This window comes from Corynebacterium anserum, assembly GCF_014262665.1.
Classification (GTDB): domain Bacteria; phylum Actinomycetota; class Actinomycetes; order Mycobacteriales; family Mycobacteriaceae; genus Corynebacterium; species Corynebacterium anserum.
In genome coordinates, this window is the sequence record NZ_CP046883.1 from 1,153,429 (window position 1) to 1,211,099 (window position 57,671).

Here is a 57,671-nt window from a genome sequence, read left to right on the forward strand (position 1 = left end):
GCCCTCGGTTAATCATCTTCTGATAGATCGACCAGTAATGCTTCGGGCGCCCCACGACTTCTGCGACGAGCCCCAGATTACGCATTGACTGCTCAATTTCACTTTTCACGCGAGCCAAATATTGGTCACGCTTAGGTGCACGATCTGCGACGAGACGGACGATTTCCTCGTATTTTTTGGGGTAGAGAATGGCGAAAGACAAATCCTCCAACTCCCACTTCACCGTGGCCATTCCCAGACGGTGAGCCAACGGCGCGATGACTTCCAAGGTCTGACGCGCCTTTTTGGCTTGTTTTTCCGGTTTGAGGAAGCGCATTGTGCGCATATTGTGGAGACGATCGGCGACCTTAATGACCAACACGCGTGGATCGTGTGCCATCGCCACAATCATCTTGCGGATGGTCTCGGCTTCCGCAGCCGAGCCAAGGGCGACTTTATCCAACTTGGTCACCCCGTCTACCAGTACCGCAACCTCCTCGCCAAAATCACGGGTGAGATCCTCAAGAGTGTAGTCAGTGTCCTCCACAGTGTCATGGAGCAAAGCCGCCGCCAATGTTGTGGTGTCCATACCTATCTCAGCGGCGATAGTAGCCACTGCCAAAGGATGCGTGATATATGGTTCACCCGACTTGCGGAACACACCCTCATGAAGCCGCTCCGCTGTCGCGTACGCGCGGTCGAGAATCTCCACCTCCGCCCGCGGATGATAGCGACGGTGAACGGTCAATAGCGGCCCGAGAACCGGGTTGACCTTCGTACGGCCGGAACCCGTGAGACTGCGCGCAATGCGCGCCGCCATCCATAGGGAACTCTTCTCATTACTCATTGTCTTGCCCGTCATTGGCAGTAGTTGCGTCACACGTCATTCCACTACGTTGTCCTGTAGACACGACGTACAACGGCAGATCGCTAAAACGGTCCCTCCCCCTGAGCCCCTCCACTTCAAGCACGACAGCCAAGCCGCACACAGTAGCGCCGGCACGCTCCAATAGCTCACGAGATGCCTTCAATGTGCCACCGGTAGCCAACACGTCATCGATAAGAAGGATGCGCTTGCCTTCCAGGGGAATGCCTTCAGCGGGGATCTCTAAGGCAGCCGACCCATACTCGAGGTCATATTCTGCACGAAGTACAGGCGGAGGTAGTTTCCCACCTTTTCGCACGGCGAGAATCCCCAATCCGAGTTCATAAGCCACTGCACTGCCGAGGAGAAAGCCTCGGGCATCAAGCCCTCCGACCAGATCAGCATTCATGTCCCGACACGTATCGGCGATATCACGAACCACGGCGGTAAAACTCTCCGGATCTGCTAATACCGGGGTGAGATCCTCGAACACGATTCCCTCTGAGGGAAATCCTGGCACAATACGCGTGAGCTTCCGCAGCGCCTCAGCAGCGGGGCGCTGCGCTGTGGTTGTTGTGCTCGTCGTGGTAGTCAAGTCAGATGGCCTCTCGTCCTCTTTTTCTCGGCGTCACCCGAGATAATCATCTGCAGTCGTTATGTCGTACTACTGTAGTGGCTTCACACTGCATTGGGGTTAGCGTCGGGGGACGCTGTGCTCTCCCCCGGTCGTGGGTTCACGGGCTCTGCTTGCTCTTTCCAGCGGTCCATGTTCCAGCTGACTCCCGCATCACCAGCGTTATCTGACACATTGGCAACGTGTGCCTCCACAGCAATCTGTCGCGGTTCGGTGGTCAGTGGAATAGTCAGCATGTCGCTATTGAGTTGTTGTTCCAGTTTGCGGATCGATGCAACGTGAGACAAAGTACTCTCATTGGTCGACGCATCACGTCCGAAAGAAGGTCTGGTATCTAAAAGGACGTCATAGTCCTTCCCCATTGCACCAAATGCATCGACGGACAAAGGGACAGCCTGAATCGTTATTCCGGCGTCGGCGCAGCTTTTCTTCAACCCGTCAACCAGGGTTTTGTATCGGGGAACATCCTTCAAGTAGCCCACACGAATGCTCTGTCCGCCGAGCATCCCACGAGACCATCGCTTATTGACCTTCTGGTTTTCCACAGACAAAGACTTCAATTGCTGAGATAAAGGATGGGTGCTGGGCAGCATACGCAAACCCGTCGCCGTGACATCCACGTTCAGATCCTTTTTTACGGTGTCTACCAGCACTGCGCGATCAATACACAACGCCAAGGCTCTGCGGTTGTTGACGGTAGTAAACAAGCCCTCGGTATCGAGGAGCAACGTATCCACCCGACCCGACGTATGGTTGTCGATGTAAAAGTCAGGAGAAGACATGCCCACATCTTCTGCCCGTGTGGCGCTGGTCAGATCAGCTACTGCCAATTGGTCTTGGCTCACCAGTTGCTTGACATCACTGCCTCCGGGCCATAGCACTACGGGGTCTTGTAATGGGGCGCCACCAGCGTAGTTTGAGTTAGCGACCAGTGTCAGCTCCCCATCACTACCCCGCTTCGCTACCTTATACGGACCGCTGGTAGGCACGGAGGCTGGATCGGTTTTCGTCACATTGAAGGTATCCTGCCACGATCTGCCAAGAGCACTGAGCTGGTTGTCATCGCCGGAATACATCACAGCGACGGGGTCATCCACCCCTGCTTTCTCAGCCACAATGTGCGTCGGCAGCACGGTGCCCGGGGTGAATAATTCGCGGTAGCGAGCCCCAAATTTTTCCTTAAAAACCACGGTGAAGGTTTTAGCACCCGGCGTACAGTTCACACTCGCTACCTGGCTGAACAACGGCATGTCGGCGCCGAATAAATCAGAGCGACTGCTGGCAACGTGTGCCATGAGAAAGTCATCACACACTACGGGGGCGCCATCGGAATAGTTTGCTCTTGAGTTAATGGTGTAAACCACAGTCTTCGCGTCTTGTGCCTTGGGCTGGGCGGTGACAAGATCCGGGTTCGGTAACAGTTGCCCATCCGGACCGGCGATGAACGGCCCAGGGTAAAGACGCGCGGAAGCTTTTTCAGCATCGGTGACTACACCCGTTGATGTCCCCGCGTTGAGGGTTACTAGCGGACGTGACAGCAGATAACCGAACTTTTCACTCGCGTGTTTTTGCCCCAGTTCTGAGGAGTCAGAACAGGCACTCAGCCCCGAAATCAGTGCACTCGCGCCCACAATCGCAGAGAGTACACGTAGTGATTTACTAGGGCGAGAGATTCCGGGGCTCATGGCGATCCTAACTTTCTGGTTGGCTGCAATACCCTCTTCTATTGTCGCGCCTACATTCCTGGACGCCAAGAACGGCTATTTTCTCCACCAGATCCCGGAACGTGATTGTTAGGACTTACGACCTTCCGTTCGCGTTTCGGTTTCGTCCGCAACCTGGCACTATCCGCAGAGTCAGCCCCATGCGACTCTTCAGCAGGGCTAGATTCGGAACCTGTTGCGTCGGATGAGGAATCATTCGCCGCCCCCGAAGCGCGAGCCTTACGCACCCGCTCATCGTGCCGACGGTATTTCGCGTTACGGTTCTTCAAGACCACCAGCAAAGGCGCCGCGAAGAAAATAGAGCTGAAGGTACCGGCTATAACACCGATGAATTGAACAAGCGCAAGATCCTTCAGGGTGCCTACACCCATGATTCCCACGGCAACGACGAGAAGTGAAATGATCGGAACCGCAGAAAATATCGTGGTGTTAATGGAACGCATGATGGTCTGGTTCACAGCCAGGTTCACTTGTTCCACATACGTGGAGCGGGTGGAATTAAACAGACCAGCGGTATTCTCCTTAACCTTGTCGAACACCACGACGGTGTCATAAAGGGAGAAGGAGAGGATCGTCAGCAGACCAATGACCGTTGCCGGCGATACCTCGAAACCTACCAACGCATAGATGCCCGATACCACCGTGAGGTCAATAAGCAGACAAATGATCGCTGCCAATGCCATGTCGCGTTCCAAGCGAATGGTTATGTAGGTGAAAACCACCAGTAAAAACACCCCGAGAGCGATAAGCATCCGCTTGGTGATCGAAGATCCCCAGGATTCAGACACCGTAGAGTCGTTTACTGCCGCCTCACTCTCCTTACCGGTGGCATCCACCGGTTTGAAGTTGTCAAAGAGCGCGGAGCGGGCTTGGCGGATCTGCTCTTCGCTCAGACGCGAGGAAGTAATCTCGATTTGTCGAGCGTCGCCGGTTCCCACCGTTTGAGTAGATTGAGGGGCGACACCGGTGGCATCTTCGAATACGCGAGCCACCGAGGTCTCATCAGCGTTACCAGATGGCGGCATCGATATGCGCGTACCGCCCTCAAAATCTATGCCAAGCGCAAAACCGCGGAAGACGATAGCGCCCAGGCACACGACGACCACCACCAACATGACGGCAAACCATTTCTTGCGGTTCTGAACAATCTGGAAACCGCCCTCGCCGTTATACATGCGCTCGAAAAACCCTGGTTCCCGCACGGAAGACGAGTTCTTCGCCCTCCGCGCGGTCGTGCTGTGCGACCTATCGCGAGAGGATGGGGTACTGGTTGCAACCTTGTTCATCACTTGTCATCCTTTCGCTCGCTGTTGTCATCTTTTGTGATAGCCGGCACTGCGCCTCTTTCGGTCTGCGCAGCCTGGTGCAATCGCTGGCGTTCCTGGGCGCGGAATGCACTGCCCAGGCCGTTGACGCGCGTATTGCGGAAGAAATTGCGTCGGGACAAAAGGATCACCAGCGGAGCTGTGATGAGGAAGGCCACGATGACGTCAAAGACCGTGGTCAAACCGAGGGTAAACGCGAACCCCTTCACCTCACCGATAGCCAAGAAGTAGAGAATTACCGCGGCAAAAAGCGATACAAAATTACCCGTGATGATGGTGGACTTCGCTCTCTTCCATGCGCGCGGGACAGCCGAGCGGAAAGATGCACCGTTGTGAATTTCGTCCTTAATGCGCTCGAAATAGATAACAAAAGAGTCCGCGGTGGTGCCTAGCCCGATGATCAGACCAGCGATACCAGCCAAATCGAGAGAATAACCGATCCACCGACCCAACAGGACAATGCTGCCAAAAACCAGAACAAAGGAAGCGATGAGAGAAAGCATCGCCACAAAACCAAGCGCCCGGTAATAAACAAGAGCCCAGGCTGCCACCAAAATTACACCCACGACGCCGGCGATAATTCCCGCTTTGAGGGAGGCAGCGCCCAGCGACGGCGAAATGCGCGTCGTGGTGCCGCCCGGCTCACCGTTTTCTCCCACAAAGGAAATAGGCAGGGCGCCATAGCGGAGGTTATTAGCGAGCTCTTCAGCCTCCTGCTGGCTGAAGTCACCAGTGATTTGAGAGACCTCGCCCGGTGGAGTGGCGCCTTGAATTGTCGGTGCCGAAATCACCCTACTGTCCAAGACGATAGCAACCTGGCGCCCCATCATCTCATTGCCGAATTTGTACCAGGTCTCGCCTCCAGGAGTATCCGCACCGGTTTTAAAACGGAAGGTGATGGCCATTTGCGCTTGTTTAGCGTCATAACCACCGGTGATTTGCGAGTTCGTGTCAATCAAAGAACCTGTCAAACGCTTGCCATGCACCTTGTCCGTTTCACCGTCCAAGAGTGGAGCTGGCTCCAACAACATGGGACCTTGATCAGAACAAGCCACCAGAGGCTTGGATGGGTCATCCGCACCAGCGAGTGGATCGTTATCAGAACACGTCATCAACGCAACCGCAGCACTTTGCACATCCGGATCTGTGGATTGACGATCCTCGCGAAGGGTCTGTACTTGGAGATCACGCTGCTGTTGTTCCTCGACGGAGTTCGCCGGTGTCTGCGGAGCTTTCGCGGTGACCTTCAGCTCTTGTGGCGGGTTGGGCACACCAAGTTGCTTGAGAATTGGCACCACGTTCTTTAGCTTCTCATTGGCCTGGTCGGGGGTGAGAACACCGTTTTTGACCCACTTATTGGCCATATCAGTAACCGTCTTCTGGTACTTATCCGTTGGCGGAGATGGCTGCGCTACTGCACGGAATAACAACTGGGAAGTACGGCCCAATGTGCGAGCCTCACCGGCATCGTCTCCCGGTACGGTGATGACTAGATTGTCACCGTCAGTCACAACTTCTGCACCAGAAACCCCCATGCCGTTAACGCGGTTTTCCAAAATGGTGCGTGCTTGAGTCAGTTGATCCTGGCTCGGCCGATCACCTTGCGGCACCAGTGTGATACGGGTTCCACCTTGAAGATCAATACCAAGCTTAGGGGTTGCCGTTTTGTCCCCAGTAAAAAAGACAAGACCGAAGACCGTGATAAAGATGACAGCGAAAAGGATCAGTGCCCGCTTTGGCCAGGCAACTGGGCCCCTATTCCTGTCTCGTGTGCGCTTAGACGCCACTATGAAGCTCCTATAGCGGTGTGTGGATGGACTGCACGGGCAGCTTAATGCAAGCCGCAGACAGTCACTCAGGGCTAACTTGTTGAGTGTAACGCGTAACGGCCGCGTACAAAACATAGAAACCCCGCAGACTTCCTGACCAGAAGCTGCGGGGTTTCTGTGCGTTATTAGTTCTGCTGCTTATCTTCGCCGGCAATGCTCACGTTGTCTCCTTCTACACGGGTGGTTTCCGCATGCCCGGGGTATGGCTCATCCAATGGCTCAACTACTGCCGGTTGCTCTGACTGCTCAGATGACTGCTCAGAAGAATCCGCGGTGGTTTCTACTCGCTCCAACACAGCGGATTTGTCCCAGGTGGTGACCATGCCGTCGCTGATTTCAAGGTCGATGGTGTGCGCACCGACATGCGTCACACGGCCATGCACGCCCGACGTCATCTTCACAACCATGCCGGCATCCAAAGAATCTTGGAATGCCTTAATTTCCTTCATGCGCTGGCTCTGCTTGCGCATAGACAGCAGAGGTAGCCCAATGAACACAACAAGCAGGAGAATGAGAAGAATAATTTCCATACCGGCCAGTGTGCCATACCTTGAGCACAGCCCGCAGTATCGTTCACAGTCCTGGGGCGTCGTCCGGCGGAACGAGACCACAGTGACGCCAGGCCTGAACAGTCGCCACCCGGCCTCGCGGTGTGCGAGTGATCATTCCCGCACGGACCAGATAGGGCTCACACACTTCTTCTACTGTGGAAGGTTCCTCTCCCACTGCAAGGGCGAGTGTATTGACACCCACCGGACCGCCACCGTGGCCTTTCACCAATGCGTCCACAACCGCGCGATCTAGGCGATCAAGACCTTGCTCGTCCACGTCAAACACTAGAAGCGCAGCTCGGGCAACGTCTACACTAATGTGGCCATCTGCATTGACATCCGCGAAATCACGTACACGGCGCAATAGGCGGTTAGCAATGCGCGGGGTACCACGTGATCGGCCAGCAATTTCACTGGCGGCCTGACTATCGATGCTAACGCCCAGGATTCCCGCTGCTCGGGTTACGACTCGAGTCAGATCTTCCGTGTCATAGAATTCCATTTGGGCTGTGAAACCAAAACGATCGCGCAAAGGTCCAGTCAGCATCCCTGCTCGCGTTGTGGCGCCCACTAGGGTAAATGGCGCGATTTCAATGGGGATTGAAGTCGCACCGGGTCCTTTGCCCACAATTACGTCGATGCGAAAATCTTCCATCGCCATGTACAACATTTCTTCAGCAGGCCGTGCCATTCGGTGTATTTCGTCGATGAACAGCACATCCCCCTCCATCAGATTGGAGAGCATTGCCGCGAGGTCACCGGCGCGTTCCAATGCCGGCCCCGAAGTCATGCGCAGAGAACTTCCGAGCTCCTGAGCAATGATCATTGCCATCGTTGTTTTGCCCAGTCCCGGCGGCCCGGCCAATAGGACATGATCCGGCGCCACCTTGCGGGCACGCGCGCCCCCAAGAACCAAATCGAGTTGCTGTCTCACCTTTTTCTGGCCGATAAAATCTTCCAGGGATTTTGGGCGTAGAGAAAGCTCCACATCGTGGTCTCCCGCAATTTCGGATGGCCGAAGATCCGGGTTTTGGCTCATCGGCCCCAGGGAATCCGGCAGCGCAAACTCCGTGCGCTCTACGTCATTGCTCTTCTCACCCATGGTCTTTACTGTCCCCTATCGACCCTTATTCATCGACGCCAAGCCTGCTCTTAGGACGTTGGACACGTTTTTATCCTGGGTCATTGGCCAGTCCGCCAGGATATGCACCACTGCATTGTGTGCTTCCGCCTCTGCAAAGCCGAGTCCCACCATAGCTTCAACCACTTGGTCGCGCACCGTGACATCGCCATCATCGACGCGCGCAACCTCCTTGTCGTCCATTGTCGCGTTTCCCTCGGGAGCATCGGCCAGGTCAGCGACTTTGGCCTTGAGATCCACAGCCATACGTTCAGCAAGGCGTTTACCCACTCCAGATGCCTTTTGTAAAGCCTTCACATCCCCCGAACGCACGGCTCGTGCGAGTTCCACGGGGGTGAGAGTTCCCAGGATGCCGAGGGCGAGTCGGGCTCCCACACCGGAGACGGTCTGCACTACCGTAAAGGCTTTCTTCTGCTCCACATCGCTAAAGGCATAGAGCGTCTGAGAATCTTCCCTGACAACGTGAGAAGTCACGACAAAAACTTCTTCTCCTCGTGGAAGATTGGCGAGTGTGGAAGGAGTAGCCAAGCATTCATAGCCAACACCTGCGCATTCAATGAGCACGCTGTCCACAGTTTTGTCGATAACGACGCCTCGCAAAGATGCGATCACAGTTTCCCTTTCACCATGAGGTTCATCGGTGCACGCCAACAGTGACACACCGCTAAAGCTAGAGCGTCCGCGGCATCAGCGGGTTTTGGTGCTTCAGACAACCCCAAAATCCGCGTAATCATGTTGGTCATTTGTGCCTTATCAGCTCGGCCATTACCACTGATGGATTTTTTCACTTCACTCGGTGTGTACATGTGAACGTCAATGCCACGGCGAGCGGCGGCGAGCATCAATACACCCGATGCATGAGCTGTATTCATCACCGTAGATACATTGGAGCGTTCGAAAACACGCTCAATGGCCACGACATGGGGCGCGTAGTCATCCATCCATTCCTCTACCGCATCGGACAATCTCAGCAGTCTTTGGGAGACAGGAGCCTCTGCGGGTGTGCGCACCACTCCAACAGCAACGGGATAAACAGTGCGTCCTTTTCCAGCTTGCACCACGGACAGTCCACAGCGAGTCAAGCCAGGATCAATCCCCATCACGCGCAGTCCCGCAAGGGTGGCTGGGCGTGTACCCGTACGTTCGGGAAGCTGTGGAACACTCATCACGCAGCAAAATATAGCACATGTGTACGAAAATTCCACTCACCAAGGTATCAGTAGTAACTCATGTGCCGAATTCGTGCACGGCAATGCGGCGAGCAACTGGGGCAAGAACGCGTCGAAGAAACAAAAGCTATAACAGCGAACTAAGCACCCAGTAAGTTAAGCATCCAGTTCAGCCACAACGTCAGCCGGGATATCCATGTTGGTGTAGACGTTTTGAACATCGTCAACGTCCTCTAGCGCATCAATCAGATTGAGCACGCGCTTGGCAGTGGAAGCATCAACCGGAACCAGCGTAGTTGGGCGGAAATCCGCCTCAATGGAGTCATACTCGATTTCCGCATCCTTCAGCGCATCGCACACTGCGTTCATATCCCCGGACGCACAGACAATCTCAAACTTCTCTCCCAGATCGTTGACTTCTTCCGCACCCGCATCCAACACGGCCATCAGCACGTCATCTTCCTCATGATCAGCCTTGTCCAGGATGACCACTCCCGTACGGTTAAACATGTAGGACACAGATCCGGCGTCCGCCATGTTGCCGCCATTTTTATTCATCGCTGTACGCACATCTGTGGCGGCACGGTTGCGGTTGTCCGTAAGACACTCAATGAGCATGGCCACTCCGTTGGGGCCGTAACCCTCATACATGAGAGTCTCCCAATCCGCGCCACCAGCTTCTTCACCGGAGCCACGCTTACGCGCGCGCTCGATGTTGTCGTTGGGAACGGAGGCCTTTTTGGCCTTTTTAATCATGTCATCGAGGGTGGGGTTCGCGGAAGGATCGCCACCGCCAGTGCGCGCTGCAACTTCGATGTTCTTGATGAGCTTGGCAAACTCCTTGCCACGCTTGGCATCGTTTGCCGCCTTCTTGTGCTTATTGTTTGCCCACTTAGAATGGCCTGCCATCGTCCTCTTCCGGTTCGCGTTGGGGTGCAAGTTATATGTCGGTGTTTCAGGTTACTACGCAGCAGCGTCTGTACGGGAACGTGACCCGTTATTTGTCACCTTCTGACTCTTGATCCCCTCTAATTACTTGTACACGAGGGCGATAAGGCTCCATGGATCCACGCATAGGCTCCCTAGACCCACGCATGGGAGTCGCATGAGACAGGTTCAATCGCCGACGCCACTACCTGCTGTGCACTGCGTCTCGAACCATCTGGAGGAAATATTTGTGCACAGAGTCATCCTCGGATAGTTCCGGATGAAAACTTGTCCCCAGGACATGGCCTTGGCGCACACCCACGATTGTGCCGCCATCGACAGTGCACATCACGTCTACATTGTCTCCCACACGCTCTACCCGCGGCGCACGAATAAATACTGCGTGGACGGGCTGTTCAATCCCAAGGAATGGCACGTGAGTTTCGAAGGAATTCACTTGGCGGCCGAAAGCGTTGCGGCGAACCGTCACATCCAGCACCTGCAGGGACACCGCATCTTCCCGGGTATCAAGGACCTCGGTGGCCAACATAATCAGACCAGCACAGGTGCCAAAGGAAGGTAAACCGCCGTCTATAGCGGCACGAAGAGGGGCAAGCATTCCTCCGAGCCGTAGTAAACGGGACATTGTCGTGGATTCGCCACCGGGCAAAATAATTCCGTCAAGGCCGGCCAGATGCTCCGCGCGGCGTACCGGAACAGCCTTCGCCCCTAGCCCCTCGATCATGCGGATATGTTCAGCTACACCGCCTTGAACGGACAATACACCAATGGTGACAGTTGAGCTCACGTTGTTTTCTCTTAAGAATCAGTTCGGATTGGAACGCCGGTTTTTCCTGGCTGAAGAGTACGGGTCAGACCTTCTTGGGTGACAACCGCGACAAGGTCACCTTGTTGATTAAAGATCCGCCCGTGAGTCAGACCACGGCCAGCATGTGCGGAGGGAGAAACCTGATCATACAGCAACCATTCATCTGCGCGGAAAGGACGCAGGAACCACATGGCATGATCTAGCGACGCTTCCTGAACCGAGTCATGACCGTGGGGAACCAACGCAGAGGAAAGCAACGTCATGTCAGACATGTAGGCGAGAGTGCACACATGCAGAGTTTCATCGTCAGGGAGCGTGGCCTTCGAACGGAACCACACCACTTGCTGAGACGGAGTGTACTTGTTGTGTTCGTACTTATCAGGTGGCACGATGCGGATATCCCATTCGCTCCACTCTTGCATCAGCGCTTTTCGCACCGTGCGCGTCTCATCAACCTCCGCCGAAATCTCTTCCGGAGAAGGAACGGTGCGCATAATATCTGAATGCTCAGGACCGGAATCATCGCGGACGTGAAAACTGGCCTGCATGATGAAAATCGCTTCTCCATCTTGCACAGCCTTTACTTGTCGGGAGATAAAGGAACGTCCCTCGCGGATGCGATCGACCAGTAACGTTGTAGGTTTATCGGGGTTGCCAGGAGCAACAAAATAACCGTGCAACGAGTGCACGCCATATTCGGAGCCAACAGTCCGTGTCGCCGCGACAAGAGCTTGGGCTGCGACTTGTCCACCAAATGTTCGACCCAGCCGGGTAGGAATAACTTGACCTCGGTAAATATCGCGGTCAATGCGCTCTAAATCAAGCACATCCAGTATTCGGGGCTGAGGCGTGGTCATAGCGATGAACTAATCTCCTGACTGAGGGAACACATTAGTTTCTGTCCCCTTATTTTTACCAGCCGCGCTCGGCCAGACGGTGAGGTTGTGGAATGTCATCGACATTAATGCCCACCATCGCCTCACCCAGGCCGCGGGAGACGTCTGCGATGGTTTTCGGATCATCAAAGTTCTGGGTCGCCTGCACAATGGCTTTCGCGCGCTTTTCTGGATCACCGGACTTGAAGATGCCAGAGCCGACGAATACGCCTTCAGCACCCATCTGCATCATCATCGCGGCGTCAGCCGGGGTAGCAATTCCACCGGCGGTGAACAAAACCACGGGAAGCTTACCAGTCTGCGCCACCTCGGCAACCAGCTCATACGGAGCCTGCATCTCCTTGGCGGCAACATACAGCTCGTCCTCAGCCATAGACCGCAGACGATTCATCTCAGCGCGGATCGTGCGCATATGAGTCACCGCGTTGGATACGTCCCCGGTGCCTGCTTCCCCCTTGGAACGGATCATCGCGGCTCCTTCGTTGATACGACGCAGCGCTTCCCCGAGATTCGTAGCACCACAGACGAAAGGCACAGTGAAGTCATGTTTATTGATGTGGTTTTTATAATCCGCTGGAGTGAGCACCTCGGATTCATCAATGAAGTCCACACCGAGGGACTGCAAAACTTGGGCCTCAACGAAATGACCAATGCGAGCCTTGGCCATGACTGGAATAGACACAGCGTTGATGATCCCCTCAATCATGTCGGGATCTGACATGCGGGATACTCCACCTTGAGCCCGAATATCGGCGGGGACACGCTCGAGCGCCATGACCGCGGTCGCACCAGCATCTTCTGCGATTTTGGCCTGTTCGGGCGTAACGACATCCATGATGACGCCGCCCTTGAGCATATCGGCCAATCCGCGTTTTACCCGGTGGGTGCCGGTGTTGCCGCCATTGTCTGCCTTGTTCATTGAGGTCACAGCAGTAATTCCTTTGCCTTGCCAATAACAATGAAAAACACTCTACCCCCGCATCTGTGACCCACATGACTAAGCCCCCACTTTGGGTAAGAAAGCCTGAACTACTCCCCTGCGGACAGAGCTTCATAGTATTTCGGCAACGGAGCATTGCCTGCAAGCCGCAGAAGTCTTACATCAGGACGTTTACGAACGGCGAGGGTATTAGCCACGGCGTCGTTATAAAAACGCGCCGCTATATCCACGCGAGTAGAAGCCTCAACAAAAGCCGGATTATGAAAAATCTCAGTGGGCAACAGAGAGAGCACATGGTTTTCCGAATCCGTTCGGTGCCCCATATCCACGGCTCGCAAAGGGACGATCTCGGCGTTCATGACTTCTTTCGTCAACTGTGGATAAAGCGCCTTGATCACATGGCCACGCGCGGCCAAGGCACCCTCTAAATTGATACGAGCCGCGTCGGTGCGTATATGCAGACGATTGAGACGGTTAGCTGTGCCCATCGCCCACAGACCGAGCAGCGCTACGATGACCAGAACAACGGCGGTAACGACAACCCACGTCGGCATAGAAATCATGAGGCGGTCACCTTTCTGCCCTCGGTGCGTACGGTGTCGTATACCTTCTCCACTTGCGTGGTGACGGTCTGCCAATCGAAATTATCGGAACGTTTCATTCCTCGTCCGGATAGTTCCCGACGTCTCCCGGGGTTCCGCAGCAACGAAATAGCATGGTGTGCCAGGTCTATGGAGTCTTCATTACGGAAAAGATCTGCACTGTGGCCGTTTTCTGCCACCGCTGAAAACGCTGGTATATCGCTGGCCAAGACGGCGCAGCCCGCGGCCATCGCTTCCACGAGCACGATACCGAAGCTCTCACCACCTGTATTTGGGGCGATGTAAATATCAGAGGCCTTCAGTGCCTGTGCTTTCTCTGCGTCGGAGACCGGCCCCAAGATTCGCACCGTCGCTTGCGATGCTGCGGTTCCAACCACGTACGTCACACCGACTTGATCCAGGCGCGCCTGGAGTGTGGAGATTTCACCACGACCAGCAATGACTACCTCAACATTCGGCACAGCCTGAACGATCGCAGGCAATGCCTCCAGTAGAACGTGCAGGCCTTTTCGTGGTTCGTCGAACCGCCCCAAAAACATCAGGCGAAGGCGTTGAGCGTTCAAGCACTGTAAAGGTAGTGCACAGCGATAAACTCCGGTATCCACTCCATTAGGGATGAGAACAGGGTCACCGGCTAGGTTCTCCACCTGCCAACGTCGAGCTTCTTCGCTGACTGCTATACCGCCATGGATACGTTCCAATAGTGGGCGCAGGAAAGGTAAGGCCAGTTTGAGAAGCTTCGATTCGCTAGCTGACGCGTGATAAGTCGCGACAACGGGACCATTGACTGCAGCTAATGACAGCATGGAATAGCTTGGAGAATTGGGCTCGTGAATATGAAGGATGTCGAATTCATGGGACTGTACCCAGCGTTTAATGTGCCGAGCCGTCTGTGGTCCGAAACTCAGCCTCGCTACGGAGCCGTTATAACGGATGGGGATGCTGGAACCGCCCAGTTCCACAAAATCAGGAACTTTCCTCGGGTCTTTTCCAGGACCAATGAGGCTCACGCTATGACCTCGCCGCTGCAATTCGGTACAAAGATCAATGGCATGCGCCTGCACGCCCCCCGGTTCATCAAAAGAATATGGGCAGACCATACCTATTGACAGGCGCCGCTGAGGAGTATGCGGATCAGTCATACTCGTCACTCCTTATCCTGGCGCCTCGCGGTGTACCGGTGATCTTCGTTGAAAGCTACTCCCATCCGACGCAAACGTTGCTCAGAAAGGTCTGAAAACCATATGGGCTGTAGCATATGCCAGTCCTGGGGGTGTTCTGCAATGAATTGTTCAAACCACCGGGCTTGTTCTTGAACCACGTCATCTAAAGGCTGGTTGGTATTGATGGCATCTGAAAAGGCAATACCCCAACTATCCTCTCCCTCGTACCACAGGTTTGCCGCATAGAGAGGGCAACCTGCTCGCTGTGCTAGTAATGCGGATCCGGCGGGCATTGCGCAACGCTCGCCGAAAAACTCCACCTCCACCCCGTGACCGGTAATGTCCCGCTCTCCCATTAGACAGACCACACGGTTGTCCGCAAGCGTATGAGCCAAGCGTTCCATCGGCGGCTGATCCGCCCCGGTTAACGCGATGACATCAAAACCCAGTGAGCGGCGGTACTCCACAAATGCTTCAAAAAGAGATTCCGGCCGCAGACGCTCAGCGACGGTGGTGAAATCCGAATAGTAATTCACCAGCCACATTCCTGCCATATCCCAGTTTGCGGAATGCGGCAACGTGATGACTACGCCTTTACCGGCTGCCAGTGCGGCACTGATTTTCTGATGAACGTCATAGGGCACACACTTGTTAATCTTTGCGGCCAACTCGGGACCTGCGATGGCCGGTAATTGAAATGCCTCCCGCCAATAACGCATGTAGCTGCGCATACTGGCACGGATCAGCTCGTCGGTGACTTTTTCCTCCCCCACCACTCGGGCAAGATTCCTGCGCAGTTGGGGCAGCCCCCGTCCTCTTTTCGAGGCCGCGTCCGCCCCGATATTAAACAACACCGCGGCGACACGGGGTGGAAGTCTCTTCGTCAACGCCCAGCCGGCTTTATAGGACCATGCTGAGAGCTTTTGTGTCCATGAGAGACCAGTTTGCGGGTAGGTTGGCTCGGGTGTCGGTGTATCCGTACTCAAGGCAGCCCCCTGTTAATCATCCTGTGGTGAAGAAAACTCACGTGCGCCGGCGGGTGCTTCAATGAGCTCACTGGCGGCGTCGGACCGGGCCACAATGACAAGACGTTCCACAACTGTATACAAGGACCCAACAACGAGAATCCATAACCCAGCTGCAAGCACATAGGGGATTCCCAAACCATCGAGTCCCAATGACATCAGCCCGATGATGAGGCGCTCGGGGCGTTCGATCAACCCCCCTACGACCTTGATTCCGCTGGCTTCAGCTCGGGCTTTGACATAGCTCGTGACCTGACTGGCGACGAGAATGACCAAACTAAGAATCATGAGGATGCGGTGTGGCTCCTCAGGATGAGAAAACCACAACGCGAGCGCGCCAAAAACAGCTCCATCAGTGAGACGGTCACAGGTGGCATCGAGAGTCGCTCCAAAGCGAGTGCCACCGCCACGCATTCTGGCCATCGTTCCATCAACCATGTCGGTGGCCACAGTAAGGCCGATGAGAACTGCAGCAGCAAAATGGTGCCCACTGGGAATGAGCCACAGTGCGAACACAATGGCGAGAATTGTGCCACCGAGCGTCACCATGTTCGGGGTGATACCCGCCTTACTTAAACCACGGGCTATCGGCTCGATCACTACGGACGCCGGCTTGCGGCCATGCACGCTCAACACGAACTACTGCACCTCCTGCCACGCAGCGGCCAACAACTGACGAGTTTGTCTTAGGGTCTGCGGGAGTACTTTGGTTCCCGCAATAACCGTCATGAAATTAGCATCTCCAGTCCAACGTGGCACCACATGTTGATGAAGATGCTGAGAAACACTTCCCCCCGATGCGCGACCCAAATTGAGACCAACGTTAATTGCATCCGGATGCGACACGGCTCGCAGCGCACGGATAGCTGTCTTGGTGAAGGAGGAAAGTTCCGACGTTTCCTCATCAGTCAACTCAGTATAGTCAGCAACCTTCCGATAAGGGACAAGCATCATGTGCCCTGGATTGTAGGGAAATAAATTCAGGACACAATAAACCGTCTTGCCACGGGCAATGATCAAAGCCTCCTCATCCGACTTCTGTGGAAGCGTGAGGAAAGGGTCTTCGTCTCGCTCTGAAGTGGTCAGGTACGCGGAGCGATAGGGTGCCCACAGGCGCAATAACCCATTAGGATTATTCGGGGTATCACCCACGCCATGATCCACATAGTTTTCCATCCACGTACCTCCCTGAGCGTTATCGCCGACTAAAAGCCCTGCGTAATCTCCGCCCCACGCTGACTACAGCAGCGCGGATACCGTTTCCTTCGTTGGTTGGTCGTTGCGCCGGGAAGAAATCCAATTACTGATCAATTCCACAGCCTGTTCCTGTGGCACGCCATTGACCTGCGTGCCATCGAGGAAACGGAAGCTGACGGCTCCGGCTTCTTGATCCCGTCCGCCGACGAGCAGCATAAATGGAACCTTGCTTGTCGTGTGGTTACGGATCTTCTTTTGCATACGGTCGTCAGAGGTATCCACCTCGGCCCGGATGCCACGATCACGCAAACGCTGAGTGAATTCATCGAGGTAGTCGTTGAAATCATCTGCCACTGGGATACCGACCACTTGGTGAGGTGCTAGCCATGCAGGGAATGCTCCGGCGTAGTGCTCAAGCAACACGCCGAAGAAACGCTCAATCGAACCAAACAGCGCGCGGTGGATCATGATCGGCCGCTGCTTCGTCCCATCCGGAGCTGTGTATTCCAAATTGAAACGCTCTGGCAGGTTGAAGTCCAGCTGCACGGTAGACATCTGCCAGGTACGACCTATGGCATCACGAGCTTGCACGGAAATCTTCGGGCCATAGAAAGCAGCGCCGCCCGGATCTGGAACAAGATCGAGACCTGATTTTTCAGCGACGCGTTGAAGGATGCTCGTCGAACGCTCCCAGATTTCATCGGAGCCCACAAACTTCTTCTCATCCTTAGTGGATAGCTCCAAATAGAAGTCGTCCAACCCGTAGTCTTGGAGCAAAGAAATGATGAATTCCAGAACCGACGTCAGTTCCGATTCCAGTTGATCCTCAGTGCAGTAGATGTGTGCGTCATCTTGAGTAAAACCGCGTGCTCGAGTGAGACCGTGAATCACACCGGACTTCTCATAGCGATAGACCGTGCCAAATTCAAAAAGCCGCAGTGGCAACTCCCGGTAGGAACGTCCGCGGGAGGAATAAATGAGATTATGCATCGGGCAGTTCATCGGCTTGGCGTAATAATCTTGCGCCGGTTTAGTGACATTGCCGTCGGCATCGGTTTCACCATCGAGCTGCATCGGAGGGAACATCCCGTCCGCATAGAAATCAAGGTGACCAGATTTTTGGAAGAGATCGCCCTTCGTAATGTGCGGGGTATTCACGAAGGAATAGCCTGACGCCAGGTGGCGGCGTCGCGAATGCTCCTCCATTTCATGACGAATGATCCCGCCGTCGGGATGGAAGACGGGGAAACCGGAACCGATCTCATCAGGAAAACTGAACAAGTCCATCTCAGTGCCGAGGCGGCGATGATCACGCTTTTCAGCCTCTTCGAGCATTGTCCTATATTCAGCAAGCGCTTCTTTAGACTCCCACGCAGTACCATAAATGCGCTGCAACCCTGCCTTCGACTGATCACCGCGCCAGTACGCGGCCGAGGAACGAGTCAAAGAAAAAGCAGGAATGTAGCGGGTTGTCGGCACATGGGGGCCACGGCAAAGGTCGTACCACTCGACCTCGCCCGATCGAGGGTTGATGTTGGAGTAACAGGTAAGCTCGCCAGCCCCAACTTCCGTAGCTTCTTCAGAATCAGGATCGACGTTTCCCTTATCTGCGATGAGTTCGGTCTTGAAAGGCTCATTCGCATATTCGGTGAGTGCCTCGTCCTGACTGGCATACGCCTTACGCTCAAAGCGTTGGCCGGACTTGATGATCTTCTTCATCGCCTTTTCGATTCTGCTCAAATCCTCCGGCGTGAATGGTTCATCAACCTCGAAGTCGTAGTAGAAACCGTTATCTATGGCTGGGCCGATACCAAGCTTGGTACCAGGAAACTCCTTTTGCACAGCTTGAGCTAGCACGTGAGCGCAGGAGTGACGGATAACCGCACGTCCTTCCTCGGTATCGGAAGCAACTGGAGTAACCGTCGTATCTGTTTTGGGAGTCCACGACAGATCACGCAAAGTGCCGTCGCTTTCCTTCACGACAACGACGGCCTGGGGGCCTTTATTCGGCAATTCCAGCGAACGCATTGCTGAGCCAGCGGTTTCACCTGCGGGAACGGTGAAGGTTATAGGCGCAGATACTGCAGACACTGAAGATTGGATATCCTGGCGAGATTCTGGGTTGCTCACGATGAGTTGTGCTCCTTCAAGCGTTCTGTGACGGTCACATACCGGGTGACAGTCCCCAACTTGAAAGAGTCTACCCTTCCAGCACGCCCGATCCCCAGTAGGCACCCTCTTGTGTACCAGGAGGACACCAAAAAACTGCGGAACCGACGTGAGTAATCCACTGATTCAAGCGATCAGATTCAGCCAATCTCTTTTGGAGTGGTGTAAACGCCTTATCAGGGTCATTCTGAAAGCAAATGAAGATCAACCCGCTGCTGCCCAGAGGCGTAATCTCCCCATCCCAGTTATAGGCACGGCGCCTCATGAATTTCCCTTCTCCGGCGCTTATCCCTACATGAGAATGAGGATCAATGAAGGGAATTCCAGTGGGATCTAATTTATTAAGGTCAACCTCATCGAATTCATCTTGTCCACCAAGCGGGGCTCCAGAGACGATAGACCGTCCAAACACAACCTCTCGGCTATCCCGGTCGAGGATTTCCCACGCAGGAATGTCAAAGACAATTCGGCGGATAACCATTGCAGTGCCACCTAGCTCATCCCAAATAGCTTTGTCATACTCCTCGTCAGTGCGTGGAATCGCCGTGCCATCCTTGAATCCCAGCAGGTTGCGTGGAGTTTCACCCGTAGGAGCATCGACGAAACCGCGCTGCGTCCACCGCGGTACAACAAAGTCACGGCACCCGCGAGTGAGAACGCGGGCTGCATGGCTCACGGCCGTCAAGTCGTCACCGCAAATCTGTAGGACGATATCGCCTCCGGAGAATTCCGGGTTAAGCTTATCCCCCTTAAACGCTGGCAAGCCGTGAACATTATTCTTCACCCATGCCGGCACCTTGTCTAACAGCTCGGCCTTTTCTAACAACTGTGGACCCCATCCCACGGTGATCGTGAGGTTCATGGGAGCCTTAGTGAGTTCTGCCTCGAGATCAGCGAGCGGCACACGCCCCTGGGTCATCGAACGAGCGTCGTCCGTCCAAATCCGCATAACTCGCCGCAACCTATCCGCGGTTCGTTGTCCTTTGTCTAATGAATCCCGGTTTTTAAGATCATAAGCCACTACCAAAGCATGCGTCTGAGGCGCGGTTTTAATACCTGCTTGGTGCTCACCATCAAAATCAATACGTGTATCTTCGCTGGAATGACCTGCGGATTGATTGTCCGGCGTCGTACCATTTTTATCCTTGGATTTGCCATCAGGAGAACAGGAAGCAATGACAGCGGCAGTGCCAGCCATTCCCAATCCGGCGAAGAATCCACGGCGGCTGAGCTGAGGAGACATAGAAGAATCAACTGCTTTCTTTTCAAAAGATCAGGCTATGCGCATAGACAAAGTGCCCCTCATTACGTGGAGGGGCACTTGCCAGTTTCAGTGGGTATTAGCCATGGTTGTGACCGGCGTGGTCACCCTGACCCATGTTACCCATGGACGCAGAGGAGGTAGGAGCGCTCGAACCCTCTGAGCCGCCGTAGTTCTCTTCTCCGGACTGTTGAACACGAACCGGAACGTCCTTGAATTCGTAGGACTTGCCATCCTTGTCGACGAGGGTGAACGTGACAGAGTCACCCGCTGTGATCTCATCGTGATTATCCATAATCATGATGTGCTCATGCCCCGGCTTCAGCGTCAAAGTTCCGCCCGCTGGGATGGTGAAGCCATCCTTCGCCTCCATCATCTCGCCGTCTTTCACGGTGTGCAGTTCCAAGTGGCCAGCCAACGTGGACTCGACCTTAGTAATCGTGATGTCAGAGTCTGAGTTGTTGGTGAGCTCGCCGAAGGCTGCAGTCATGTCCTTATCTGCAGGTTTAGCCTTGACGTAGGCTTCTTTGAAGCTCAACGCTGCGTCGTCCCTCTTCTCATCACCTGCAGCTTTCGTTGCAGAAGCAACGCTCGAGGACACGTCAGACATCGTCTTCTCTGAGTCCGACTGATTATTTGGGGAACACGCAGCCAAAAGCAGAGAGGTGCTAGCAATAGCGGCAACTGCCACGTGGGTGGTGCGAATGGAGCGCTTGGAAGTACGCACGATCATCATTTCCTTTGAAAGTTTCGTGTGGGCTGCAATGCCTGAACCCACGATTCGTCATCCGAGGAACTACCGAACAGGTGCTTCAGTAACAACCGATGGGGTGCCCACAGTCGGGGCGAGGGGCTCTACCAGATGACTTGTTTCCTCAGTATTCGTTTTCGTGTTGCCGTTGGAAGCGTGTGCTTCCTCAGAGCTTGTTGCTGTAGAACTGCTGTTTTCAGCAGAGTGGGAGGCCACACCGGTTTGGTTGTCCTTAAAAGGCTGATCAGAGTCGTTCTGATGTGGCGGAGTGCACGCAGCCAATGCTAGTGCAGCAGTCAATGCAAGGGTGGCCGATGTGGCAGAGCGAACAATCTTCACTGTCTTCTCCTGTATGAGCTGTCAACTATTTCCTCACAAGCTCCGGGTTAGTCGGTGACTTTCGGAAAGTATGAGGGCAAAGTGCGCTGTACCCGTTAGTTACCTCAGAACTGTTATCCGGCGTGAGCCATTTACGAACCAGTATCCCGAGACATCAAGTTCAATAGATCACTTCTTCAGATTTCCGAACCGAGCGATCGCTATCACGAGAGCGCCTGCAACTACGAAGATACCTCCCAAAGGCAACAGCCAGCCAGGTACGCCGTTGTGTGCGTCCCTCTGTTGCCCCGGTGATGCAGAAGAGTTCCCCACGTTTTCAGAGGCGTTGCCATCTTTATTCGACGCGGACCCGTCGCCATCTACAGTGAAATCCAGGCTGCCGCGCGTGGCGTGTCCATCCGAAGAAGTGATTTGAAAACCGATGAGGTAGTTACCAGGGTTCGATTCCACGTTGTCCGGAACGTCGATAGTCAGAACCCTACCGTTGACATTTGGCTTTCCACTGAAGAGCACGTCGCCATCGCGCGAGAGCGCAACGGTGTTGTAGCCCTGCCGAGGCTCACCGGAGAATTCCAAGGTGAGTTCGTGGGGCAACGAACCTATATGGGCACCGTTTTGTGGATTGGAGCTTACGACGGAGTCGTGAGCTAGTGCCGGCGAAGCAAGCAGTACCGACCCTAAAAGTCCACTCGTGCACGCAACGGCTACGGTCGCCAAGGGAGACCGTAGTGTGCGAGCAGTGTGCAGAGACAACTTCCTCAAGGTTCCAGGGACCTTTCAGTGATGGGATCTTGTTTGTTGCTGACGGATGATAGTCGATCATCACCTGCCGTGTCGGACGGCTGGCAGTCGAGTTGTCGTATGGAGAAACAAATTAGTTCCCAGTTCCAGTGAATTGTGTTCTATATCTCATACTGAAGGCTCCATCTTCCACCACGCGCTGCTTCGCACCACAGTCTTGTGTCACACACAGGAGAGTATCCACCCCACATCAGTCCATTCTCACACTCGAGACTGCCCGTCGAAATAACTGCTGCACTCTCCCACACACAATCACTCATGAGATGAAAAATAAAAGAGAAACACATAATGACATTTTTGCATTAGAGCCCGTGGTCACATAGAGAAATGACTATCTATCGGTGTCAGAGCAAATAAATAACATCCACATCTGATGGTATAATCCTCTGGTAATGTCCTGGGGTGACGGCTGCACTCATGTAGCAAAGAGAATTATTTTACTCCCCTATTTTCCAAAGAAAAACTGTGCACTGAGCATAAGCCTTGCGCTCGCCCCGACTACTTGTTCACACTATTCTTTTTCATCGAAGTAAGCTAGTGATGCGCAGAATAATGCTGGATTCCCAATGACGATCCAGGATTGATAAGGAAAATCCAGCGCGATTGACCATGCTCCAAATAAAACTGGAACGGCTAATACTGCTGCTGTGGAGTTGGGGGTAAGGTTGGGTGCGAGTGATCGGAACGAGATGGTCACGAGGGTTGGAGTCATTACCCGAGGATATCCGAGAAAAGCACATAGTGTTCCCATTCTTGGAGAAGCGGGGCTTTTTAAAGAAACGATTCCAGCCAATGGAATGTGCGTGTATGTTGATGCCTTTGGACAGACGAATAATATACACGGTGATGCTCCCACGAAGCAATACTCTCACAGTGCATATATGGTTTACGTATTTTACATTCCTCAGCGTATGCACCTGCTCTTTCTTGCTCGAGAGAATAACCTTGATCAAGTGTATGAAAACATCGCCATGTGGGTAACTTTTATGAACAACCAGAGCGGACTCAACAACTGATAGATAGCATGAAGAAGAAATATCAATGACGCGAGAAGAATTCCATCTGAGCGATCACAAGGCTACTCGTGTACGAGTAGTGTATTTGTCCCATATCTCGCCGCGCGCGGTGTGGTTACCATCGGAATCGAACAAATAGGTAATGCCGTCTATCAGTTGGCTGGGGGTGAAGAATAACCAGATCATTCGCCTGACTGCGTCAGTTACCACGCTGCCTGGAGTGGAGAACTCTCACACCTTCCAGAAGTTTGTGAAAGCAACCCCCTGATGCCATCTCGAACCTCTAGCCTTAGCGTGGGAAGTAGCCTTTGTCTCCTCCTTACAGTGGGAATTATGGCCGGAGCGGTAGTGGCAACTACTGCAGTACCCATTGCCTCGGTGTGCCGCCCCTTGTACCTTGGGCTCAGTGGTCAAGACTTTCACCCTGGAAGCCCAGAAATCATCATCTAAAAGACCAGTCTGCACCGGCCAGTTTTAGCCGCCATAGTGGGCTCAGATCTAGTAAGGGCGGGGTAGCTACCCAGGCCTTAGTGAGAAATCCCTTAGCAGAGCCCTAGCTCCTGGGCATATCAGCAGGCACCAGTTTCGGCACCACCTGCCTTCTGATTTTTGGAGGTTCAGTGCTTGCGGGAGCCGCTTCTTCCAGCGTGGCCTTAAGTAAGCTCCTCGTTCTCGCAGCATTCCTTAGTTCCCTCCTATCGCTTCTCACGGTGTGGCTCTGCACCAGCGTCTTTGGAGGTTTTCACCTTCGCGTTGGCCCCGGCAGGATCCCCCTCACGCTCACCCTCGCCGAGGTAGCGGCGGGGCAACTTTTCCGCCGCCACTAGTTTTCTCGTGCTTCACGCGGATCAACAACAGACCAGAAGTATTCTCTCCTGGCCCATGGGTTCCTTAGCCGGCGCCACTTGGCCACACATTCTCGTCACTCTAGGAGTAACAATCCTCGGTGGCGTTACTCTTGTGGGATTAACAAAAAGCTCAACGCAGTGCTTGTCGGCGATGAAACAACGCTCGCAGTAGGGGCGCATCCAGGGTCTTTAACGATGGCTGTCTTCTTGGTGACGAATATGATGATCGGGGGCGCTAGTTGCTGTCTCTGGAACCATCGCCTTTATTGGGCTAATTATTCCGCACCTTGGTCGGTTCCTTGTCGGCGCCAATCACCGGGTGCTGTTACCTATTTCTGCAGTAATGCGGTCTACCCTCTTGGTGTGTGTGGACACTTTGTGCCGAGTAATCGCCCACGCTATTGACCAGGAGCTTCCCATCAACGTTCTCACTGCCTTTTTCGGATCCCCCTTGCTCTTGCTGCTGCTTGCGATGAACAGAAGATCACGAGAACGAACATGGGGACACCCGGACTTAACGTCTCTTGTCTTTCCACCAAGTTCAATGGCAGGTCAGGGTCACGGGACATCAATCTATATGCCAGACCAGGGCTTGTGACCGGAAATCGGGCCAAATAGTGCGGGAAATCTACGTTATTGCGGACCGTGTATCGACAGCTACAACACGGTGGCCGTTGCGAATCAGGAGATCGCAAAGCTGCGCAGTCACGCCATGGCTCAACTTATTACCGCAGTACCCCAAGAACCCCACAGTTCCTTTGGGCTGAGGGCGAATAACACTGTTGCTATGGCGCGGACACCGCGCCACGGCTCTTTTTCGTCGGACACTCCGCGAGGCCAAGAAATTATCTACGCGGCGCTATGTGATCATCTTTATATTCCGGATTCCGGCGAGGTCGCTGCTCATGGTTACCCCGCTGAGTTTTGACTCCTCAGCTTATTGAGCGAGTTTTTGGGGTGAGTGCGCGGATCATCCAAGGCGACAACGGTCAACCCACTATTGCCGTTCAATACTCCTAGATGTTCAGCACTCCTAGATATTGCTCGCTATTCCTTGTCGCGGTCGATTCCCTAGTTTCCGGGTGGGGAATCTGTGCTTCAAGCCCGACCGACCAAAAATTTTCATGGGAATCTACGCAAAGATTCTTTGCCAAGGAAATATGGCGCAAGGCGCGTTCAGCGCCGTGAGTGCCGCGTGATCTACACGCTCCCTTCGTTCACGGTAGCAAGGGTGACCGCTGCAGTTCTGTCGTACAGCTCGCGACAAGCTCGCAACAATCTAGTGCGATTCAGGGTGCGCGCTGCGTTTACACAATCTGGCGGCAAGCAAGCAACAAATTTTGGCGACTGTCCATTTGTTACCAAAACGAACACACCCTCTGACTGGCTGTTGTTTAGCCAGTTCAGAGGGCATTGTGGTTATGGTGGTCCTAACTGGGATCGAACCAGCGACCTTTCCGGTGTGAACGGAACGCTCTCCCGCTGAGCTATAGGACCAGAATTTTATGAAATCACCGTAGTATTCATCTCAATGCACCAGCGCGACGGACATCAGCCCGTTATCTATCACGCTGAGCAGCTGCTAATTTAACACCTCTGTATCTGGAGCACCTAAACGTCGAGCTCACAGCTGAATTTGCTTCCTTATAAGGAAATAGGGTTTTATCTTGCCACTACACACTGTTCAGTTGTAAATAAACAATGGCTACCCCCTGTCACCTGGAGATTTGTGTACAAACACAGAAACCGACTAGGGTGTTTCTCGCACCGAGGTTGGCATGAGCCATGGATCGGTATATGCGGATGTAGCGCAGTTGGTAGCGCATCACCTTGCCAAGGTGAGGGTCGCGAGTTCGAGTCTCGTCATCCGCTCCACCACTCAACGTGGAATTCGCGCGATTAGCTCAGCGGGAGAGCGCTTCCCTGACACGGAAGAGGTCGCTGGTTCGATCCCAGTATTGCGCACCATCCACCGCCACACCCACCCGGTGTAGCGAGGTTGGATTTTGCGGATGTAGCGCAGTTGGTAGCGCATCACCTTGCCAAGGTGAGGGTCGCGAGTTCGAGTCTCGTCATCCGCTCCAGGTTCACAACAGTTTTCCTACTAGGGTGAACCAACGAGGCGGTTATTCGCCACGGTGGAATGGCTGAGTGGCTTAGGCAACGGTCTGCAAAACCGTGTACACGGGTTCGATTCCCGTTTCCACCTCGTCGTTCATCACCGCCTACGTACATCCTCAAAGGGTGTACGTAGGCGTGATATATGCGGATGTAGCGCAGTTGGTAGCGCATCACCTTGCCAAGGTGAGGGTCGCGAGTTCGAGTCTCGTCATCCGCTCCACAAAGCCGGAGGAAAAACACCTCCGGCTTTCTTCTTTGCGCGCTAGACGCGTCGTACATTTCTAACTCCGCATATCTTTAACTCCAGGTTTCCCGTGCGTAGATCATGGTCATTCTTCCAAACATTTAGACTTACGCGGCTAAGCCTCCACCCTGAACGGTTTCCTTACCGATATGATTGCCGACGATGAAAACTCACACTCACTACGACACTCCAAGGCACCGCGTTGGGCATCCCGACCCACTTGCTGGTCTGCGGTCTCGCTTTAGTAATGAACAGTTATCGCTCCTCGGCGCGTGCCTGGCGTGGCCTTTTGCCATTTTTTGCGTGTTGAACAAGGTGTTCATCCAACCGAATAATTCCTCTCCGGTCGATGATTTTTCAACGGTGTGGCACGCCCTCCAGCGTTTCCAAGTAGGAGCACCGGTTTACAATGAAGAATTGTGGATGACAGATCCGCACTACCTCTACTCCCCCGGCGGAACTTTATTACTGAGCCCCATCACACTCATCTCAGATTTTGACACCTGTCGCATCCTGTTTATCGTATTCAATGGATTCGCCATGGTACTTGCTGCGGGACTACTGACCGCGCTGTTTAATTTTCGTCTCACGGGGATGGTTTGGCCACTGAGTGTGATTTTTCTGTTCTCTACAGAGTCGGCATACAACACTCTGCGCTTCACAAATATCAACGGTGTTTTACTTTTTAACCTAGCGCTATTCTTATTTTTGCTCTTGCGCTACCGCCACAAGGCGTTGGAATGCGCTGCAGGAGTTGCTCTTGGCTTAGCTATCACGATTAAACCTCAGTTTGCCCCCTTGTTGTTTATTCCATTTGCTCGACGCCAATTCCTTGCCGTCGCCAGTGGCATAGCCGTACCCGTGGTCTTGAACCTCGCTGCCATTCCGCTTATGGTGCAGCCAGGGGATTACGTCGACAAACTCATGCCTTATCTGGGAATCGTTCGTGACTACGCCAACTCTTCGATTGCTGGAATCGGTGTGTACTACGGTATCCCGCACTGGCAGATATTGATCTGGCGGATCCTCGCCGTCGCCTCAGTCTTAATTGCCGTAGTTTTCCTTCTTCGTTGGCGTGATCGTGACCCGCTAATGTGGGCAAGCACCACATCCAGCATTCTTTTGATGGGAGTATTCCTCATCAGTTCCCTGGGACAGATGTACTACAGCATGCTGATTCTCCCGCTATTGTTCACGCTTTTCTCCCGCCGTTCAGTCATGCATAACCCAATAGCGTGGATTGGCGTATATCTGTGCCTTTCCTCGGACATGTGGCAGTCTGAACGATGGATTAAGTGGGGCCAGGTATTTGAATACACACGGGGAACAATCGGCTGGTCACTAATCATCCTCAGCGCCGCGGTCGCTACAGTAATGTGGACGCTAGAGGAAAGGAGTAACGGCCTGAATACGCTCGGAGATATCCATTACTTTGGACTCTTCGGAGCGCGGCCACTGCCCACTTCTCAGCAACCAGCCGTTGTCCAGCCTCATAACCTCACGCAACCACGGGAAAAATCTACCCACTCGGCAGGAGACGCACGCTCTCCTCACTCCACGCGAGTCAGGCGCTCCTCCCGCTTGTCCCAAGACAAACGCAACTATGAACAACCATACGGACGACACAGCATCCCCTCCCCCAACAACCAAGAGTAACTACGTGGACTTTCGCTCTCTCAGCGACGAACAATGGCGCGATATGCTCAACCCCGAAGAATATCGCGTTCTTCGTCAAGCTGGAACAGAAGCTCCATTTCGAGGCGAATACACGGACACGGAAACACCTGGAACTTATTCGTGCCGCGCCTGTGGTTCGGTGCTCTTTCGTTCCAGCGAGAAATTCCACTCCCACTGCGGCTGGCCTAGTTTTTTCGATCCTGCTAATTCGGATGCAGTCATCACGCGAGACGATGACTCATTGGGGATGCGTCGTACAGAGGTTCTCTGCGCACGATGCCACAGCCATTTAGGGCATGTTTTTGCCGGTGAAGGCTACGGCACTCCTACTGATCTGCGCTATTGTATTAATTCCATCTGTCTTACCTTTAAGCCCTCAGATCGAGACCAACCAGACTAGTTCTCGCCGCTGCCAGTAGTTTACAAAGGGCATCCTCCTTCCCTGACACCCTCTGGCAGCATTCCTCCCCCACTTACGTTGGCAGATTTGCTTCCACGCACACGAAAACTGCAGAGGACTATAGGCTCCCTAAGAACCAGCCCTCTGCAGTAGAAGACGTTAGGCGAGTGATTCCACAAAGGCCTTCACAGTGTCTGCATCACCGTTAATGCGCTTGCCTGTGAAGAATGGGATTTCTTCCCGAACGTGAAGACGCGCCTCGGTGTAGCGCATCTTGTGCATCAATTCCACGATGCGTTCCAGAGTCGGAGATTCGAAAGCCAAAAGCCATTCATAATCTCCAAGAGCAAAACCAGAGATGGTGTTGGCACGAACGTCATCAAAACCAACAGCCGCCATACCGTGTTCACGCAGCAGTTTCGATCGCTGAGCTGGATCCATGATGTACCAGTCATAGCTGCGAACAAAGGGGTACACACAAATCCACTGTTCTGGGTCTTCCCCCATGATGAAGGAAGGCAGATGGGATTTATTGAATTCAGATGGACGATGCAAACCAGCGTTTGACCAGACTGGTTCACAGTTTTGTCCCAGCAGTGTCTCTCGAAGGAAACGCTTGTACGCCGCCTGGAGATCTTCCATTTTCTCCGCATGCCACCAGATCATGATGTCTGCTTCTGCGCGTAAACCGGTCAGATCATACACACCACGAATGACTAAGTCCTTGTCTTCATAGGAGTCCAGGAACTTCTGGAAATCTTCAGCCACCGCGACACGGTCGGAATCCAGGAAACCCTGCTCAACCTTGAACACGGAGTACATTGCGTAGCGGACCACGGAATTCAATTTGTCGATATCCAGGTTTTGATGCTCGCTCATTACCTTGAAACACTGCCTTTCTTGAGTTCTTTAGAGATGCGAATTTTCCCTACCCCAACCTACTCGGATTGAGGCAGAAGAAACAGAGCGGTAGATCGGATATCGGATCACATCAACATGCGACATACTCGTCCTCACTCTCCATGCGCCTATCATCCAGCCATTTGTCACAACTCTGCCTGCCAAACCTCCAGCCAATTCACCTAGTTACATTCGTCTACTATTCGGCTGGAGCGTGCTCGCTCCGGGGATATTACCCCCAGCCCATTTCGCTAACTATTTCTTCCGCTGCCGCGATTCCCGTCGCAGCGGCAGAAGGAACACCGACACCATTAAGCATGGAACCAGCCAGTGCCAGCCCCTTAATGTCACGTACTTCTTCATAGGCCGCGTTCACTATGTCCTGATAACCAGGTCCGTAACACGGAATGCCACCCCACCAGCGTTGTACGAAAAACTCTTCAGGTTTTTTCCGCTCTCCCGTCAGCGTTTGCAAATCATCTATAGCATAGGCAAGTAACGCGAGATCATCAGCCTCGACGTACCACGGTTCACGAAGAGTGCCGAAAGAGGCACGGACAAAAGCGCCTCCCCTTTCCGCCAAATGCGGCCATTTGCGCGAGGAAAAGGTAAAAGCTTTGGCCTCTGTAGGAGCATCTGAACCCAGCAACACACCCGAACGTTGAGGGATACCTACGTCAGAAGCAAAGCGCATCCCCACCACCACTGAACTTGCCAACTCGATGGAGGACAGAGCTTCTGAGGCTTTCACGGCCATATCCTGTAATAGGACAGAGGCAGTCGGTGCGGGGGTGGCAATAACAACGGCATCGACGTCACCGATAGGTTCGATGTACCAACCTTTGGAACTACGCCCGATAGCCTCCACGCCGGTGTTGTACAGAACTTCCGCGTCGGCTTGTTGTGCAAGTGCGTTGACCACGCCCCGGTAACCACAGGCCAAACTATAAAAAGTTGGTGCTGGAGAACCTCCACCGGAAGCGGAACGCTGTTGGCGCTCGGCCAGCAAATCGCTGACGACGTCCGTGAGGAAAAAGCCTCCTCCATCTGCACCGCGACGGTCAAGTTCACTGGCAAGTTGTGGAAGAGTCGCTCGCACACCTAGGTCGTATGCAGAGCTAGAGTACACACCTCCGAGCATGGGCGAAACCAGGCGATGCACCACGGCCGACCCTAAACGCGCTTCGACAAGTTGACCCACGGAAGCATCCTGCCCCGGAGCCCAGGTCATCGGTACGCCGTCACGCTCAGCATTGATACGTTGCGCAGCTTTCGACCCCACAATGTGCTCGACTGTGGAGCCGTCAGCCGGGATGCCCATGATCGTCGCGCGCGGAATATCGACCAACTGGCCATCGATAAAAAGCCCTGAAGGCAGTCCAGACGGTGTGCGCAGCTCGGATTCAAGCCCGACGTCCTTAATGATCTCAACGAAGTCCTGGCGCATACCCATGAATGCCTCTGCGCCCATGTCGACAGGGCCATAGGCAAAGTTCACTGTCTTGAGCTTGCCGCCGATGCGGTCGTACGCCTCCGCAATCAAAATGTTGGCACGCTCTCCCAGAAGCTTGCGCAACTTCCACGCGGCGCTCACTCCGGCGATGCCCCCGCCTATTACGGCAATTTTCACTGGGCGATCGTCTCCGCTGAATTGAGGCGTCATGAACGATGTACCTCCTCAAAGGCTCGGGTGATGGCGTCAGGATCAGTATTGGGAAGAACACCATGGCCAAGGTTGAAAATATGACCACGAGCTTGACCGCGTTCTATGGCCCGATCCGCTTCGGCATTTATGCGTCGAATATGTTCCGTTACGACATCCTCACCGGCGAATAAAACCGCCGGGTCTAGATTCCCCTGCAAGGCTTTCGCCTTGACTTCTGGCTTAGCGGTGGGATGCGCGTGCTCAAGTGCTGCCTTCACGCGCGCCGCCGCAGCATCCATGGGTACACGCCAATCGACCCCGACCACATCAGGCCCCACTATCGCCATCTCTCCCAACAATTCACCGGTACCCACACCAAAGTGAATCATGGGTACTCCATAAGGCTTAATGGCCTGGAATATTTCGGCGGTATATGGGGCCACAAATTGACGATAATCCCTGGCTGTGAGGTACCCCGCCCAGGAGTCGAATAGCTGTATTGCATCCACTCCGGCCTCCACTTGCATTTGCAAAAAACGCACAATTGTTGGAGTCAGCTGCCGCATCAGAGCATGCCATATATCCGGGTGGGAGTACATGAGTGATTTGGTCACTTCATGGTTTTTCGAAGGTCCACCCTCGACAAGATAAGAAGCCACCGTGAACGGCGCACCAGCGAAACCGATGAGAACCTGATCTGCCCGTAGCTCGCCGAGAATGCCGCCAATTCCCTGGACAATGGGATCAAGCTGCTCACGTTCAACGATGGGGAGGCCGCGCACAGCGTCGATTGTCTGGATCGGGTTTGAAACCACTGGTCCACGCCCCGGCACAATATCCAAATCCACGCCAGCGGCCTTGAGAGGAACAACAATATCGCTGAATAGAATTGCGGCGTCGGCATCGTGGCGTCGCACAGGCTGCATCGTAATCTCGGCAACCAGATCTGCGTCGAAGCAGGCCTCCAGCATCCCAACATCCTTGCGCACGGCGCGATACTCAGGCAACGAACGACCAGCTTGGCGCATCATCCATATGGGACGACGAGAAGGCTTTTCACCGCGAACGGCCGCCAGGAAGGGCGCATCTACGCTAGCTCGACGGTGGGATGCGGCGGCCTGAGCATCCCTCGGAAATATGGCACCAGAATCGAGTGCATACTCAACAGAGGACATGAGCCCATTATGCCAGTACCTCTCCCGCTGACTCCTATCTCCCCACCGCACCCCATCCTGGCACCCGGAAGTGCAGGACACGCCACGCCGAAGCGGCGCGCCTTACCCAGAAACATAACCCTCAACGCTAGGTTTAGGGATTGTGAGCCAAGAGACAGAGCAGAACCTAGCCGTTCCCGACTACTTCGAGCAAGCAGTGCAGTCAATGTCACATGCTCAAGTTCGCTCCGGTATCAGCCTGGGAAATATCCGCCCTCCCCGCAACCTCGCGCCGCTAAGCCATGCCGTCGGCCTCGAAGTTCTCCATCCAGAATTCGACGATGATGCTAACGTACCCGAATTTTCCACGGACAACGGAGGTGACGCATTCGGGCGACTCATCCTGCTCCACGACCCACACAGTGATGAAAGCTGGGAAGGAGCGAAGATGCGCATGGTCGCTTATATCCAAGCGGACATGGATGCGTCCGTGGCCTCCGATCCCCTTCTGCCAGATGTGGCCTGGGATTGGTTGACGGAGGAATTGAACTCGCCTTCCAGCCCATACACCAATCTAGGTGGCACAGTAACGTCTACCGCTTCTGTCCGTTATGGCGAAATCGGCGGGCCACCACGTGCGTTCCAAATCGAAATGCGCGCAAGCTGGACAGCAACGGGGGTTGACCTCTCCGGTCATGTCCAAGCATTTGCCCGAGTGCTTGCAAATGTGGCGGGTCTACCACCGGAAGGGGTCACCTACATTGGTATGGGTAAACAAACCGGTTCTTCTGCGGGCTAACCGCCAGTACTAACCCACCACTACAGTGAGCAATGAGCTCCCACGCTGCCCAAAGTACTCCCAACTCTTAAACCGCAAGGGGTACGCCCTACCGTGCATGTGAGTATTCCCCGCGATGGCATTCCCCCGCTGCTCGACAACGAATCAGCTCTGTATGACGCTGCAGAGAAACTGCAACGCGGTGAGGGTCTTATCGCTGTAGATACCGAACGAGCTGCCGACTATCGGTACGACGATCGCGCCTACTTAGTACAACTTCGGCGTCCTGGTTGCGGCACTCTCTTGGTTGATCCGACTGTATCCGACGCCGCAAATGCTGCTCTTGGAAAGGTATTGAATCACTCCGAGTGGATCCTCCATGCCGCTCACACCGATCTTCCGTATCTCACCGCCATTGGTTGGCACCCGACCCGTCTCCACGATACCCAAATCACCGGGCGTCTTTTAGGACTTGGTCAGCCTGGTTTGAGCCACATGCTCGAGCATTTTTGCGGTATCACCATCAACAAAGACAAGGGTCAGGAGGATTGGTCTGCGCGTCCCTTATCGGAGGACCTTTTAGCTTATGCAGCTCTCGATGTCGAACACCTCGGAGAACTCCTAGCCATCACGTTGGAACAGATCGACGAGCGTGGCCGCCGGCAGTGGTACGTACAAGAATGCTCATCGGTACTCGACCGTTCGATTGCTCTCCCAACGCCGACCTGGACAGACATGAAAGGCCTATCTGCGCTGCGGAGCGCTCGCAGCCTGGCGATTGCGAGGGCACTGTGGAGAGTACGTGACGACTATGCGTCCACACACAACCTGTCCCCGCACCGCATAATCAAGCGAAAAGATATCCTCCGCATTGCGCAGTCTCCTCACCAAGCATTGGATGAACTACACAGCCTTGCGATACCCGCAACCGTCCAGCGGCGCGCGGACATTGCCGTCAAAGAAGCCCTCCATCTTCCACAGCGCGCCTTACCCCGATTACCGCGCCATCCTGTCGCACAGATACCCGCCTACACGCGGTGGGAAACGGATCACCCACGGGCGTTTATGGCGCTCGAGGTACTAGTCAACCGGACGCACACACTAGCAGAAGAACTGGATCTGACTATGGACACCCTCGCGACGATGAAAACTCTCCGGACAGTAGCGTGGGAAACGTCGCGGATAAAAGTGGATTACTCTCAGGATCCCGTGGCGGTATTCGAAAGCACCGTGGGCACGGCCATGGAATCACAAGGATCCAGACCGTGGCAAATTGACCTCATCGCCAATTCCTCAATACCAGCCCTGATTGACCGGCTTTATTAGAGTTTGTCCGCCCACTCGACAACTCGCCGAGCAACGGCCTCCTTGTCCAATGCGTATTGCTCCAACACTTCATTACGCTCGGCGTGGTCAATAAACTCCTGCGGTACACCGATGTTGCGAACAGGAACATCTACTTCTGCATCATTGAGCTGTGCCTGAAGAACCGAACCTGCTCCACCCTTGACACCGTTATCCTCAATGGTGACGACCAGGTCGGCTCCGCGCACAGCCTCAATGAGCGCTGGTTTCACCGGCACCACCCAGTGTGGGTCAATAACGGTCACGGCATATCCGTGATCCTTGAGAGCGTCGGCTGCTGCCAGGGCTTGTGCGCTCAAGCTACCGTAGTTCACAATCACCACGTGACGGGTACGAGTCATCGTGGATGCATCATTAGTGCTAGCGCACTCGCAGAGCACGTCGTAGTCAGTCTCTTCGCGGATCGCCTCGACATCACTCGGTACGGAGCCCTTGGGGAAACGCACAACGCTCGGTGCATCAGAAATGGCCACACACCGGTCGAGAGCCATCTGCAGGCGTTTTCCGTCACGGGGTGCTGCTACGTAGATACCGGGGACAATCGTGGTCAACGAGAGATCCCACATGCCATTATGGGAGGCACCATCTGGGCCCGTGATACCCGCCCTATCCAGTACCACCGTGACTCCGAGCTTGAGCAAAGCGACATCCATGAGCAGTTGGTCGAATGCGCGGTTTAAGAACGTCGAATACACCGCGACCACGGGGTGTAAGCCGCCCAAAGCTAGGCCAGCAGCTGATGTCATAGCATGTTGCTCGGCGATGCCCACGTCGAAGGTACGTTGTGGGTGATGTTTGGCAAACTCCGCTAAACCTGTAGGACCAGCCATCGCGGCAGTGATGGCCACAATGTCATCGCGCTCGTCCGCCAGCTCAATGAGCCGTGTGGAAAACACCTGTGTCCAGCCCGGTTTCGACTTGCTCAATGGAGCACCGGTCACCGGATCAATCACGCCCGTAGCGTGCATCTGATCAGCTTCATCATTCTCAGCTGGAGAAAAACCCTTGCCCTTCTGAGTCATGGTGTGAACTATGACGGGACCACCATAGTCTTTCGCGTAGCGCAACGCGTTTTCCACTTGGCGCAGATCATGGCCATCCACCGGACCAATGTATTTGATGCCCAAGTCACTAAACATCTCATGTGGGATGACAGTGTGTTTCACACCCTCTTTCAAGCCATGTACGACCTGAAAAACTCGATCGCCCACCCAGCCCATACGGCCCAATGCGTACTTCCCCGAATCCATGACCTTGTCGTAGGCAGGTTGCAACCGAAGAGCTGCAAGATTCTCGGCTAGTCCTCCGATAGTCGGAGAATAAGACCGACCGTTGTCGTTGACTATGACAATCACCGAGCGTTTTTTGGACGTCGCAATATTATTAAGTGCCTCCCAACACATACCCCCCGTCAAGGCTCCATCTCCAACGAGTGCAACCACGTGCCGGTGGAGTTGACCGCCAAGTTCGAATGCTTTTGCCAAACCATCCGCGTAGGATAGCGCCGCCGACGCATGGGAAGATTCAGTCCAGTCATGCGGTGATTCCGAGCGATCAGGATAGCCAGACAGGCCATCTTTTTGGCGCAGAGTATCAAAAAGATCACGGCGTCCCGTAAGAATCTTATGCACATAAGACTGGTGACCGGTATCGAAAATCAACGGGTCGGTTGGGGAATCGAACACACGGTGCATGGCAATGGTTAGTTCAACCACGCCCAAGTTCGGTCCCAAATGTCCGCCCGTGGCAGACACCTTTTGGATGAGGAACGTGCGAATCTCTCCAGCAAGTTGATCGAGCTGTGCCTCATCAAGCGCCTTTACATCCGCCGGTGTGGAAATAGTCTCAAGGATGCCCATGTAGTTCGGCTCGTCTCCATCCGTTGTGGTCATCGGAGTGCTTTTCGACAGTGCGTCCGTGGTTCACAGGTATGGGTGACCCTGAACCGCAAACATGACTCAACTCTTATCAAAAAGCACATGCAGTGGATTGTTCCAGTCTAGTGCTCTGATCTAGATCCATAGAAATTTCATCGCTTAACTACTCGCCGCAGGGGTGAGATACGCCAGAATCTCCACGTGATGAGTCAGGGGGAATGCATCCACGACCGTGAGCTTCTCGAGCTGGTAACCAGCAGAAATCCACGCACCGAGATCTCGCGCAGCGGTAGCGGGATCGCAACCAATATGTACGACATGGTTCGGCTCATATGCTGCAACCCTCGCGATGACATCGATACCGGCTCCGACGCGCGGTGGATCGATGACTACAGCATGCAATCCTGTCCTCACCCGCAGCCTGTCCAGACTGTGCGCCACATCACCATCGACGAAACGGACATTATCCAACCCCGCCGCTGCCAACGCCCGTGCGCCTTCCATGCTCGCCTGGGACGCGTGATCTACACAGTCAACCCAATCCACGCGTCCGCTCAATACCGAGGAAAATACCCCTGCCCCACCGTAGAGATCCCACGCCGAGCCATGGCCTGCTGGGATTACCTCGCCTATCCACTGTGTATAAAAATCAGGCGCAGCCCGATGTCCTTGCCAAAAACCCTGGGGCTCGATTTGCCATTCCACCTCAGGCACACGGGTCAAGCGATGAGCAACCGTCTCATGGCCCCCTACTACCCGCGAGTGACGGTGCCTACGATTACCGGTTAACTCCACCACACTGCGTTCACCACTGTCTCCCAGCGCCACAGCTATCTCGCTCCCCGGTGTAAACCTCTCATTCTCGAGACCTGCGACCAGCCCTTGTGCCCACTGCGCACACTGTGCTTGCTCTAGAGGGATGACTTCCCGCGAGGCTTTACGTCGCACACCCGCGCGTCCAGTTTTATCCACGCCAAGACGCACCCGAGTCCGCCAGCCCACCTGAGGGCTCAAGCTCACTCCATCGCATGGGATGTTGCCTTCGATGACGATCTTTCCAATACGACGCAGCTGGTCCACGACGACAGCCTTCTTATACTCAAGGCTGCCCACGCCGTCCACGAAATCGAGGTCGCAACAACCGCCACCAGCAGCAGCTGCGGCACACCGAGCGGGGATTCGATACGGAGACGGTTTCTCCACACTGATAACGCGCCCCGTCCGGAATCCTTTACGCGAGGACGACGTTTTCTGCGGTGCAAGCTCAACGCGCACACCCGTTTCTCCCGGTAGCCCACCGGAAACAAAGACCACCTGACCGTCAATCCGGCCAATGACCGTGCCCCCGTGCGCCGGGTTATCCAAATTCATTGTGATCGTCTCAGGACGTGGACTACGCGCCATGTGTTTTACCTTCTGCCCTATTCGCGTCACGCACCGACCAGACCGTAATAAGAACAACAATGGCGGTCAAAGGCCATCCCATAGCGATGCGTGTGTAGCCCAAAGCGTTCGTGGCATCGTGGACGTATAACCACTGTTGAATACCGAAGCGCGCGAGAAACACAACGGCCCAGGCAATAGTGGCGATGTTAAAAGCACGAACAGCCCGCCTGTTCGTACGCCATCGCTGGTCTTCGCCGTTTATACCCCGCCATATCAATCCCACCAGAGGCCAACGAACAATCACGGATATGACAAAAGCACTACCGGCTATCAGCGAATACCAAATCCCATAGGCAAAGTACCCCTTGGCGTCACCCATCATCCACGCTATGGCAGCGCATATCGCCACGCCAATAAACCCCGAGACAGCGGGCTGAATATTCTCCCGACGAACAACCCTCCAAATCAACACTGCAAGAGCCACACCCACAGCTGCACCGAGCGCAGGACCAAGCCCATACTTGCTGTTCACGGGCACTAGGACCAGCACCGGTAGTGTACTGGAGACAAGACCGGATAACCCGCCCATTTGCTCCAACATCGTTGCCTGTTGCCGTTCTCCGGATTCAGCGTGAGGCCGGGGCGAATCATCCATCGCGTTGTGTTTACCCACTGCTAATCAACAGCCCCATCGTTAAAATTGTGAGGTTGCTGAACGGCGGAAGCTTGCTGCGCCCGTTGCTCCATCTGTTGGCGAAGAGCTTCCGCCATCGCCTGAGGAATAGTTACCGGTAGGACATTGCCCGCCGGAATCGGATCTTGACCTCTATAAACGAAGGATCGCGCAAGAACCTCACGGGCTTGAGCTGCAAGCTGGTCAGCCTTGTCGTTGGTACTTGCCAAAGTCATGCGCATCATCCAACGATGCCCCTGAACGCCGATCACGCGCATAGTGCCGCCGCCAGCTTCGGCAACAATCTCCTCACCCCATGGCCCCTGTTCCTGAGTCACAGTGAGGCCATCTTTAACCATCCCTTGAATGACCTCAGGCATGCTTTCTTCCCACAGGTTTCCCCTCCGCGGTGCGGCGAAAGCAACGGGAGTCATGCGGCCAGCCGGCGTGTGAATATGAATCATCTGGGGACCATTTTCACCCATAGCCACCTGTACTTCCCCATCGTGAGGAACGGGAACCAGCATGGAACCCAAATCCAATCCACCTTTTGCAAAATCGGAGAAGTCGAAGGCACGGAAATCAACCTGATCCCCATCGAACGGTCCAAAATCCCCTCCGACTGGATCATATGTGGTACCAACAGTCGGTACTACGACCTCAGCGCCACGGAGCGCTGCGCCCTCGTCTGGCTGTTCATGCTCTGGGGTATCCGGGGTGTTTTTTAGGGAGTCCTTCATCTTATTTTTGCGGCCAAATAGAGCCATGTTTCTTCTTCCTCGTTGTTTGTCGTGCGTTTTCTATATATCGCCGCAGGATCTCTGCCCGCTATTCAGGGCTAGCTCCCTGTGGAGCCGTAGCCACCCTTACCTCTTTCGGTCTCTCCCAATGCTTCCAGAGAATCAACTTCCTCAATAGGGCTGAGGAGCACTTCCTGGAGTACTAGTTGGGCGATTCTATCGCCACGTTTAATGACGATATCCTCACGCGGATCCAGGTTGATCACGCACACCTTTACCTCGCCACGATAATCCTCATCAATCGTTCCGGGCGCGTTTACAATGGACAATCCGTGTTTTAACGCCATACCGCTCCTCGGATGGATAAGCCCTACGGTTCCTGGATTGAGACCAATAGCTATACCCGTGCCAATAAGATGGCGTTCACCTGGGGAAATAGTAGCGTTCTCAGCAGAATACAAATCTATTCCCGCGTCAGTCGCATGAGCTCTGGTTGGCAGAGGAAGATCGCGATCCAGCCGGACAAGTTTGAGCGGAGCAGATGTGCTGTTCGTCATGGAACTCCACCTTACAAGCCCCTAGCCTGCCCAGTTGGGTATTACACCCCTTGACACTATTAGACTATTGATGAAGTTTCTCACCTTTGTTTGCACTACAAGGAGTATCGCCGTGGCAGCCACACAGCCTGCAAAGGCTTCAGACTCCGAGATTCTTTACTCGGAAAACCAACGTGTACCGCTCACGTGGTGGCTCCTCGGTGCACTGTTGGTCTGTCTTCTCGCTTGGCAAGCACAAATGCAGCGGGAGTGGTACTGGGGTGTCGTTATGGCCATCCTCGCTGGCGCAGCGGTCGTATGGTCACTGTCAGCCTTGTCTTCTAACAAGGTCATCGTGGCTCGCGAGGCAGACGGTATCTGGTTATATACCGGGGCTGCACGCCTGCCAGCAGATGTTGTGAGCCGAACGCTCGTCATCCCCCCTACTGCCAAGCCAGCGGCAATGGGACGCCAGTTGGATCCTGCGGCTTATGTGGTGCACAAGGGATGGATTCCCACGATGGCTATGCTCGTGTTGGATGATCCTGATGACCCCACTCCCTATTGGTTGATATCAACCAAAGAGCCTCAAGAGCTTCTTGAAGCACTAGGCCGTCCAATTTACTAAACGCATCTAGCTCGCAGAGTTCCAGTTCACCCCTCATTCTCCTCGAGTGTCGGATGCTTACGTAAGAGGAGATTGCTTCTTATGAACTACATGGGCTTACTACAGGGGCTTGTGGGATCAATTAAATTCTGCATGATCTGCGACTTTTACTCATCCCGCGTAGCGGCATTGTTACACCACCACCTGTAAATCGCACATGAACAACACGTTTCATGTGCAGCAACCCTAATTTGAACAGGGCCGCGGAGAGGGAAGCAGAGCCGGGCACAGTGTTTGTCTAGTCGCAGTCTTGGCAGATGATTTCAGAATCGGAGAAGGTTTTGGCAATATGCGACCGGTGCTGCACCAAAAAGCATTCACTGCAGGTGAACTCGTCACTCTGCCGAGGAGTAACGGTTCCCGAGAGTTCCTCGCCGGACAGATCGGCCATCGGAACATCGAATGGTTCTACGATTTCGCCATCATCAGTGTCATCTACAGCAGTTTCTGCCTTCTCTGCGGCTTTTAGCCCCTCGAGAGAGTCAGTCTCGATGTCGTCGTCAGCGCGTCGACGGGGAGCATCGTAGTCGGTAGCCACGAGTTTTCCTCCTAAGTATCAGGTTCGTCGAGGCGGATATTAAAACAGCGACATACTGCCTGTCACCTCTGTCCTGTCGACTAGGGTGTTATGGGCGCGAGTACTCCCCCCGTTACTAGTTCAGACAACCGCTGAGACAGCGGTTGCCATAGGGCGGGTTTTGTGGCCATGACCTGCACACCTTCGGAGGATGGGATATCCAATTTGGGCATCTGCACGATTGCCCCCGCCCGTGCCGCAATTAACACGCCGGCAGCGTGATCCCACGGCCCCAAACCGTGTTCATAATATGCATCAACACGCCCTGCAGCGACGTGGCAGAGGTCAAGAGCAGCTGAACCCATGCGTCGGATATCTCGAACCTCGGGCAATAACTGCGCCAACAACTCAGCTTGTCTCGCACGGCGCTGTGCCACATAGGCGAAACCAGTAGCCACCAAAGCTGTAGCCATAGTCGTGGTCCCTGCTGCCATAGATGCTGTAGGCGCCTCTTCCACGCCACTGGTTACATTCACTACACGCGATTGCGGCGCACAGTGGGCATCGAATGTAGAGAAATCAGGGACTGCAGTCTCAGTAGCTTCCTCGCCCACTGCCGCCGAATAAACCAAATTATTAGCCACATCGACCACAGCTGCCGCAATCGGTACCCCTTTGAACGTCGCTGCAATGGATACGGCGTAAGCAGGCACTCCGTAAACAAAATTCACCGTTCCATCTATTGGATCAACCACCCATAGCAGGTCGTTTCCTTCGGTGGGACTCCCAGCATCTCTCTGAGTGCACTGCTCACCACCTTCTTCCCCTAATACCCGGCTCCGCGGTACTTCTTGGATAAGACGCTTGCGTATCAGCCTTTCTGAGGCTCTATCCACTTCCGTGACCGGATCCACTTCAGAACTCTTCACTGCGTCGACGCCTACATGTCCGTGTTCATCAATCATCTTTTGACGCATTGTGGCCACGAGGTCAGCAGCTTCCACCGCAACATTCGCCGCGATGCGCCGTAACCTCCCTATGGACAACCCCTCACAAGCATTTACCACTTCCGCGAAATCCTCCGGTGGCTGGTCAGTGGTTTTACGGTCTAAGCATACGGTGAGCGCTGAAATCATAGACCCATTGTGCTCCCCCGCAACAAATAATGGGTGATGCGTGGCCAACAAACTGTGTAGCATCTCGAATTATGAGCGAGACAAACCCCAACCTGGCATTCGGAGTAGACATCGGTGGCTCAGGCGTGAAAGGCGCCTTAGTCGATGTATCCAAGGGCGAACAAGTAACTGAGCGAAAGAGAATCGCCACACCGCAGCCTGCCACTCCCGACGCTGTGGCAGAGGTTGTACGGCAACTTGTCGAAGCTGAAGGGTGGGACGGGCCAGTGGGCATCACAGTACCGGCTGTGGTACGCGAACAGGTGACAAGAACGGCCGCCAATATTGACCAGACGTGGATCGGTACCGATGTCCAAGAATTATTCACCCGACACCTCGGAGGCCGCGACATCACCGTATTGAATGACGCAGACGCGGCTGGCATGGCCGAGGCGCGTTTCGGGGATGACAAAGCCCGAACAGGTGCTGTCATGATGCTGACTTTCGGCACGGGTATCGGCTCTGCGTTACTGATGGACGGCAATCTGTATCCCAACACCGAATTGGGACACCTCAAAATGAAAGGTTCATCGGCGGAGAAATACGCGAGTTCAAAGGTGCGCGAAGATGAAGGTCTAAGCTACAAGCAATGGGCTAAGCGCGTGAACAAAGTCATGCAACGCTACGTAGAGCTCTTTAACCCCCAGACCTTCATCGTCGGTGGTGGCATCTCCCGCAAGTCAGACAAGTGGGTACCCTATTTGGACTTGGAGCAAGACGTCGTTCCAGCGCAGTTACGCAATGAAGCAGGAATCATTGGCGCAGCGCTCGCAGTGAGTGAAGGTTTGCGACCCTAGCGCAAGAAAACCGAAACAGCGCACCGCCTGAAGCCAGGCTGCGCTAATTCGGTTATAATGGGCGATCGATCGCGTTGGCGCGAACGGCCGGGAGGCTGAGTCCCGTGCAGTTGTCTTTGACTATTGCAGCTCAGACCCCTCTATGAGAATTTACTACGAAGATTTAAAGGCCGATCCTATAGCGACTAGACCCGTGTGTCTACTCGTTAGGATTTCGGCAAAGTGACGAGTGAAAGGGCTTCTGTGGCAGCGAACGACTCGACCACCGGTGGTGAAAACAACGAGAACACAGCTGTACGCAAAGTTGCCAAAAAGGCGGCCAAGAAAACCGCCCGCAAGGTAGCGAAGAAGGTGGCAGCCAAGGAGGCCGCCACCTCGACTGCCACCACCGAGAAGAAGACCGCAGCCACTAAGGCAACCGCGAAAAAGTCCGCTGCTAAGAAGACAGCTGCGAAAAAGACATCCGCAAAGAAGACAAGCAGCAAGAAAACCGCTGCAAAAAAGACCGCTGCAAAAAAGACGTCAGCTAAGAAGACAGTTGCGAAGAAGGCCACGCGCAAGGCCAGCACCAAGAAAGCTTCCACTAAGAAGGAAGAGCTTACTGTCGTCGACGAAGACCAGTTAGCCGACGCAATAATCGTCGACGACGAGCAAGATGCGAGCACTGATTTCGCGGACGTCGACGCCGCATTAGCTAACACAGACTTCGATGACGACGATCTCGATGATGATTTGGATAGCGGTCTAGGCGACGATGAGGATCTCGATGACGACCTCGACGATGACCTCGATGAGGACAATGAATTAGACGAGGACGATGAGGACTCTGACGAGTCTGACGAGGACGAGGACTCGGGTCGTTTTGTGTGGGATGAAGACGAATCCGCTGCCCTACGGCAAGCTCGCAAGGACGCAGAACTGACCGCCTCTGCGGACTCCGTGCGCGCCTATCTGAAGCAGATAGGTAAAGTTGCTTTGCTCAACGCCGAGCAGGAAGTCTCTCTCGCTAAGCGCATCGAGGCTGGACTATACGCTGCATATCGTCTACAAGAGATCAAAGAGTCTGGGGAAAAACTCTCTCCGATGAGCCGCCGCGATCTCCGTGAAATCGAGCGTGATGGCCGACGGGCTAAGAATCACCTGCTCGAAGCCAACCTTCGACTGGTTGTTTCCTTGGCTAAACGTTACACCGGGCGTGGGATGGCGTTCTTGGATCTCATTCAGGAAGGTAATCTGGGTCTGATCCGTGCTGTGGAGAAATTCGATTACGTCAAGGGATACAAGTTCTCTACCTACGCCACCTGGTGGATCCGCCAAGCCATCACACGCGCTATGGCAGATCAAGCCCGCACCATCCGCATCCCTGTACACATGGTGGAAGTCATCAACAAGTTGGGGCGGATTCAGCGCGAGCTTCTGCAGGATCTAGGTCGCGAACCAACCCCTGAAGAGCTCGCAAAGGAAATGGATATCTCCGTGGATAAAGTGCTGGAAATCCAGCAATATGCACGTGAACCAATTTCTCTCGACCAAACTATTGGCGATGAGGGAGATTCCCAACTTGGCGACTTCATTGAAGATTCTGAAGCTGTCGTAGCTGTGGATGCCGTCTCTTTCACACTCCTACAGGATCAATTGCAGGATGTTTTGCATACCCTCTCCGAACGCGAGGCAGGAGTAGTGAGACTTCGCTTTGGTTTGACCGACGGCATGCCACGTACCCTCGATGAAATTGGTCAGGTGTACGGAGTTACGCGTGAGCGCATACGTCAGATCGAGTCAAAGACAATGTCCAAGTTGCGCCACCCATCTCGTTCCCAAGTGCTCCGCGATTACTTAGACTAGCCCTACTCCTTCAACAACCCACCCGTCATCACCAGCGCCCGGGCTCCTCTCCACGAAGCCCGGGCGCTGTTTTGTTTCGCTATAGTGTGTACTGGCCTGTGAAAAAAGGTTGTTTTCAACCCTCACGCCTAGTGAGGACACTTTTTACGTGTCACTTCTTCTCTTCGACACACGCACGCAACTCATCGCCGCGGAGAGTCTCGCACCCTTCAGTAGCCTTCACAGCTGCGCTGGTGAAAAAGATTGCTACTCCCATCGCCAGAATGGATAATGCAAGCCCACCCAGGGCATACCCACGTGGGGTGTCATTACGATGTGCACGGACCAGGGCGATGATGCCGACCATAATGCTGATCATTGCAGCAATGATGCCGTAGAAGGGCAAAAGAGTAGCAGGTATGGAAAGAATACCGAACAACAGGGAAACGAGCGATAGCCGACTCAGTGGTTTCCGAGCTGTTGCGAATCTTGGAGATGCCGCAGACTCGCAAGCCTGCTCGCGGCCTCGAGGCGGCATTTTTTGAGAGGCTGCTTTAGAGGCTCGACGCTGATCGGTATAGTCCTTCATTGGTTCCATGGGTGCTTATTATTCATGGCTCCGAAAGCAATTGCCACCATACCGCCGAGCGGCAGTCATCCGTTTTGCAGAGATGGGACGATTGCTCATGACAAGAGGCAGATGTCACTGCGGTTTGACTCAGAAGTATTGCTTGCACCCGGACTCGGCTTGACATCTTCGACCGAGGTTCCTTGAATAACCATTTCTTTCATCATTATTCTCAACAGCATGCCTAGCCTATAACTACCACGCACGCAGAAATTCGATCCGCTTGCGCAGTTGCTCAGCGGTGCACAGGGCAGTTGGCGGACCCCCACATTTAGTGCGCACCTCATTGTGAATCGCACCGTGAGGTCGGCCGGTTCGCGCTGACATCATATTTACCAGTGCATTAAGTTCCTTCCTCAATCTCGGCAATTCTTCGGAGGCCACCCGTTTACCGGAAGCTTGCACTGCCGCCCCTTTTGTCGCGGATCGCTCCGCAGCGTCGCGCAGTTTCTTCTCTTGGGCACGGGCTTCTACCTGAGCCGCTTGACGTTGACGTAAAAGCGTGCGCATTTGTTCCGCATCTAGCAAACCCGGCAAGCCCAAATACTCTTGTTCTTCCTCGGAATTCGCAACACGGGTGCCATAGGTGGACCCGTCGTAGATCAGGGACTCAAGTTCGGCATCTGCTCCTATAGACTCGTATCCGCGATCCTCCGCTGGCTCATTGACCTCCTTATTGGCCTGTTCCAGCAGATGGTCATCCCATCCCTCCTCTGGCCGATCCGGTTTTCCGAGTACGTGGTTGCGCTGTTTTTCTAGCTTCGACGCCAGATCTAATAGCACCGGAACTGAAGGCAAGAACACACTCGCAGACTCGCCTTTTTGACGCGAACGTACAAAACGGCCAATTGCTTGAGCAAAAAATAGTGGCGTCGAGGACGACGTTGCATACACACCGACGGCCAGCCGTGGCACGTCCACGCCTTCAGACACCATACGCACGGCGACCATCCACTCGTCCTGTGACGCGGAGAAGTCTTTAATCCTCTGTGAGGCACCTGCCTCATCGGAGAGAACCACGGTCACTGGCGTGGAACTAATCCGGTTGAGGATCGTAGCGTAGGCACGGGCTGCGGTTTTATCAGTCGCAATGACCAACCCGCCGGCATCAGGAATAGTTTCACGCAACTGTAAAAGGCGAGTATGCGCGGCCTGAAGTACGGAGGGAATCCATTCGCCACGGGGATCGAGTGCCGTACGCCAGGCACGTGCCGTTTGCTCTGCATTAAGCACCTCACCCAACCGTGCCTCGTACTCCTCGCCAGCAGAATCACGCCAACGCGCGTGACCAGAATAGGCCAAGAAGACAACAGGGCGAACTACTCCGTCACGCAACGCTTCGGAGTAGCCATAGGTATAGTCCGCTTTCGACTGCAATCCCCCATCCGTTCCCGGTACTTCTTCGTAGCGGACGAAAGGGATCTGTGCATCATCCGAGCGAAATGGCGTACCGGTGAGAGCCAATCGGCGTTCGGCATGTGCATACGCTAAGCGAACTCCATCTCCCCAGCTCTTTGCGTCGCCCGCGTGGTGGATCTCGTCGAGAATCACCAACGTTTTCTGTGCTGTCGCGACTTGGTAATGCTTTGTGGGTTTCATACCAACCTGTGCATAGGTAACGCACACGCCATCAAAAGCATTGTTGAACGCCGAACTATTGCCGAAATCTGCATCCAACGCGATGCCCTGAGCCGCTGCAGAAAGCGACCACTGTACCTTGAGGTGCTCGGTGGGAACCACAATGACCACGCGCTGCACAACACGTGTTTCCAACAGAAGCCGGGCGACGGTCAAGGCGAATGTCGTCTTGCCGGCGCCCGGCGTGGCTACCGCCAGAAAATCACGTGGTGCGCTGGTCACGTAGAGATCCAGAGCCTCCTGCTGCCACGCACGAAGCCCTTTCACTTCTTCCGCAGCCCCTTGTAAATCTGCTCACAATCTGGACACACAGGAGATCCCGGCTTAGCCTGCTTGGTCACAGGAAATGTTTCACCGCACAGAGCCACGACAAACTTTCCCATGACGGCGGATTCCACTATTTCGTTCTTCTTCACATAATGAAAGAACTTGGGCGTGTCGTCGCTCGTTTTTTCGTCCGTTCGGACATCTGGACGCTCGATAGTTGTTGTGCTCGGGGTACTCACAGCACTCCATATTGCCCCTCGCGTGCATGATTTTCCACCCACGTACTACCGTGGAAGACATGGATGCCGGTAAAACCCGCGTCTCGACATGGCGCTCCCGCCGAAAACGCACGTCAGATGTCGAGCTCATCACCGATGCACGCCAGTCTCCCCTGGAAAACTGGCACAAGCGCCGCAAAGTCTATGCAATACTTCAGATGGCGCGTATTCCCATGCTGGCTCTATCAGGTCTGTTGATGTGGTGGACAGGCAATCTTTGGCTGTCCGCTAGCGTCGCCATCATTAGCCTCCCACTACCGTGGATTGCTGTGCTCTTGGCTAATGAAACAGGCGATTCAGACCCACGAAATCACCACGTGTATAAACCCCAGTTAGTTCGAGAAGCACGCCAACGTGAAGCTATCGCCAGGCAGCAGGGGGAACAGCTCGGCGCTCCTCAACGGCGTGCCTTAGAATCCGCGACCGAACCCGATCACGGGACTCACCCGGACATCATTGATCTCGATTAGGCTCCGGCCTAAACGACACCCCTCCCATCCTTCGAAGGCGCGAAGTCGCCGAAACCCTGCATAACCTTCGATACCCCCAACATTTTTATGAACGCTCTTTCCTCTCCAACCACGCCCCCCTACCCCACGATTGCTCAGCCAGTGCGCGACTTACTACGCGTCTTACGTGCCAAAGGCTACTCATGCGAATTGATTTCGCGCGTTCTTGGCAACCCCGGCATTGCTGCCACAGCGGCTGGTTCTCCCGAGGCTGCGGTCTGGTACGCCACCACTAGTGAAGCTCCATCACGGCACAAAGATATGGTTCTTGCTTTTTACCTGCGCCAACCGTGTCCGCACTCCACCTTCAGTGCTCTCGTAGGAGAAGAGTTAACTCAACAACTCGTTACAGACGGATGTCTCACAGTAGTCGATGACCAAGACGGCGACTCTCCGCACTATTCATGTGCCGTAGACATTCGCCCTATCACTGTCGCCGCTCATGGGGCCCAGGATGTGCTCATAGCCTCCGACCCCGACGCCTCTTTGGAAATAAGCATTCCTCACACCGATCACGTTCCCGGAGTGGGTAATGCTCCTCTTTCCCTACTCAATATGGTTCCGCCGGTCGACGACGACGCACGTATCCTCGATCTAGGGTGTGGCTCTGGAGTACTCAGCCTTGTTCTCGGTGACAGTGCCACAGCTGTTGAGATCACAGGTACCGACATCTCGCCTCGTGCTCTGGAATTTGCCCGGGCTAATTCCTCCGTGGCGTCGAAGAGGGAAAACACATTCACGTGGCGCCGCGGCAGTTGGTTTGAGCCGGTGACTGGGGAAAAATTCGACATGATCGTGGCTAATCCCCCCTTCGTCATTGGCCCACCACGGGTGGAGCATGTTTACAGAGACTCTGGGTTGCCGCTCGACCAAGCAACATCCCTCGTTGTCAGAAATGCCGCCCGTTATCTCAACGACGCCGGAACTGCCCATATCCTCGCTGGGTGGGCCTTAGAGCCGGCCGAAGACGCCGCATCAAGGATAGCCCAGTGGCTGCCCTCCCATGGAGTGCGCGCATGGGTGGTGCAGCGAGAAGAAGTCGATATCGCCACGTATGTCACCACGTGGCTCAACGACGAATCTCTTGACCCACGCAGCCAACAGGGTCGCGCACGAGCAAAGGCATGGATGGACTTTTTTGCGCGCAACGGGGTCACACGTGTCGGGCTTGGGTTTGTGCACCTACAGAAAATTCCCGAGGAACAAACTACTGAACTCACCTTCGAGATCATGGATCACCCCCTGCCAGAAGGAGCATACCTGGGAGCTGAGGTTGGCGAATTCTTTGCCCGGACTGCATGGTTGGACGGTAAGAACTCGGACGAGATATTGAACGAGTGTTACGCCATCCGACCCACCGTCGCTCTAGAGAGGGTCAGCCTTCCCTCAGCCGACGACGTCAGTTCCCACGGCTTTCGCGACCACATCCTCCGACTGGCCCGGACCGACGGGCCAGCATGGACCCATGAAGTTGATGAACCACTCATCTCTGTATTATCGGGTCTCCATCCTGCAGCTCTTCCTCTGTCCGATGTAGTGGACTTGTACTGCACCGTCCACGATGTCGACCGTGACGTTTTTCGCGAGGCCTTAATTCCCCTCATCGTTGATCTCATCCGCCATGGAATGATCATTCCATCGGAACTCATTAGCGAAGGAGTTTCATAAATGAGAGCAGTCGTAAGCACGGTGAGCCATGCGTCAGTGACCGTCGACGGAAAGATCGTCGGGGAGGTCGAAGGGCCGGCTCTTTTAGCCCTCGTGGGCGTCGGAGCCGATGACTCTCCTGAAGCCTGGCGCACTGTTGCTCGTAAAATCGCTGAACTTCGAATACTTCCGGAAAAAGACCAACCATGGGAGTCGACGCGGAATGCTTCAGCAGTAGATGTGGGAGCTTCAGTGTTACTTGTCAGCCAATTTACGTTGATGGGAGCAACCGCGAAGGGACGCCGCCCCTCCTGGTCCGCGGCAGCTCCAGGAGAAGTCGCGTCGGTTTTCATCGACAAGATGGTGGATTATCTCCGCCACCAGGGACTCACCGTCGAGACTGGAATCTTTGGGGCGATGATGAAAGTAGATAGCGTCAACGAAGGCCCCTTTACCGTGATTGTGGAGGCGTAGAACTCGGCATCTACCCCCGATCTCGGGGATCGTGATCCCTGGGAAACACCGCCTCGGAACATTCCGCCGTTATCTCCCGTTGCATAGGTAGATTGCTATTCCAGCATCGTACGTATCGCGTGTACCTAGCGCGAACGTTTTACGCCCCAAGCCTTGAGGAGGGTTTCACGCAAATGAGTGACTCCATGTACGACGACGACACCGTCGATCAGGGCACGAGCGTAACTTTTGACCAAGAAGACGAAGAAAAGTCTGAAGATAAGGGACGCCGCCGCGGCAACAACGAGAATCCTTCAGCCGATCTCGTCCGGGTTTATCTGAACGGTATCGGCAAAACCGCCCTTCTGACTGCAGAGGACGAGGTAGAGCTATCCAAGAGGATTGAGGTTGGTCTCTACGCCAAGCACATTCTCGAAGAAGGTGAGCAACTGACCCGCGCGCGCAAGCGTGACTTGAAGATCCTGGCTCGCGAAGGAAAGGCTGCCCGCACCCACCTTTTGGAAGCTAATCTTCGTTTAGTTGTATCCCTAGCCAAGCGTTATACGGGTCGCGGGATGCCACTGCTGGATCTCATTCAAGAAGGCAACCTTGGCCTCATTCGAGCCATGGAGAAATTTGATTACACCAAGGGTTTCAAGTTTTCTACCTACGCCACGTGGTGGATCCGGCAGGCAATCACCCGCGGTATGGCTGATCAGTCACGCACAATTCGCCTACCAGTCCATCTCGTTGAACAGGTCAATAAACTGTCTCGAATTAAGCGCGAGATGTATCAGCAGCTGGGACGCGAGGCCACTAATGAAGAGCTATCTGAGGAATCCGGCATCGAAGAATCCAAGATCGAGATGTTGCTCAAGCAGTCTCGTGATCCGGTAAGCCTCGATATGCCAGTGGGCTCCGATGAAGAAGCTCCCCTGGGCGATTTCATCGAGGATTCTGAGGCCACCGATGCTGAAGCTGCCGTCGTCGCGTCATTAAGGCACTCTGACGTCCGAGCCGTACTTGGAACTTTAGAGGAACGCGAACAAGACGTGATCAAGCTTCGCTATGGCTTGGATGATGGCATGCCGCGCACCCTTGACCAGATTGGGCGGCGTTTTGGCCTCTCCCGTGAACGAGTTCGTCAGATAGAGCGTGAAGTCATGGCAAAACTCCGCGAGGGTGAACGTGCCGATAAGCTTCGCGAATACGCTGGCTAGAGCCTAGATATTGTCTGGAGAGTGGAGGTAAATGAAAAATACTTCCACTCTTGTTATTTTTTCGAGCACTGGTGCCATTCTTCGATGGTCGAGCGTGTAACGTTATGAAGGACTATCACTCGTTGTCAGTCTCGTGACGGCGAGATGCAACTGCATTGAATGACAACCCAGTGTGGTGGCACCGGTTGACCCCGGGGTCTGGTATTATGCCGCCGCGCTTTCGAGAAAGGGCTGAAGTCCGGTGAAGGATCTCGTTGATACCACTGAGATGTATCTCCGAACCATTTACGAGTTGGAGGAAGAAGGGATTCCTCCGCTACGCGCTCGCATCGCGGAGCGACTCGATCAGTCAGGCCCCACGGTGAGCCAAACCGTGGCACGTATGGAGCGCGACGGACTGTTGTCTATTGCTCGCGATCGCTCCCTTAAGCTTTCTACTGAAGGTCGCGAATTAGCTACGGCTGTCATGCGCAAGCACCGTTTAGCTGAACGTCTCTTGACCGATGTGATCGGTTTGCCATGGGAAAAAGTTCACGATGAGGCCTGCCGATGGGAGCACGTCATGAGCGATGAGGTGGAACGTCGCCTCATTAGCGTGCTTGACAGCTACACAACGTCACCATTCGGAAACCCGATTCCGGGTCTGTCCTCTCTCCTTGAAGACGATCCAAACAAGGATGCACTACTCGAAAAAGCAGGTCATTCTGCGGGTGACAACTTCGTACGCGCTTCTGATGTAGAGACGACTGAGCCAATCGAGGTCAAAGTGCTCAGCATTAATGAAATCGTCCAGGTTGAGCACAAGATTATGGCAAAACTTGCTGCGGTGCAGATCGTACCGGGTGCCGACATTACTCTCACCTTGACCGATGATGGCATCACGTTAACAGGCGATCACGGCGACGTGTCTATACCGGATGAACTTGCTCATGCGATCTGCGTATCCCTGAGCAACTAACCCGTTTGAATGTGTCTTTGAGCTGCTGGCCCGTTCGCACGTAGTTCTTAGTCAACAAACGGGATTATTCCTCAGAAACGGGATTATTCCTCAGCCGTGAATGACGAGCCCCTCTGCCGCCGCATTTAGTCCTTATAGGAAGGAATTTTTTGAGCCATGTCTGAATCCACATCTCTTCTTCCAGGTGCTCATGTACTAGTCACCGGCGCAGCAGGTTATGTCGGCAGTGTGTGCGCAACCGTGTTACTAGAACAGGGCTACAAAGTCACAGTCGTGGATAATCTCAGTACGGGTAATCGCGACGCTGTTCCCGCAGGTGCAACCTTCGTCGAAGGGGATATTCGTGATCTAGCAGATGATGTGCTCAAAGATTCTGACGTTAGCGCCGTCTTTCATTTCGCTGCTCGCTCATTAGTTGGCGAGTCGGTCGAAGATCCTGCTGCCTATTGGCACCACAATGTTGTGACATCTCTGGAGCTGCTCGATGCGATGCGCAAATACGGCGTCAATAACCTGGTATTCTCTTCGACCGCTGCGTGCTATGGCGAACCCGAACAGGTTCCCATCACCGAAGATATGCCCACCGCTCCTACCAACCCCTATGGCGCCTCCAAGTTAGCCATTGACAACATCATCACCAGCTACGCCCATGCTTACGGGCTTGGCGCTACCAGCTTGCGTTACTTCAACGTTGCTGGAGCTTATGGTTCCGTCGGCGAAAACCGTGAAATCGAAACCCACCTAATCCCCCTGGTACTGCAGGTAGCGCTTGGGCACCGTGAATCCATCGCCATGTTTGGTACAGATTGGCCTACTGACGATGGCACCGCAGTCCGTGATTACATCCATATTCGTGATCTCGCCGATGCTCATCTTCTTGCAGCTACGTCCAATACGCCGGGGAGTCACCGCATCTTTAATTTGGGTAGTGGCGATGGTTTTAGTGTGAAACAGGTAGTTGAGACGTGTCGTGAAATCACGGGACACCCTATCCCAGCAATTGAAGCACCCCGCCGTGCTGGCGATCCGGCTGTCCTCATTGCCTCGTCGCAAAAAGCCATAGACGAATTGGGCTGGAATCCAATTCGCTCGGATCTAAGGACAATTGTGAGCGACGCCTGGGAGTTCACAAGTGCTTTGGGTGAGAAGGCTCACTCTGCGAGGAATCGTTAAAGCGGCTCCAGTCAACCACGTCTTCTACGAGAGCTAATAAACGGTCATACCTCGTACGAAACTCTGTGGAGGCCTCATCAATACCGCCACCCAGTTCCTCTAGGTAGTTGTCGGCATCTGCCTCCGGCCAAGACAAGGTCCAATTCATCAACCAATATAGGCCGTTGGTCGCCATTGATTCGACTGTGCGCATACTGTGTCCGCTCAGATGTGCGTGCCACAAGTGCGCCACCATCAGCTTGTTCAATTCATCAACATAACCGCCTCGGGAACAAGGGTGTTCCAATTCCGTGACGACATTCCGCAACGCATAAAAAGAGAGCATGCCTTCATGGTTGGCACTTAGTACCGCGGCCAACATAATAAGTACGCGGCGCCGTGTTTCTCCTCGAAGGAGTCGCGCCGCTTCAGCGAGCAGATCCCTCATTATTGGTGCTTTGTCTCCCATTGCCATCGTCACCAGGAGCGAGTGCAATCTTTCGCAACGCGCAACGCATACGATCGCGCGCAACAACCGCCGATCAGCAATCACGGCTTCCAAACGCTCGGCACCATTAGCTACTAATTTCATGCTGTGGGCAAGGAAGATCACATCGTTTAACAGCGCAATATTTTCTGTAACGTCATGGGCGGCGTCAACGTAACGCCGAGGTCTGAGACTCGGGCGCGTAGTGTCTATCGCCAACCATTCGACCAACTCTTGTTGATCCCGCATGGTCTTTGCACCGTGCAGTGTGCTCAAGTCGCGTACGGGATTAGTTTCTACCGAAGCCACCTCGCCTATCTCTTCGGTATCGATGTCCACCCATCTCGCTCCAGTGTTCAGGGCCTCGATCCACCAGACGTTGATGACCGTCATACCGCGATCTTCTAAATCATCAACAATGTCGTAGAGGTATCCTTCAATTTCTTCACGTTCGTCATGAACGCCGTAGACCAACGCCTGGCGCGGAGAATGCCCAGCGAGTGCATCGTCAAAGGTCTCCAGTGCTGAATCAAAACTCCACGGCTCAATATCCAGACGTACCACCGGACCAATCCGCAATCGATGCGGTTCTACTGAATCTGGAATGATTCCGATGATGATAATGGATCTTTCAGGAACAAAACCCATCATGCTCGGAAGTGCGGCCATCAGTTCACCCGGACGTGCACCCAACTTAATAGGCACGGGTGGAATAGTCTCAGCATGTGGCGTGTTATCGGTAGTGTTGTGTGAATCATTCATGACAAGACAGTGCCAAATCGACCGTGATACGCAGCTGTCTTTGACAGGGATAAAGACTCCAAAAGTCCAAGAGGCTGTGGAGAACTTGGCACCTGTGTATAACTGTTTTCTTTCCGTTGTACCTCATCTGACCTGCTGCTTATTCCCACCCTTTCATGCAGTAGGCCAGCGCAAAGTCTGAAGAAAGAACTGGTAGTCTAAACCAACAGCGTTTGAGTGAAGGGAGCGCCATATATGACTAACAATGACCGCCCATCAAACGACCGCACCTATTCTCCAAAGCCCCGCCGTAACGCAATGTACGAGCTCGAGTACCCTACGCCTATGCGTTCCGAAGAGAGCGTCGAGCCTTTACCTATGCTCGTTGCTCTGCAAGGCTACGCTGACGCGGGTCAGGCGATAGCGAACGCTTCCACTCACCTGCTCCAAGCGCTTGATCACAGTCCTGTTGCTTCCTTCAAGGTGGACGAACTTATCGATTACCGATCACGCCGCCCAGGTGTGACGATCAATCATTCTCGAGTCGTTCATCGCGAAAATATGGAGCTGACTCTCTACCTGCTAAAGGACATTTCTGATCGACCTTTTTTGCTGCTCAGCGGCCCTGAACCCGACCTGAAATGGGAGGCCTTCAGCGATGCAGTTGTCGAACTGGCACAACGTACTGGTGTGGAACGCGTAGTTACTTTGTACTCCGCTCCGATGACAGTTCCGCATACACGTCCGCTAGTCATCAGCGCGCATGCCTCAGATAATGCCTTGATCAAAGATTTCCATACATGGGATAGCCGCATGATCATTCCAGGTGCAGCGGCTTTGGATACTGAATACAAGCTCGACAAGCATGGGATTGAGACCATCGGGATGACCGCACACGTGCCGCATTACATCGCTGCGTCAGATTATCCTGAAGCGACCTACGCGCTGCTCAAAGCCGCTGGCACCCTCACTGGGCTCGATATACCGCTCGGTGCTCTCGAATCCGATATCGACCGCATTAAGCGTCAGCTGGAAGAACAAGTCAGCGAATCGCAAGAAATATCCGCTGTAGTCGCCGCGTTAGAGCGCCAATATGATGCCGAAGCGGAACAAATGCGTCGTCGCAAAGAAAATAACCTTCTGGAACCAGGTCAACAGATCCCTACGGGTGAAGAACTCGGAGCCGAGTTTGAAGCGTTCCTAGCCGATCTATCAAAGGTCGACTCATCCGAGGACGCAATCAACCTGTCGGACGAGCAGACAGACCGTCAGCCGCAGAATGATCGGCCAGCAGACCCACAATCTCAGGAGAACCACCCCGGGGACTACTCCCGCGAAGACGGGGAACAAACCCATCACGGTAAAAGCAACGACGCCGACGATGCAACGGACGGACAGTAGATAGTGGCAGCAGTAGCCGATCTTGCCCAGTTCTTACCCGATCTCGACAATGTACCTGCTAGCCTTCTCGACGACGCTATTCTCGAATCGTTTATGAGATGGACGAAAGATCGCGAGATCACGCTGTATCCTGCGCAAGAGGAAGCAGCCACAGCGCTTGTAGCATCGGATAATGTCATCCTCGCTACGCCGACCGGATCCGGGAAATCCATGGTGGCCATCGCAGCACATTTTACGGCTATGGCACGTGGGCAACGCAGCTTCTACACCGCGCCAATCAAGGCCTTGGTCAGCGAAAAGTTTTTCGATCTCTGCCAGATTTTCGGACCCGATAACGTCGGCATGATGACTGGAGACGCCACAGTTAACGGCAACGCGCCCATCATCTGCGCGACAGCTGAGATCGTCGCAAATATCGCACTGCGTGATGGTTCCCATGCCTCCATCGACCAAATAGTGATGGATGAGTTCCACTACTACTCCGAACCAGACCGCGGATGGGCTTGGCAAGTGCCCCTATTGGAATTGCCGCATTGTCAGTTCCTATTGATGAGCGCCACACTTGGCGATACTCAATGGCTGCAGGATGACCTGAGCAGGCGCACCGGGCGGGATACCACCTTTGTGACAGGCTCCGTGCGCCCGGTGCCTCTCGATTTCCACTATGTCTACACGCCAGTTCACGAAACAGTCGAAGAACTTCTGGCTGATGGCAAAGCTCCCATTTACGTTGTGCACTTCACCCAGCGTGAAGCTGCAGAGCGCGCACAAGCGTTGACTAGTCTCTCGCTTGTCGATAATAAACAGAAAGCACTCATCGTGGAAGCGCTCGGTGATTTTCGTTTCACTAGTGCATTCGGAAAAGTGCTTTCCAAACTGCTACGCCGAGGAATCGGAGTGCACCAAGCAGGGATGTTGCCGAAATATCGCCGCTTGGTCGAGAGACTTTCCCAACAAGGACTGCTGAAGGTCATCTGTGGAACGGATACCCTGGGAGTGGGGATTAACGTTCCGATTCGCACGGTGCTTTTTACTGGTTTAACCAAATATGACGGGGTTCGTCACCGAGTGTTGAAATCGCGTGAATTCCATCAAATCGCTGGGAGAGCTGGACGAGCTGGCTACGACACCGAAGGCACCGTAGTAGTTCAGGCGCCGGAACACGAAATAGAGAACTACCGTCTGCGCCAGCGGGCCGGTTCCGACCCGAAAAAACTAAAGAAACTGCGGAAAAAATCGGCGCCTGACGGCCGCGCCACATGGTCTGAAAAAACTTTCAACCGGCTGACAACCGCCGAACCCGAAGAACTCGTCAGTCAATTCCGCATGACAAATTCCATGCTGCTTAACATTATCGCTCGTGATGAGTGGACTTTTGGGGCATTAAAGCACCTCATCCGGTGCAGCCACGATACTCGGTCGCGGCAGAACAAGGCGGTCCATCGGACCATTGAACTCTACCGGGGTCTCGTGAATGCCCAGGTGGTCGAAGAGTACGAAGACGCATCCACGCCATCAGGCAAGAATGCGCGCTTAACACACGACATGCCAAGGGACTTCGCTCTCAACCAACCCCTATCCCCTTTCGCGCTGGCTGCCCTAGACTTGTTGGACCCAGATTCCGATACGTACAGCTTGGACATCATTAGCGTGTTCGAAGCAGTAGTGGAGGATCCACGCCAGATACTTTTTGCTCAACAAAAGGCCGCCCGATCAGAAGAACTTGCCGCGTTGAAAGCCGAGGGGGTGGACTATACCGAACGCATGGCAATTCTTGAGGAAGTTATGTGGCCTCAACCTCTTGACGAATTGCTGGCGGAAGCATTTGAGACATT

55 protein-coding genes, 6 tRNA genes and 1 pseudogene (2 of these 62 only partly in view) are annotated in these 57,671 nt (G+C 54.2%); 22 read left to right on the forward strand and 40 right to left on the reverse strand.

Annotated elements, in window-relative coordinates:
- The 25 genes from GP473_RS04790 to GP473_RS09555 form a co-directional block, all read right to left on the reverse strand.
- Positions 1-826: the start of a RelA/SpoT family protein gene (locus GP473_RS04790; protein ID WP_185770682.1), read on the reverse strand. The gene continues 1,445 nt to the left of window position 1, outside the view; 826 of the gene's 2,271 nt are visible here — the first part of the coding sequence; its start codon is at positions 824-826; the stop codon falls past the left edge of the window.
- Positions 819-1,439: an adenine phosphoribosyltransferase gene (locus GP473_RS04795; protein ID WP_185769817.1), complete on the reverse strand. Its 621-nt coding sequence runs from the start codon at positions 1,437-1,439 to the stop codon at positions 819-821. The genes GP473_RS04790 and GP473_RS04795 overlap by 8 nt, the downstream gene beginning before the upstream one ends.
- Before the next feature lie 83 nt (positions 1,440-1,522).
- On the reverse strand, positions 1,523-3,163 hold the full coding sequence (locus GP473_RS04800) for an ABC transporter substrate-binding protein (protein WP_186276637.1): 1,641 nt from the start codon (positions 3,161-3,163) through the stop codon (positions 1,523-1,525).
- Between the two features lie 50 nt (positions 3,164-3,213).
- Positions 3,214-4,377 carry a protein translocase subunit SecF gene (gene secF, locus GP473_RS04805; protein ID WP_246394969.1) on the reverse strand — a complete coding sequence of 388 codons (1,164 nt, stop codon included), beginning with the start codon at positions 4,375-4,377 and terminating at the stop codon, positions 3,214-3,216.
- A 110-nt stretch (positions 4,378-4,487) separates the two neighbouring features.
- Positions 4,488-6,314, reverse strand: coding sequence for a protein translocase subunit SecD (secD, locus tag GP473_RS04810; RefSeq protein WP_246394681.1), 1,827 nt, complete (start codon positions 6,312-6,314; stop codon positions 4,488-4,490).
- Positions 6,315-6,481: 167 nt separating this feature from the next.
- Positions 6,482-6,886: a preprotein translocase subunit YajC gene (yajC, locus tag GP473_RS04815; protein ID WP_185769821.1), complete on the reverse strand. Its 405-nt coding sequence runs from the start codon at positions 6,884-6,886 to the stop codon at positions 6,482-6,484.
- 43 nt (positions 6,887-6,929) lie between these two features.
- Positions 6,930-8,009, reverse strand: a complete 1,080-nt coding sequence (gene ruvB, locus GP473_RS04820) for a Holliday junction branch migration DNA helicase RuvB (RefSeq protein WP_186276638.1) — start codon at positions 8,007-8,009, stop codon at positions 6,930-6,932.
- 15 nt (positions 8,010-8,024) lie between these two features.
- Positions 8,025-8,660: a Holliday junction branch migration protein RuvA gene (gene ruvA / locus GP473_RS04825; protein WP_186276639.1), complete on the reverse strand. Its 636-nt coding sequence runs from the start codon at positions 8,658-8,660 to the stop codon at positions 8,025-8,027.
- On the reverse strand, positions 8,657-9,214 hold the full coding sequence (gene ruvC, locus GP473_RS04830) for a crossover junction endodeoxyribonuclease RuvC (RefSeq protein WP_185769824.1): 558 nt from the start codon (positions 9,212-9,214) through the stop codon (positions 8,657-8,659). Before ruvC ends, ruvA begins: the two co-directional genes overlap by 4 nt.
- A 159-nt stretch (positions 9,215-9,373) precedes the next feature.
- On the reverse strand, positions 9,374-10,126 hold the full coding sequence (locus GP473_RS04835; RefSeq protein ID WP_185769825.1) for a YebC/PmpR family DNA-binding transcriptional regulator: 753 nt from the start codon (positions 10,124-10,126) through the stop codon (positions 9,374-9,376).
- Positions 10,127-10,349: 223 nt separating this feature from the next.
- Positions 10,350-10,952, reverse strand: coding sequence for a pyridoxal 5'-phosphate synthase glutaminase subunit PdxT (pdxT, locus tag GP473_RS04840; RefSeq protein WP_186276640.1), 603 nt, complete (start codon positions 10,950-10,952; stop codon positions 10,350-10,352).
- An 11-nt stretch (positions 10,953-10,963) separates the two neighbouring features.
- Positions 10,964-11,830, reverse strand: a complete 867-nt coding sequence (locus tag GP473_RS04845; protein ID WP_185769827.1) for an acyl-CoA thioesterase — start codon at positions 11,828-11,830, stop codon at positions 10,964-10,966.
- Positions 11,831-11,885: 55 nt separating this feature from the next.
- A complete protein-coding gene (gene pdxS / locus GP473_RS04850; RefSeq protein WP_185770683.1) occupies positions 11,886-12,788 on the reverse strand; it encodes a pyridoxal 5'-phosphate synthase lyase subunit PdxS in 903 nt (300 codons plus the stop codon).
- Positions 12,789-12,898: 110 nt separating this feature from the next.
- On the reverse strand, positions 12,899-13,372 hold the full coding sequence (locus tag GP473_RS04855; protein WP_185769828.1) for a hypothetical protein: 474 nt from the start codon (positions 13,370-13,372) through the stop codon (positions 12,899-12,901).
- Complete coding sequence (locus tag GP473_RS04860; RefSeq protein ID WP_186277278.1) at positions 13,369-14,523, reverse strand: glycosyltransferase family 4 protein; 1,155 nt, start codon at positions 14,521-14,523, stop codon at positions 13,369-13,371. The genes GP473_RS04855 and GP473_RS04860 overlap by 4 nt, the downstream gene beginning before the upstream one ends.
- Before the next feature lie 35 nt (positions 14,524-14,558).
- The gene (locus GP473_RS04865) at positions 14,559-15,560 is read right to left on the reverse strand and encodes a phosphatidylinositol mannoside acyltransferase (protein WP_185769829.1); all 1,002 of its coding nucleotides are present in this window, start codon (positions 15,558-15,560) and stop codon (positions 14,559-14,561) included.
- Between the two features lie 12 nt (positions 15,561-15,572).
- Positions 15,573-16,235 (reverse strand): phosphatidylinositol phosphate synthase, encoded by a 663-nt coding sequence (gene pgsA / locus GP473_RS04870; protein ID WP_186276641.1) that lies wholly within the window; start codon positions 16,233-16,235, stop codon positions 15,573-15,575.
- Between the two features lie 3 nt (positions 16,236-16,238).
- The gene (locus tag GP473_RS04875; protein ID WP_185769831.1) at positions 16,239-16,775 is read right to left on the reverse strand and encodes an HIT family protein; all 537 of its coding nucleotides are present in this window, start codon (positions 16,773-16,775) and stop codon (positions 16,239-16,241) included.
- A gap of 63 nt (positions 16,776-16,838) precedes the next feature.
- Positions 16,839-18,824 carry a threonine--tRNA ligase gene (gene thrS, locus GP473_RS04880; RefSeq protein WP_186277279.1) on the reverse strand — a complete coding sequence of 662 codons (1,986 nt, stop codon included), beginning with the start codon at positions 18,822-18,824 and terminating at the stop codon, positions 16,839-16,841.
- Between the two features lie 172 nt (positions 18,825-18,996).
- Positions 18,997-20,208 (reverse strand): Dyp-type peroxidase, encoded by a 1,212-nt coding sequence (locus GP473_RS04885; RefSeq protein WP_246394682.1) that lies wholly within the window; start codon positions 20,206-20,208, stop codon positions 18,997-18,999.
- Positions 20,209-20,305: 97 nt separating this feature from the next.
- A complete protein-coding gene (locus tag GP473_RS04890) occupies positions 20,306-20,953 on the reverse strand; it encodes a copper chaperone PCu(A)C (protein ID WP_246394683.1) in 648 nt (215 codons plus the stop codon).
- A 69-nt stretch (positions 20,954-21,022) separates the two neighbouring features.
- Positions 21,023-21,316 carry a hypothetical protein gene (locus tag GP473_RS04895; RefSeq protein ID WP_185769832.1) on the reverse strand — a complete coding sequence of 98 codons (294 nt, stop codon included), beginning with the start codon at positions 21,314-21,316 and terminating at the stop codon, positions 21,023-21,025.
- 168 nt (positions 21,317-21,484) lie between these two features.
- On the reverse strand, positions 21,485-22,033 hold the full coding sequence (locus tag GP473_RS04900) for a copper resistance CopC family protein (protein ID WP_185769833.1): 549 nt from the start codon (positions 22,031-22,033) through the stop codon (positions 21,485-21,487).
- Positions 22,034-22,628: 595 nt separating this feature from the next.
- The gene (locus GP473_RS04905) at positions 22,629-22,829 is read right to left on the reverse strand and encodes a hypothetical protein (protein ID WP_186276642.1); all 201 of its coding nucleotides are present in this window, start codon (positions 22,827-22,829) and stop codon (positions 22,629-22,631) included.
- 999 nt (positions 22,830-23,828) lie between these two features.
- Positions 23,829-23,957 (reverse strand): hypothetical protein, encoded by a 129-nt coding sequence (locus GP473_RS09555; RefSeq protein ID WP_281381078.1) that lies wholly within the window; start codon positions 23,955-23,957, stop codon positions 23,829-23,831.
- A 10-nt stretch (positions 23,958-23,967) separates the two neighbouring features.
- On the opposite strand from GP473_RS09555, the pseudogene GP473_RS09640 reads away from it, so the two are divergent.
- Positions 23,968-24,579 (forward strand): annotated as a pseudogene (locus tag GP473_RS09640) (FecCD family ABC transporter permease).
- Between the two features lie 69 nt (positions 24,580-24,648).
- Complete coding sequence (locus tag GP473_RS04920; RefSeq protein WP_186276643.1) at positions 24,649-24,909, forward strand: hypothetical protein; 261 nt, start codon at positions 24,649-24,651, stop codon at positions 24,907-24,909.
- A 494-nt stretch (positions 24,910-25,403) separates the two neighbouring features.
- Here the strand turns inward: GP473_RS04920 and GP473_RS04925 are convergent.
- A tRNA-Val gene (locus GP473_RS04925) sits at positions 25,404-25,478 on the reverse strand.
- Positions 25,479-25,780: 302 nt separating this feature from the next.
- Here GP473_RS04925 and GP473_RS04930 point away from each other — a divergent pair.
- From GP473_RS04930 to msrB, 7 genes are all read left to right on the forward strand, one after another.
- Positions 25,781-25,856, forward strand: a tRNA-Gly gene (locus GP473_RS04930).
- An 18-nt stretch (positions 25,857-25,874) separates the two neighbouring features.
- Positions 25,875-25,949, forward strand: a tRNA-Val gene (locus tag GP473_RS04935).
- 40 nt (positions 25,950-25,989) lie between these two features.
- A tRNA-Gly gene (locus GP473_RS04940) sits at positions 25,990-26,065 on the forward strand.
- A gap of 53 nt (positions 26,066-26,118) precedes the next feature.
- Positions 26,119-26,190 (forward strand) — tRNA-Cys (locus GP473_RS04945).
- Positions 26,191-26,246: 56 nt separating this feature from the next.
- Positions 26,247-26,322: transfer RNA gene (locus GP473_RS04950), tRNA-Gly, on the forward strand.
- 186 nt (positions 26,323-26,508) lie between these two features.
- Positions 26,509-28,002, forward strand: a complete 1,494-nt coding sequence (locus tag GP473_RS04955; protein ID WP_186276644.1) for a glycosyltransferase family 87 protein — start codon at positions 26,509-26,511, stop codon at positions 28,000-28,002.
- Entirely contained in the window at positions 27,950-28,423 is a 474-nt protein-coding gene (gene msrB / locus GP473_RS04960; RefSeq protein WP_186276645.1) for a peptide-methionine (R)-S-oxide reductase MsrB, read from the forward strand. The genes GP473_RS04955 and msrB overlap by 53 nt, the downstream gene beginning before the upstream one ends.
- Positions 28,424-28,582: 159 nt before the next feature.
- On the opposite strand, the gene hemQ is transcribed toward msrB, so the two are convergent.
- From hemQ to hemE, 3 genes are all read right to left on the reverse strand, one after another.
- Positions 28,583-29,302 carry a hydrogen peroxide-dependent heme synthase gene (gene hemQ, locus GP473_RS04965; RefSeq protein WP_185769839.1) on the reverse strand — a complete coding sequence of 240 codons (720 nt, stop codon included), beginning with the start codon at positions 29,300-29,302 and terminating at the stop codon, positions 28,583-28,585.
- 253 nt (positions 29,303-29,555) lie between these two features.
- Complete coding sequence (gene hemG, locus GP473_RS04970) at positions 29,556-30,986, reverse strand: protoporphyrinogen oxidase (RefSeq protein ID WP_185769840.1); 1,431 nt, start codon at positions 30,984-30,986, stop codon at positions 29,556-29,558.
- Positions 30,983-32,143, reverse strand: a complete 1,161-nt coding sequence (hemE, locus tag GP473_RS04975; RefSeq protein ID WP_185769841.1) for a uroporphyrinogen decarboxylase — start codon at positions 32,141-32,143, stop codon at positions 30,983-30,985. Before hemE ends, hemG begins: the two co-directional genes overlap by 4 nt.
- A gap of 142 nt (positions 32,144-32,285) precedes the next feature.
- Between hemE and GP473_RS04980 the strand changes: the two genes are divergently transcribed.
- A complete protein-coding gene (locus GP473_RS04980; protein WP_185769842.1) occupies positions 32,286-32,921 on the forward strand; it encodes a DUF3000 domain-containing protein in 636 nt (211 codons plus the stop codon).
- Positions 32,922-33,020: 99 nt separating this feature from the next.
- A complete protein-coding gene (locus GP473_RS04985) occupies positions 33,021-34,226 on the forward strand; it encodes a ribonuclease D (protein ID WP_185769843.1) in 1,206 nt (401 codons plus the stop codon).
- On the opposite strand, the gene dxs is transcribed toward GP473_RS04985, so the two are convergent.
- The 5 genes from dxs to dut all read right to left on the reverse strand — a co-directional run bounded on the left by dxs (position 34,223) and on the right by dut (position 39,498).
- On the reverse strand, positions 34,223-36,124 hold the full coding sequence (dxs, locus tag GP473_RS04990; RefSeq protein WP_185770689.1) for a 1-deoxy-D-xylulose-5-phosphate synthase: 1,902 nt from the start codon (positions 36,122-36,124) through the stop codon (positions 34,223-34,225). The genes GP473_RS04985 and dxs overlap by 4 nt on opposite strands.
- Before the next feature lie 177 nt (positions 36,125-36,301).
- Positions 36,302-37,546 carry a class I SAM-dependent RNA methyltransferase gene (locus GP473_RS04995; RefSeq protein WP_186276646.1) on the reverse strand — a complete coding sequence of 415 codons (1,245 nt, stop codon included), beginning with the start codon at positions 37,544-37,546 and terminating at the stop codon, positions 36,302-36,304.
- Positions 37,536-38,183 (reverse strand): DUF3159 domain-containing protein, encoded by a 648-nt coding sequence (locus tag GP473_RS05000; RefSeq protein ID WP_185769845.1) that lies wholly within the window; start codon positions 38,181-38,183, stop codon positions 37,536-37,538. Before GP473_RS05000 ends, GP473_RS04995 begins: the two co-directional genes overlap by 11 nt.
- 20 nt (positions 38,184-38,203) lie before the next feature.
- Positions 38,204-38,968, reverse strand: a complete 765-nt coding sequence (locus tag GP473_RS05005) for a DUF3710 domain-containing protein (protein ID WP_246394691.1) — start codon at positions 38,966-38,968, stop codon at positions 38,204-38,206.
- Positions 38,969-39,039: 71 nt separating this feature from the next.
- Positions 39,040-39,498 (reverse strand): dUTP diphosphatase, encoded by a 459-nt coding sequence (dut, locus tag GP473_RS05010; RefSeq protein ID WP_185769846.1) that lies wholly within the window; start codon positions 39,496-39,498, stop codon positions 39,040-39,042.
- A gap of 70 nt (positions 39,499-39,568) precedes the next feature.
- On the opposite strand from dut, the gene GP473_RS05015 reads away from it, so the two are divergent.
- A complete protein-coding gene (locus GP473_RS05015; RefSeq protein WP_185769847.1) occupies positions 39,569-40,105 on the forward strand; it encodes a DUF3093 domain-containing protein in 537 nt (178 codons plus the stop codon).
- A 277-nt stretch (positions 40,106-40,382) separates the two neighbouring features.
- On the opposite strand, the gene GP473_RS05020 is transcribed toward GP473_RS05015, so the two are convergent.
- On the reverse strand, positions 40,383-40,682 hold the full coding sequence (locus GP473_RS05020) for a DUF4193 domain-containing protein (RefSeq protein ID WP_185769848.1): 300 nt from the start codon (positions 40,680-40,682) through the stop codon (positions 40,383-40,385).
- A gap of 80 nt (positions 40,683-40,762) precedes the next feature.
- Positions 40,763-41,638, reverse strand: a complete 876-nt coding sequence (locus GP473_RS05025; RefSeq protein WP_390625314.1) for an inositol monophosphatase family protein — start codon at positions 41,636-41,638, stop codon at positions 40,763-40,765.
- Between the two features lie 230 nt (positions 41,639-41,868).
- On the opposite strand from GP473_RS05025, the gene ppgK reads away from it, so the two are divergent.
- Positions 41,869-42,633 (forward strand): polyphosphate--glucose phosphotransferase, encoded by a 765-nt coding sequence (gene ppgK, locus GP473_RS05030; RefSeq protein ID WP_186276647.1) that lies wholly within the window; start codon positions 41,869-41,871, stop codon positions 42,631-42,633.
- Positions 42,634-42,876: 243 nt separating this feature from the next.
- Positions 42,877-44,478 (forward strand): RNA polymerase sigma factor, encoded by a 1,602-nt coding sequence (locus GP473_RS05035; RefSeq protein WP_186276648.1) that lies wholly within the window; start codon positions 42,877-42,879, stop codon positions 44,476-44,478.
- A gap of 151 nt (positions 44,479-44,629) precedes the next feature.
- On the opposite strand, the gene GP473_RS05040 is transcribed toward GP473_RS05035, so the two are convergent.
- The 3 genes from GP473_RS05040 to GP473_RS05050 form a co-directional block, all read right to left on the reverse strand.
- Positions 44,630-45,055: a DUF308 domain-containing protein gene (locus GP473_RS05040; RefSeq protein WP_185769852.1), complete on the reverse strand. Its 426-nt coding sequence runs from the start codon at positions 45,053-45,055 to the stop codon at positions 44,630-44,632.
- Between the two features lie 225 nt (positions 45,056-45,280).
- Positions 45,281-46,990: a DEAD/DEAH box helicase gene (locus tag GP473_RS05045; RefSeq protein ID WP_186276649.1), complete on the reverse strand. Its 1,710-nt coding sequence runs from the start codon at positions 46,988-46,990 to the stop codon at positions 45,281-45,283.
- On the reverse strand, positions 46,987-47,229 hold the full coding sequence (locus tag GP473_RS05050) for a DUF3039 domain-containing protein (RefSeq protein WP_185769854.1): 243 nt from the start codon (positions 47,227-47,229) through the stop codon (positions 46,987-46,989). Before GP473_RS05050 ends, GP473_RS05045 begins: the two co-directional genes overlap by 4 nt.
- Positions 47,230-47,255: 26 nt before the next feature.
- On the opposite strand from GP473_RS05050, the gene GP473_RS05055 reads away from it, so the two are divergent.
- The 6 genes from GP473_RS05055 (at position 47,256) to galE (ending at position 53,228) form a co-directional block, all read left to right on the forward strand.
- Complete coding sequence (locus tag GP473_RS05055) at positions 47,256-47,738, forward strand: DUF3099 domain-containing protein (protein ID WP_185769855.1); 483 nt, start codon at positions 47,256-47,258, stop codon at positions 47,736-47,738.
- A gap of 87 nt (positions 47,739-47,825) precedes the next feature.
- Positions 47,826-49,445, forward strand: coding sequence for a N5-glutamine methyltransferase family protein (locus GP473_RS05060; RefSeq protein WP_185769856.1), 1,620 nt, complete (start codon positions 47,826-47,828; stop codon positions 49,443-49,445).
- Positions 49,446-49,898, forward strand: coding sequence for a D-aminoacyl-tRNA deacylase (gene dtd / locus GP473_RS05065; protein ID WP_185769857.1), 453 nt, complete (start codon positions 49,446-49,448; stop codon positions 49,896-49,898).
- A gap of 173 nt (positions 49,899-50,071) precedes the next feature.
- Entirely contained in the window at positions 50,072-51,097 is a 1,026-nt protein-coding gene (locus GP473_RS05070; protein WP_185769858.1) for a sigma-70 family RNA polymerase sigma factor, read from the forward strand.
- 241 nt (positions 51,098-51,338) lie between these two features.
- On the forward strand, positions 51,339-52,055 hold the full coding sequence (locus tag GP473_RS05075; RefSeq protein WP_185769859.1) for an iron-dependent transcriptional repressor DtxR: 717 nt from the start codon (positions 51,339-51,341) through the stop codon (positions 52,053-52,055).
- A gap of 156 nt (positions 52,056-52,211) precedes the next feature.
- Positions 52,212-53,228, forward strand: a complete 1,017-nt coding sequence (gene galE, locus GP473_RS05080; RefSeq protein WP_186276650.1) for a UDP-glucose 4-epimerase GalE — start codon at positions 52,212-52,214, stop codon at positions 53,226-53,228.
- Here galE and GP473_RS05085 read toward each other — a convergent pair.
- Positions 53,182-54,456: a DUF4192 domain-containing protein gene (locus GP473_RS05085; protein WP_185769861.1), complete on the reverse strand. Its 1,275-nt coding sequence runs from the start codon at positions 54,454-54,456 to the stop codon at positions 53,182-53,184. The two genes, galE and GP473_RS05085, sit on opposite strands and share 47 nt — an antisense overlap.
- Positions 54,457-54,690: 234 nt before the next feature.
- Between GP473_RS05085 and GP473_RS05090 the strand changes: the two genes are divergently transcribed.
- Together GP473_RS05090 and GP473_RS05095 are read left to right on the forward strand one after the other, a co-directional pair.
- Positions 54,691-55,836 carry a PAC2 family protein gene (locus tag GP473_RS05090; RefSeq protein WP_185769862.1) on the forward strand — a complete coding sequence of 382 codons (1,146 nt, stop codon included), beginning with the start codon at positions 54,691-54,693 and terminating at the stop codon, positions 55,834-55,836.
- Positions 55,837-55,839: 3 nt separating this feature from the next.
- Positions 55,840-57,671: the 5' portion of a DEAD/DEAH box helicase gene (locus GP473_RS05095; RefSeq protein ID WP_186276651.1), read on the forward strand. The gene runs 739 nt beyond the window's last position; the window shows 1,832 of its 2,571 coding nt (coding positions 1-1,832); it begins with the start codon at positions 55,840-55,842; its stop codon lies beyond the right edge, outside the window.

What these genes read in the sequence shown, in the direction of transcription:
- hemQ (WP_185769839.1), bottom strand. Translation starts at nt 29,302, where the DNA reads ATGAGCGAGCATCAAAACCTGGATATCGACAAATTGAATTCCGTGGTC.
- GP473_RS04905 (WP_186276642.1), bottom strand. Translation starts at nt 22,829, where the DNA reads ATGACTCCAACCCTCGTGACCATCTCGTTCCGATCACTCGCACCCAAC.
- secF (WP_246394969.1), bottom strand. Translation starts at nt 4,377, where the DNA reads ATGTATAACGGCGAGGGCGGTTTCCAGATTGTTCAGAACCGCAAGAAA.
- GP473_RS04800 (WP_186276637.1), bottom strand. Translation starts at nt 3,163, where the DNA reads ATGAGCCCCGGAATCTCTCGCCCTAGTAAATCACTACGTGTACTCTCT.
- GP473_RS05015 (WP_185769847.1), top strand. Translation starts at nt 39,569, where the DNA reads ATGAAGTTTCTCACCTTTGTTTGCACTACAAGGAGTATCGCCGTGGCA.
- GP473_RS04835 (WP_185769825.1), bottom strand. Translation starts at nt 10,126, where the DNA reads ATGGCAGGCCATTCTAAGTGGGCAAACAATAAGCACAAGAAGGCGGCA.
- GP473_RS05005 (WP_246394691.1), bottom strand. Translation starts at nt 38,968, where the DNA reads ATGGCTCTATTTGGCCGCAAAAATAAGATGAAGGACTCCCTAAAAAAC.
- GP473_RS05025 (WP_390625314.1), bottom strand. Translation starts at nt 41,638, where the DNA reads ATGCGTCAAAAGATGATTGATGAACACGGACATGTAGGCGTCGACGCA.
- GP473_RS05090 (WP_185769862.1), top strand. Translation starts at nt 54,691, where the DNA reads ATGACTAACAATGACCGCCCATCAAACGACCGCACCTATTCTCCAAAG.
- thrS (WP_186277279.1), bottom strand. Translation starts at nt 18,824, where the DNA reads ATGCGTTCGCTGGAATTGCCGAATAAAGGCCCCCAGGCCGTCGTTGTC.
- GP473_RS05000 (WP_185769845.1), bottom strand. Translation starts at nt 38,183, where the DNA reads ATGGATGATTCGCCCCGGCCTCACGCTGAATCCGGAGAACGGCAACAG.
- dut (WP_185769846.1), bottom strand. Translation starts at nt 39,498, where the DNA reads ATGACGAACAGCACATCTGCTCCGCTCAAACTTGTCCGGCTGGATCGC.
- hemE (WP_185769841.1), bottom strand. Translation starts at nt 32,143, where the DNA reads ATGTCCTCTGTTGAGTATGCACTCGATTCTGGTGCCATATTTCCGAGG.
- yajC (WP_185769821.1), bottom strand. Translation starts at nt 6,886, where the DNA reads ATGGAAATTATTCTTCTCATTCTCCTGCTTGTTGTGTTCATTGGGCTA.
- GP473_RS04845 (WP_185769827.1), bottom strand. Translation starts at nt 11,830, where the DNA reads ATGACCACGCCTCAGCCCCGAATACTGGATGTGCTTGATTTAGAGCGC.
- GP473_RS05085 (WP_185769861.1), bottom strand. Translation starts at nt 54,456, where the DNA reads ATGAATGATTCACACAACACTACCGATAACACGCCACATGCTGAGACT.
- GP473_RS05055 (WP_185769855.1), top strand. Translation starts at nt 47,256, where the DNA reads ATGATTTTCCACCCACGTACTACCGTGGAAGACATGGATGCCGGTAAA.
- ruvB (WP_186276638.1), bottom strand. Translation starts at nt 8,009, where the DNA reads ATGGGTGAGAAGAGCAATGACGTAGAGCGCACGGAGTTTGCGCTGCCG.
- GP473_RS05040 (WP_185769852.1), bottom strand. Translation starts at nt 45,055, where the DNA reads ATGGAACCAATGAAGGACTATACCGATCAGCGTCGAGCCTCTAAAGCA.
- GP473_RS04955 (WP_186276644.1), top strand. Translation starts at nt 26,509, where the DNA reads ATGAAAACTCACACTCACTACGACACTCCAAGGCACCGCGTTGGGCAT.
- dxs (WP_185770689.1), bottom strand. Translation starts at nt 36,124, where the DNA reads ATGGGCATCCTTGAGACTATTTCCACACCGGCGGATGTAAAGGCGCTT.
- msrB (WP_186276645.1), top strand. Translation starts at nt 27,950, where the DNA reads ATGAACAACCATACGGACGACACAGCATCCCCTCCCCCAACAACCAAG.
- pdxS (WP_185770683.1), bottom strand. Translation starts at nt 12,788, where the DNA reads ATGAACAAGGCAGACAATGGCGGCAACACCGGCACCCACCGGGTAAAA.
- galE (WP_186276650.1), top strand. Translation starts at nt 52,212, where the DNA reads ATGTCTGAATCCACATCTCTTCTTCCAGGTGCTCATGTACTAGTCACC.
- ppgK (WP_186276647.1), top strand. Translation starts at nt 41,869, where the DNA reads ATGAGCGAGACAAACCCCAACCTGGCATTCGGAGTAGACATCGGTGGC.
- GP473_RS05070 (WP_185769858.1), top strand. Translation starts at nt 50,072, where the DNA reads ATGAGTGACTCCATGTACGACGACGACACCGTCGATCAGGGCACGAGC.
- GP473_RS04875 (WP_185769831.1), bottom strand. Translation starts at nt 16,775, where the DNA reads ATGGAAAACTATGTGGATCATGGCGTGGGTGATACCCCGAATAATCCT.
- dtd (WP_185769857.1), top strand. Translation starts at nt 49,446, where the DNA reads ATGAGAGCAGTCGTAAGCACGGTGAGCCATGCGTCAGTGACCGTCGAC.
- hemG (WP_185769840.1), bottom strand. Translation starts at nt 30,986, where the DNA reads ATGACGCCTCAATTCAGCGGAGACGATCGCCCAGTGAAAATTGCCGTA.
- GP473_RS05060 (WP_185769856.1), top strand. Translation starts at nt 47,826, where the DNA reads ATGAACGCTCTTTCCTCTCCAACCACGCCCCCCTACCCCACGATTGCT.
- GP473_RS04855 (WP_185769828.1), bottom strand. Translation starts at nt 13,372, where the DNA reads ATGATTTCTATGCCGACGTGGGTTGTCGTTACCGCCGTTGTTCTGGTC.
- GP473_RS04885 (WP_246394682.1), bottom strand. Translation starts at nt 20,208, where the DNA reads ATGTCTCCTCAGCTCAGCCGCCGTGGATTCTTCGCCGGATTGGGAATG.
- GP473_RS04995 (WP_186276646.1), bottom strand. Translation starts at nt 37,546, where the DNA reads ATGGCGCGTAGTCCACGTCCTGAGACGATCACAATGAATTTGGATAAC.
- ruvC (WP_185769824.1), bottom strand. Translation starts at nt 9,214, where the DNA reads ATGAGTGTTCCACAGCTTCCCGAACGTACGGGTACACGCCCAGCCACC.